Annotated in this window: 52 protein-coding genes (2 of these 52 only partly in view); 39 read left to right on the forward strand and 13 right to left on the reverse strand. The window is 70.9% G+C overall.

What is annotated here, in order from left to right; all coding sequences use genetic code 11:
- Nucleotides 1–1171 carry the 3' end of a CARDB domain-containing protein gene (locus AB0J02_RS13565; protein WP_363193786.1) on the forward strand. The gene continues 2204 nt to the left of window position 1, outside the view, so the window shows 1171 of its 3375 coding nt (coding positions 2205–3375); its start codon lies beyond the left edge, outside the window; it ends in the stop codon at nucleotides 1169–1171.
- Nucleotides 1172–1309: 138 nt separating this feature from the next.
- Nucleotides 1310–1879, forward strand: a complete 570-nt coding sequence (locus AB0J02_RS13570) for a DinB family protein (protein WP_363193787.1) — start codon at nucleotides 1310–1312, stop codon at nucleotides 1877–1879.
- 39 nt (nucleotides 1880–1918) lie between these two features.
- Here AB0J02_RS13570 and AB0J02_RS13575 read toward each other — a convergent pair whose 3' ends face one another.
- Nucleotides 1919–4567, reverse strand: coding sequence for an alpha-L-rhamnosidase C-terminal domain-containing protein (locus tag AB0J02_RS13575; protein ID WP_363193788.1), 2649 nt, complete (start codon nucleotides 4565–4567; stop codon nucleotides 1919–1921).
- Between the two features lie 143 nt (nucleotides 4568–4710).
- On the opposite strand from AB0J02_RS13575, the gene AB0J02_RS13580 reads away from it, so the two are divergent.
- Nucleotides 4711–5430: a methyltransferase domain-containing protein gene (locus AB0J02_RS13580; protein WP_363193789.1), complete on the forward strand. Its 720-nt coding sequence runs from the start codon at nucleotides 4711–4713 to the stop codon at nucleotides 5428–5430.
- Here AB0J02_RS13580 and AB0J02_RS13585 read toward each other — a convergent pair.
- Nucleotides 5420–5794 (reverse strand): PPOX class F420-dependent oxidoreductase, encoded by a 375-nt coding sequence (locus AB0J02_RS13585; RefSeq protein WP_363193867.1) that lies wholly within the window; start codon nucleotides 5792–5794, stop codon nucleotides 5420–5422. The two genes, AB0J02_RS13580 and AB0J02_RS13585, sit on opposite strands and share 11 nt — an antisense overlap.
- Nucleotides 5795–6058: 264 nt before the next feature.
- On the opposite strand from AB0J02_RS13585, the gene AB0J02_RS13590 reads away from it, so the two are divergent.
- From AB0J02_RS13590 to nrfD, 6 genes are all read left to right on the forward strand, one after another.
- Nucleotides 6059–8377 carry a penicillin acylase family protein gene (locus AB0J02_RS13590; RefSeq protein WP_363193790.1) on the forward strand — a complete coding sequence of 773 codons (2319 nt, stop codon included), beginning with the start codon at nucleotides 6059–6061 and terminating at the stop codon, nucleotides 8375–8377.
- 218 nt (nucleotides 8378–8595) lie between these two features.
- Nucleotides 8596–10635, forward strand: coding sequence for an NB-ARC domain-containing protein (locus AB0J02_RS13595; RefSeq protein WP_363193791.1), 2040 nt, complete (start codon nucleotides 8596–8598; stop codon nucleotides 10633–10635).
- Between the two features lie 124 nt (nucleotides 10636–10759).
- On the forward strand, nucleotides 10760–10996 hold the full coding sequence (locus tag AB0J02_RS13600; RefSeq protein WP_363193792.1) for a hypothetical protein: 237 nt from the start codon (nucleotides 10760–10762) through the stop codon (nucleotides 10994–10996).
- A gap of 22 nt (nucleotides 10997–11018) precedes the next feature.
- The gene (gene fdh, locus AB0J02_RS13605; protein WP_363193793.1) at nucleotides 11019–14264 is read left to right on the forward strand and encodes a formate dehydrogenase; all 3246 of its coding nucleotides are present in this window, start codon (nucleotides 11019–11021) and stop codon (nucleotides 14262–14264) included.
- Nucleotides 14261–15130 carry a 4Fe-4S dicluster domain-containing protein gene (locus AB0J02_RS13610; protein ID WP_363193794.1) on the forward strand — a complete coding sequence of 290 codons (870 nt, stop codon included), beginning with the start codon at nucleotides 14261–14263 and terminating at the stop codon, nucleotides 15128–15130. The genes fdh and AB0J02_RS13610 overlap by 4 nt, the downstream gene beginning before the upstream one ends.
- Nucleotides 15127–16089: an NrfD/PsrC family molybdoenzyme membrane anchor subunit gene (nrfD, locus tag AB0J02_RS13615; RefSeq protein ID WP_363193795.1), complete on the forward strand. Its 963-nt coding sequence runs from the start codon at nucleotides 15127–15129 to the stop codon at nucleotides 16087–16089. Before AB0J02_RS13610 ends, nrfD begins: the two co-directional genes overlap by 4 nt.
- Nucleotide 16090: 1 nt before the next feature.
- On the opposite strand, the gene AB0J02_RS13620 is transcribed toward nrfD, so the two are convergent.
- Nucleotides 16091–16627, reverse strand: a complete 537-nt coding sequence (locus AB0J02_RS13620) for a DUF6328 family protein (RefSeq protein ID WP_363193796.1) — start codon at nucleotides 16625–16627, stop codon at nucleotides 16091–16093.
- A complete protein-coding gene (locus AB0J02_RS13625) occupies nucleotides 16615–18987 on the reverse strand; it encodes a phosphoketolase family protein (RefSeq protein WP_363193797.1) in 2373 nt (790 codons plus the stop codon). Before AB0J02_RS13625 ends, AB0J02_RS13620 begins: the two co-directional genes overlap by 13 nt.
- A 330-nt stretch (nucleotides 18988–19317) precedes the next feature.
- Between AB0J02_RS13625 and AB0J02_RS13630 the strand changes: the two genes are divergently transcribed.
- Nucleotides 19318–19926: an isochorismatase family cysteine hydrolase gene (locus AB0J02_RS13630; protein WP_363193798.1), complete on the forward strand. Its 609-nt coding sequence runs from the start codon at nucleotides 19318–19320 to the stop codon at nucleotides 19924–19926.
- An 11-nt stretch (nucleotides 19927–19937) separates the two neighbouring features.
- Here the strand turns inward: AB0J02_RS13630 and AB0J02_RS13635 are convergent, their stop codons facing one another.
- Nucleotides 19938–20264 carry a hypothetical protein gene (locus AB0J02_RS13635; RefSeq protein ID WP_363193799.1) on the reverse strand — a complete coding sequence of 109 codons (327 nt, stop codon included), beginning with the start codon at nucleotides 20262–20264 and terminating at the stop codon, nucleotides 19938–19940.
- 116 nt (nucleotides 20265–20380) lie between these two features.
- Between AB0J02_RS13635 and AB0J02_RS13640 the strand changes: the two genes are divergently transcribed.
- Genes AB0J02_RS13640 through AB0J02_RS13650 form a run of 3 tightly spaced genes read left to right on the forward strand, consistent with a single transcriptional unit; the run spans nucleotide 20381 to nucleotide 21422 of the window.
- Nucleotides 20381–20641 carry a WhiB family transcriptional regulator gene (locus AB0J02_RS13640; protein WP_363193800.1) on the forward strand — a complete coding sequence of 87 codons (261 nt, stop codon included), beginning with the start codon at nucleotides 20381–20383 and terminating at the stop codon, nucleotides 20639–20641.
- A 60-nt stretch (nucleotides 20642–20701) separates the two neighbouring features.
- Nucleotides 20702–20983 carry a hypothetical protein gene (locus AB0J02_RS13645; protein ID WP_363193801.1) on the forward strand — a complete coding sequence of 94 codons (282 nt, stop codon included), beginning with the start codon at nucleotides 20702–20704 and terminating at the stop codon, nucleotides 20981–20983.
- 28 nt (nucleotides 20984–21011) lie between these two features.
- On the forward strand, nucleotides 21012–21422 hold the full coding sequence (locus AB0J02_RS13650) for a VOC family protein (protein ID WP_363193802.1): 411 nt from the start codon (nucleotides 21012–21014) through the stop codon (nucleotides 21420–21422).
- A 9-nt stretch (nucleotides 21423–21431) separates the two neighbouring features.
- On the opposite strand, the gene AB0J02_RS13655 is transcribed toward AB0J02_RS13650, so the two are convergent.
- On the reverse strand, nucleotides 21432–23114 hold the full coding sequence (locus AB0J02_RS13655; protein ID WP_363193803.1) for a PP2C family protein-serine/threonine phosphatase: 1683 nt from the start codon (nucleotides 23112–23114) through the stop codon (nucleotides 21432–21434).
- Nucleotides 23115–23442: 328 nt separating this feature from the next.
- Here AB0J02_RS13655 and AB0J02_RS13660 point away from each other — a divergent pair, with 328 nt between their 5' ends.
- The 8 genes from AB0J02_RS13660 to AB0J02_RS13695 all read left to right on the forward strand — a co-directional run bounded on the left by AB0J02_RS13660 (nucleotide 23443) and on the right by AB0J02_RS13695 (nucleotide 31327).
- A complete protein-coding gene (locus tag AB0J02_RS13660) occupies nucleotides 23443–23637 on the forward strand; it encodes a ferredoxin (protein ID WP_363193804.1) in 195 nt (64 codons plus the stop codon).
- Nucleotides 23634–24860: an FAD-dependent oxidoreductase gene (locus AB0J02_RS13665; protein ID WP_363193805.1), complete on the forward strand. Its 1227-nt coding sequence runs from the start codon at nucleotides 23634–23636 to the stop codon at nucleotides 24858–24860. Before AB0J02_RS13660 ends, AB0J02_RS13665 begins: the two co-directional genes overlap by 4 nt.
- A gap of 24 nt (nucleotides 24861–24884) precedes the next feature.
- Nucleotides 24885–25691: an acetoacetate decarboxylase family protein gene (locus AB0J02_RS13670; protein ID WP_363193806.1), complete on the forward strand. Its 807-nt coding sequence runs from the start codon at nucleotides 24885–24887 to the stop codon at nucleotides 25689–25691.
- Nucleotides 25692–25755: 64 nt separating this feature from the next.
- Nucleotides 25756–27249: an aldehyde dehydrogenase gene (locus AB0J02_RS13675; protein WP_363193807.1), complete on the forward strand. Its 1494-nt coding sequence runs from the start codon at nucleotides 25756–25758 to the stop codon at nucleotides 27247–27249.
- Nucleotides 27242–28177: a 3,4-dihydroxyphenylacetate 2,3-dioxygenase gene (locus AB0J02_RS13680; protein WP_363193808.1), complete on the forward strand. Its 936-nt coding sequence runs from the start codon at nucleotides 27242–27244 to the stop codon at nucleotides 28175–28177. The genes AB0J02_RS13675 and AB0J02_RS13680 overlap by 8 nt, the downstream gene beginning before the upstream one ends.
- Before the next feature lie 13 nt (nucleotides 28178–28190).
- Nucleotides 28191–29036, forward strand: a complete 846-nt coding sequence (locus AB0J02_RS13685) for a fumarylacetoacetate hydrolase family protein (RefSeq protein WP_363193809.1) — start codon at nucleotides 28191–28193, stop codon at nucleotides 29034–29036.
- A 66-nt stretch (nucleotides 29037–29102) separates the two neighbouring features.
- Complete coding sequence (locus tag AB0J02_RS13690) at nucleotides 29103–30605, forward strand: aldehyde dehydrogenase (protein ID WP_363193810.1); 1503 nt, start codon at nucleotides 29103–29105, stop codon at nucleotides 30603–30605.
- The gene (locus tag AB0J02_RS13695) at nucleotides 30602–31327 is read left to right on the forward strand and encodes a gamma-glutamyl-gamma-aminobutyrate hydrolase family protein (RefSeq protein WP_363193811.1); all 726 of its coding nucleotides are present in this window, start codon (nucleotides 30602–30604) and stop codon (nucleotides 31325–31327) included. Before AB0J02_RS13690 ends, AB0J02_RS13695 begins: the two co-directional genes overlap by 4 nt.
- 24 nt (nucleotides 31328–31351) lie before the next feature.
- Here the strand turns inward: AB0J02_RS13695 and AB0J02_RS13700 are convergent, their stop codons facing one another.
- The 3 genes from AB0J02_RS13700 to AB0J02_RS13710 form a co-directional block, all read right to left on the reverse strand.
- Complete coding sequence (locus AB0J02_RS13700; RefSeq protein WP_363193812.1) at nucleotides 31352–31924, reverse strand: MarR family transcriptional regulator; 573 nt, start codon at nucleotides 31922–31924, stop codon at nucleotides 31352–31354.
- A 98-nt stretch (nucleotides 31925–32022) separates the two neighbouring features.
- On the reverse strand, nucleotides 32023–33297 hold the full coding sequence (locus tag AB0J02_RS13705; RefSeq protein ID WP_363193813.1) for a cytochrome P450: 1275 nt from the start codon (nucleotides 33295–33297) through the stop codon (nucleotides 32023–32025).
- Nucleotides 33298–33332: 35 nt separating this feature from the next.
- A complete protein-coding gene (locus AB0J02_RS13710; protein ID WP_363193814.1) occupies nucleotides 33333–34688 on the reverse strand; it encodes a glutamine synthetase family protein in 1356 nt (451 codons plus the stop codon).
- Nucleotides 34689–34995: 307 nt separating this feature from the next.
- On the opposite strand from AB0J02_RS13710, the gene AB0J02_RS13715 reads away from it, so the two are divergent.
- The 9 genes from AB0J02_RS13715 to AB0J02_RS13755 all read left to right on the forward strand — a co-directional run bounded on the left by AB0J02_RS13715 (nucleotide 34996) and on the right by AB0J02_RS13755 (nucleotide 43914).
- On the forward strand, nucleotides 34996–36471 hold the full coding sequence (locus AB0J02_RS13715; RefSeq protein ID WP_363193815.1) for an APC family permease: 1476 nt from the start codon (nucleotides 34996–34998) through the stop codon (nucleotides 36469–36471).
- A 37-nt stretch (nucleotides 36472–36508) separates the two neighbouring features.
- Complete coding sequence (locus AB0J02_RS13720) at nucleotides 36509–37240, forward strand: gamma-glutamyl-gamma-aminobutyrate hydrolase family protein (RefSeq protein ID WP_363193816.1); 732 nt, start codon at nucleotides 36509–36511, stop codon at nucleotides 37238–37240.
- 94 nt (nucleotides 37241–37334) lie between these two features.
- Complete coding sequence (locus AB0J02_RS13725) at nucleotides 37335–37955, forward strand: cysteine hydrolase family protein (protein ID WP_363193817.1); 621 nt, start codon at nucleotides 37335–37337, stop codon at nucleotides 37953–37955.
- A gap of 517 nt (nucleotides 37956–38472) precedes the next feature.
- The gene (locus tag AB0J02_RS13730) at nucleotides 38473–39948 is read left to right on the forward strand and encodes an aminotransferase class V-fold PLP-dependent enzyme (protein WP_363193818.1); all 1476 of its coding nucleotides are present in this window, start codon (nucleotides 38473–38475) and stop codon (nucleotides 39946–39948) included.
- 17 nt (nucleotides 39949–39965) lie between these two features.
- A complete protein-coding gene (locus AB0J02_RS13735; RefSeq protein WP_363193819.1) occupies nucleotides 39966–41495 on the forward strand; it encodes a hypothetical protein in 1530 nt (509 codons plus the stop codon).
- 66 nt (nucleotides 41496–41561) lie between these two features.
- Nucleotides 41562–41996 carry a hypothetical protein gene (locus AB0J02_RS13740; RefSeq protein ID WP_363193820.1) on the forward strand — a complete coding sequence of 145 codons (435 nt, stop codon included), beginning with the start codon at nucleotides 41562–41564 and terminating at the stop codon, nucleotides 41994–41996.
- A 54-nt stretch (nucleotides 41997–42050) separates the two neighbouring features.
- Nucleotides 42051–42893: a hypothetical protein gene (locus AB0J02_RS13745; protein WP_363193821.1), complete on the forward strand. Its 843-nt coding sequence runs from the start codon at nucleotides 42051–42053 to the stop codon at nucleotides 42891–42893.
- Between the two features lie 14 nt (nucleotides 42894–42907).
- Nucleotides 42908–43342: a hypothetical protein gene (locus AB0J02_RS13750; protein ID WP_363193822.1), complete on the forward strand. Its 435-nt coding sequence runs from the start codon at nucleotides 42908–42910 to the stop codon at nucleotides 43340–43342.
- 14 nt (nucleotides 43343–43356) lie between these two features.
- Nucleotides 43357–43914, forward strand: coding sequence for a hypothetical protein (locus AB0J02_RS13755; protein WP_363193823.1), 558 nt, complete (start codon nucleotides 43357–43359; stop codon nucleotides 43912–43914).
- A gap of 80 nt (nucleotides 43915–43994) precedes the next feature.
- Here the strand turns inward: AB0J02_RS13755 and AB0J02_RS13760 are convergent, their stop codons facing one another.
- A complete protein-coding gene (locus AB0J02_RS13760; RefSeq protein WP_363193868.1) occupies nucleotides 43995–44198 on the reverse strand; it encodes a cold-shock protein in 204 nt (67 codons plus the stop codon).
- Nucleotides 44199–44371: 173 nt separating this feature from the next.
- Nucleotides 44372–45682, reverse strand: a complete 1311-nt coding sequence (locus AB0J02_RS13765) for a glycoside hydrolase family 18 protein (protein WP_363193869.1) — start codon at nucleotides 45680–45682, stop codon at nucleotides 44372–44374.
- A gap of 209 nt (nucleotides 45683–45891) precedes the next feature.
- On the opposite strand from AB0J02_RS13765, the gene ligA reads away from it, so the two are divergent.
- Nucleotides 45892–47979, forward strand: a complete 2088-nt coding sequence (gene ligA / locus AB0J02_RS13770; RefSeq protein ID WP_363193824.1) for an NAD-dependent DNA ligase LigA — start codon at nucleotides 45892–45894, stop codon at nucleotides 47977–47979.
- Nucleotides 47980–47990: 11 nt separating this feature from the next.
- On the opposite strand, the gene AB0J02_RS13775 is transcribed toward ligA, so the two are convergent.
- Both AB0J02_RS13775 and AB0J02_RS13780 read right to left on the reverse strand, forming a co-directional pair.
- Nucleotides 47991–48725, reverse strand: coding sequence for an MIP family channel protein (locus tag AB0J02_RS13775; protein WP_363193825.1), 735 nt, complete (start codon nucleotides 48723–48725; stop codon nucleotides 47991–47993).
- Between the two features lie 151 nt (nucleotides 48726–48876).
- Nucleotides 48877–49383 carry a cupin domain-containing protein gene (locus AB0J02_RS13780; protein ID WP_363193826.1) on the reverse strand — a complete coding sequence of 169 codons (507 nt, stop codon included), beginning with the start codon at nucleotides 49381–49383 and terminating at the stop codon, nucleotides 48877–48879.
- Nucleotides 49384–49522: 139 nt separating this feature from the next.
- Between AB0J02_RS13780 and AB0J02_RS13785 the strand changes: the two genes are divergently transcribed.
- The 8 genes from AB0J02_RS13785 to AB0J02_RS13820 all read left to right on the forward strand — a co-directional run.
- The gene (locus AB0J02_RS13785) at nucleotides 49523–49957 is read left to right on the forward strand and encodes an Rrf2 family transcriptional regulator (RefSeq protein ID WP_363193827.1); all 435 of its coding nucleotides are present in this window, start codon (nucleotides 49523–49525) and stop codon (nucleotides 49955–49957) included.
- The gene (locus AB0J02_RS13790; protein WP_363193828.1) at nucleotides 49954–50868 is read left to right on the forward strand and encodes a DsbA family protein; all 915 of its coding nucleotides are present in this window, start codon (nucleotides 49954–49956) and stop codon (nucleotides 50866–50868) included. Before AB0J02_RS13785 ends, AB0J02_RS13790 begins: the two co-directional genes overlap by 4 nt.
- Nucleotides 50869–51289: 421 nt before the next feature.
- Nucleotides 51290–52855, forward strand: a complete 1566-nt coding sequence (locus AB0J02_RS13795; RefSeq protein ID WP_363193829.1) for an ABC transporter substrate-binding protein — start codon at nucleotides 51290–51292, stop codon at nucleotides 52853–52855.
- On the forward strand, nucleotides 52852–53841 hold the full coding sequence (locus AB0J02_RS13800) for an ABC transporter permease (RefSeq protein ID WP_363193830.1): 990 nt from the start codon (nucleotides 52852–52854) through the stop codon (nucleotides 53839–53841). Before AB0J02_RS13795 ends, AB0J02_RS13800 begins: the two co-directional genes overlap by 4 nt.
- A 3-nt stretch (nucleotides 53842–53844) precedes the next feature.
- Complete coding sequence (locus tag AB0J02_RS13805; RefSeq protein ID WP_363193831.1) at nucleotides 53845–54735, forward strand: ABC transporter permease; 891 nt, start codon at nucleotides 53845–53847, stop codon at nucleotides 54733–54735.
- Nucleotides 54732–55646, forward strand: coding sequence for an ABC transporter ATP-binding protein (locus tag AB0J02_RS13810; RefSeq protein ID WP_363193832.1), 915 nt, complete (start codon nucleotides 54732–54734; stop codon nucleotides 55644–55646). The genes AB0J02_RS13805 and AB0J02_RS13810 overlap by 4 nt, the downstream gene beginning before the upstream one ends.
- Nucleotides 55643–56491, forward strand: a complete 849-nt coding sequence (locus AB0J02_RS13815; protein ID WP_363193833.1) for an ABC transporter ATP-binding protein — start codon at nucleotides 55643–55645, stop codon at nucleotides 56489–56491. Before AB0J02_RS13810 ends, AB0J02_RS13815 begins: the two co-directional genes overlap by 4 nt.
- Nucleotides 56492–56512: 21 nt before the next feature.
- Nucleotides 56513–57069, forward strand: the 5' portion of a protein-coding gene (locus AB0J02_RS13820) for an LLM class flavin-dependent oxidoreductase (RefSeq protein ID WP_363193834.1). 781 nt of this gene lie beyond the right edge of the window; only the first 557 of its 1338 coding nucleotides appear in the window; the start codon lies at nucleotides 56513–56515; its stop codon lies off the right edge, out of view.

Here is a 57069-nt window from a genome sequence, read left to right on the forward strand (position 1 = left end):
CGACGCGGACGCCATCCAGCGTGCCGTGACGGCCGACCAGACGGGCAAGATCCCCTGCGTGTGGATCCCGGCCGGACAGTGGCGCCAGGAGAAGAAGATCCTCACCGACGACCCGCAGGACCGGGGCCAGTACAACCAGGTCGGGATCCGCGACGTCACCCTCAAGGGCGCCGGCATGTGGCACTCCCAGCTGTACTCCCTCATCGCGCCGCAGGACGCGGGCGGCATCAACCACCCGCACGAGGGCAACTTCGGCTTCGACATCGACGACAACACCAAGATCTCCGACATCGCCATCTTCGGCTCGGGCACGATCCGGGGCGGGGACGGCAACGCGGAGGGCGGCGTCGCGCTCAACGGCCGCTTCGGCAAGGACACCAAGATCACCAACGTCTGGATCGAGCACGCCAACGTGGGTGCCTGGGTCGGCCGCGACTACTCCAACATCCCCGAACTGTGGGGCCCCGGCGACCGCGTCGAGTTCAACGGCGTACGCATCCGCGACACCTACGCCGACGGCGTCAACTTCGCCAACGGCACCCGCAATTCGACGGTCTACAACTCCTCCTTCCGCAACACCGGCGACGATGCCATGGCCGTATGGGCCAGCAAGTACGTGAAGGACACGTCCGTCGACGTCGGCCACGACAACCACTTCCGCAACAACACCGTCCAACTGCCCTGGCGGGCCAACGGCATCGCGGTCTACGGCGGCTACGGCAACACCATCGAGAACAACCTGGTCTCGGACACCATGAACTACCCCGGGATCATGCTCGCCACCGACCACGACCCGCTCCCGTTCTCCGGGACGACCCTGATAGCGAACAACGGCCTGTACCGGACCGGCGGAGCGTTCTGGAACGAGGACCAGGAGTTCGGCGCGATCACCCTGTTCGCCCAGGGTCAGCCCATTCCCGGCGTCACGATCCGCGACACCGACATCCGCGATTCCACCTACGACGGCATCCAGTTCAAGACGGGCGGTGGTGAGATGCCCAATGTCCAGGTCAGCAACGTGACCATCGACAAGTCGAACAACGGGTCGGGCATCCTCGCCATGTCCGGGGCCCGGGGCAGTGCCACGCTGACCGGCGTCACCATCACCGGCTCGGCGCAGGGCGACATCCTGACCGAACCCGGCTCGCAGTTCGTCATCAAGCAGGGCTGATCCCGGCCCGTCCCGAACCTTCGTCGCCGGCGTGTCCGACGCCCCGCTGTCCACGCCGGCGACGAAGCTCGGCGGAGTTCTCTCATGGAAGCGAAGAACTCCGATAAGAAGTGGCGAGCCGGGGCCGCACCGTCGACCATGGCTCGCATGACTGACCAGCCCGCACGATGGACCCGCTCGACCATCTACCCCGACATGTGGGCCGACCCGGACGACGACCCGCGCGAGAGCGACGGGCCCGAACCGGAGGGCGAACTCGCGACGCTCCTCGATTACCTGTCCGGCTACCGCGCGACCCTGCGGATGAAGTGCGAGGGCCTGGACGCGGAGCAGCTGGCCCGTCGGTCGGTGCCGCCGTCGACGATGTCCCTGCTCGGGCTGGTCCGCCACCTCGCCGAGGTGGAGCGGGACTGGCGCGGCTGGATCACCCACGACGACCCGCTGCCGAAGCTGTACGGCAAGCGTGACGCGGACTTCGACCAGGCCGTCGCGGAACAGGCCGTGGTCGACGCCGCCTACGCGGATCTGGAACGCGAGCAGGCCGCGACCGACGCCGCGCTGGCCGCCCACCCGGACCTGGGCGCGCGCCCAGGGAAGGACGGGATCTCGATCAGGAGCCTCATGGTGCACCGGATCGAGGAGTACGCCCGCCACTGCGGGCACGCCGACCTGTTGCGCGAGTGCGTCGACGGGAGGGTGGGCCAGTGACGGGGATTCCCCCGAGGCGCCTCCCTCCCGCCGACGATGTCAGGCCTTCCGCGCGGCGGTGAAGGTGTGGGTCCCCTCGCCGAGGGACGCGACGCAGACGCGGCCGTCGGTGACCCGGACGGTGCGGTGCGAGGCGCGCCGCCCGTCCCACACCTTCGTGCGCCCTTCGCGGACGGTCAGCCGTCCGGGCTCGCCCGGCAGCGCCAGCGATCCGCTGGTCCCGCGGGGCACCCGCACGGTCACCGAGAACCCCGACCGGGAGTTCTCCCACTCCACACTCAACGGGCCATGTGGAGTGGGGAGTTGCCCCTGGGCCCAGTCGACGTCGCCGAGGTTCGGGCGCACCGTCCAGGTGGCGTACCCCGGTGACAGGGGCCGGGCGCCGAGGAGTTGATGGGTGAGCGCGGGCAGTACGCCCGTCGACCAGCCGTGCGCCATGCTCGTGTACGCGTCCTCGTACAGTGAGCCGCCCGGGCCGATGCCCTCCCAGTGGGTGATGCCGGGATCGTGGCGGTCCATCCACCCGTATGTGCGCCGGATCTGGTCCAGCGCGGAGTCGGCCCGCCCGGTCTCGAACCTGGCGACGATCTCCGGGTAGGACGTGAACGCGTACACGCGCTGCGACGCGCCGTCGAAGATCGTGTCGTTGTCCATGAAGGCGTTGCCGTACGGCTGTTGCGTGGTGGCGTCCAGGTGGGCGAGCGCCGACGCGGCCCGCCCGGCGTCGGCGACCTGCGCGGTGATGGCGATGGAGTTGCCGTCCTGGGCGTGGCGCACCGGACCCGTCGAGGAGTCGAGATAGGCGCCGGCCTTCTCGTCCCACAGATGCGCGTTGACCGCGGCGGCGACGTCGGCGGCCCGCTTCTCCCAGCGGCCCGCGTCGTCCGCGTGCCCCAGGTAACGGGCCAGGCGGGCGGCGTCGCCGAGTGCCTGGACGTAGTTGACGTTGTAGTAGGTGATGCGTCCCGTGCGATCCAGGAAGGCGTAATCCCCGTACTCACCCGTGCCGTTGAGCCCTTTGCTGAGCAGTCCGGCGTCGTCGGTGACGCTCGGGTACCAGGTGTCGAGCACCTTCAGGAGGTTCGGGTAGTAGCGCGCCGCGTACGCCCGGTCGCCCGTGTACAGCACGTAGTCCCAGCTGCACGTCACCCACCACAGCGGATAGTCGAACAGCGGCAGCGTGTAGTTGTTGATCGAGGCGGGTGGTATCCATCCGTCGGCGCGCTGGTGCTCGGCGAGATCGGCGAGCACGTTGCGCGCGGCGGCCGCCGCGTCGTCGTGCGTGAGGTACAGGGTGCGCGCGGACACGGCCAGGTCGCCGACGTACGGATCACGGTCGCGCTTCGGCCCGTCGTGCAGGACCAGTTGGCCCTCCAGGGAAGCGCTCCACGCGTTCCGTGGATCGACGTCGTCGCGCCGGAAGGTGTCGGTGACGAGTTCGTTCGTGTACGAGGCCCCGTACCAGTAGCGGTTCAGGTCGTCGTCGGAGCACAGGAACCAGCCGCGGTACGTGCTCGGCGTACCCAGGTAGGCGCTGAACTCCAGGCTCACGGAGTCCACTTCGACCGTTCCCCAGGGTTGCGCGGCAGGGGCGTCGGACGCCAGCGCGTCCAGGGTGATCTTGAGATAGCGGAAGCCGTGCAGCCCGTCCGCGAAGACCTTGTCGCCGGCCTGGAAGCCCTTGTGGTCCAGCCAGTCGGCGCCCCCGGCGGGCACCGCGAACTGGTCGGTGCCGCGGCCCGTCCCGCCCGCCTGGTCGGAGCGGGTGAAGTCGCTGCGGTCGGTGAGGAACCGCTGCGTCTCGGAGAAGGCGACGCGGACGCCGGGGGAGTTGTCGGAAGCCCCGGCGAACCGGATGCGCGGGAAGCCGACGACGACCTTGCCGAAGTCCACGGTCACGCTGGGCGGTTCCACCGCCTCGACCGCCTCGGGCCACACCTCGTTGATCCGGGTGAACGCGCCCTGCTGCGTGTCCTGCACGCCCGTCACCGTGATGCGGACCTTGGAGGCGGGGAGCGGTGTCGCGAAGGGCACGGCGCACTGGATGACATCGTTGTCAGACTGCGTGGCGGCGCGGTGCCACGCAGCGTCGTGCCACACGTCGACCGTGAAGTCGGTCGGTACGCCGTCGCTGTTGGAGACCACCGTGATGCCGGACAGCTCGCGCTCGGCGGGCAGCGTCACGGTCAGAATGTCGGGGAAGGCGCCCTGGGTGTCGTCGTTCCAGAACGTCTCCGGGTCGCCGTCCACCGCGTGCGAGGCGTCATAGGTCCGGGGCTGACCGTCGCCCCCGCTGTTGCCCGCGTGGGTGGAGGAGGCCTCGGCCGTGGTGCCCTCGGGCCAGCGGGGAGCCGGGGCCGGCTGCGGCCGGCGCAACACGGTCGGGGCGCCGCCCGGCTTGAGCAGGCCCTCGGGCCGGGCGACCCCGCCCGTGGAGGCGAGCGTGCGGACCGGGCGCACGGTGCGGGACGACGGAGCCTGGACATAACGCTGCCAACCGGTGCCACCGCGCGGCGGTTCGGCCCCGGGGAGCTGTGCGGTGACACCGCCGGCCGGTGTCGCGGCCGCCGTCGGCGCGTACGGGAGTCCGGCCGCGGTCAGGGCCGCGGCCGCCGCGCCGGCGGCGAGGACGGTACGTCTGGCGGGGCCGGGCGGGGGGACGTTCTCGGCAGGGCGGCTCGACGTCATGGCGCCTCACTTTTCAGTGACGTGGTGTGGGGATGAAACGATTCATTCCCGGTGGCCGAGGTGACGCTATCCCAGGAGCCCTTCTCCGTACAGATGTTGAGCAACGGGTGAGGGAACGGATGGCCGGTGCGTAACCTGCGGTCGTGGCGACAGAACGAGACACGGACAGCGCAGACATCACAGGCGGCACGGACGCCCCGGGCGCGTGGGTGGAGGACACCCGGAGGTCGTACGACACGGTCGCGGTCAGCTACGCGGAGCGGACGCGCGATCTGCTGGACGAGACGCCGGTGGAACGCGCGGTCATGGCGACCTTCGCCGATCGGGTGCGCGCGGTCGGCGGGGGCCCGGTGGCGGATGTCGGCTGCGGCCCGGGGCGGATCACGGCCCACTTGCGCGGACTCGGCGTGGACGCGTTCGGGATCGATCTGTCACCCGGGATGGTCGAGGTGGCCCGGCGCGATCACCCCGGCGTGCGGTTCGAGGTCGGTTCCATGACCGAACTCGACCTCGCCGACGCCTCGGTGGCGGGCCTGATCGCCTGGTACTCGCTGATCCATGTACCCGACGATGAGGTGGGCCGGGTCCTCGCGCAGTTCCGGCGGGTGATGCGGCCCGGCGCCCCTCTGCTGCTCGGCTTCCACGTCGGCGACGAGTCGCAGCTGAAGACAGAGGGGTACGGCGGACATCCGATGAAGGTCCACGTCCACCGGCGGCGGCCCGACCGGCTGGGCGCCCGGCTCGACGGCGCGGGCTTCACGGTCGAAACACACGAGACCCTCAGCTCGGCCGAGAGCACGCTCGGGGGCATCCTCCTCGCCACGCGCAGGACCGATGACCGGCGAGGGCCGCTCACAGGGTGACGGCGATGCCGATGTTCGGCTTCTTCCGTACGCGCAGGACCTTGAGGAACCCGTTCCCGATCCGGGACAGGACGTACCTCTTGGCGATGAGGGCCTGGGCGGCCTCGGTTCCGGCCTCGTCGAGCAGGTCGGCGGTGCCGGAGAGCGTGGCGGCGTCCGGGGCGGTCCGGCCGCGGACGTCGCAGGCGGTGACCGTCACGGCGCTGTTGTTCCGGAGCCGCTTGACCTTCCAGGAGTCGGCGGGCGTGATCACGAGCAACTCGTGCTCGTCGCGCGCCACATGCCACACGGGGGTGGCGACCGGGGTCCCGTCCTTCCGGTAGGTCGTGAGACTGATGTACTTGCTGCGGCGGATCTCGTCCATGGCTGACACGCCCGGAGTCTATCGGCGCCGTCGGCGCAGGTGAGCCGGGCACGCGTCCGGCCCGGCCGCGCCTCGGGCCGGACGTCAGGCGTACATCCCGGGAGTGACGCCACGACGGGAATGTCCCCCGAGCGTCGGATGCCACCCACCGCCATACCGTGAAGGGTGGGGCGCATGAGTGAATCCAGAACGCTGACGAAGCGTCATAGATACTCTGCGCGCGGCCGGTTGAGAGCTGCCGCTGCCGCTCTCTGCCTCGCATCGGTGACCGCGGCGCTGCTGTCGGCGCCCTCGTCCGCCGCGCCGGGGCCGGCGCGCGAGAGCCTCTCCGGGGGAGGGCGCACGGCACAGATCAGCCGCACCGCGTACGGCATCCCGCACATCCTCGCGCGGGACTTCGACGGGCTGGGCTACGGCTACGGGCACGCGTTCGCGCAGGACAACGTGTGCGAACTCGCGGATCAGGTGGTCACGTTACGGGGCGAGCGGTCCCGGTACTTCGGGCCCGACGGAGAGCGCGGCGAGGGTGCCAACCTGGCGAGCGACACGTACTACAAGGGGCAGCTGCGCGCGGGCACGGTCCAGCAACTCCTCGACCGCAAGGCGCCGTTGGGCCCGACCGGCGAACTGCGGCGCATGGTCCAGGGGTACGCCGCCGGATACAACCGCTATCTGCGCGAGACAGGCGTCGGCAACCTGCCGGACGCGCGCTGCAAGGGCAAGTCCTGGGTACGCCCGGTCACCGCGCTCGACCTGTGGAGCGTCGTCTACGACGTCAACCGGGTGACCGGCGAGGCGCCGCTCGCGCCGGACATCGGCGACGCGAAACCGCCGACGGCCGACGGTGACGCCAGGGCCACCGCCTTCTCGGCGCCGGGAGGGCAGGGAGCCGCGGACGACTTCGGCAGCAACGGCTGGGCGCTCGGCCGTGACGCCACGCGCAGCGGCAACGCGATGGTCCTCGCCAACCCGCACCTTCCCTGGGTCGGCGGCGCCCTCCGGTTCTACCAGGTGCAGTTGACGATCCCCGGCACCCTGGACGTGTCCGGCGCCGGCCTGTACGGCACCCCCCTCGTCCTGATCGGGCACAACAAGGACCTCGCCTGGACGCACACCGCGAGCGACGCCCAGCACACCTCGACCTACGCGCTGAAACTCGTGCCGGGCGACCCGACGAGTTACGTGGTCGACGGCAGGACGGAGCGGATGAAACGCCGCACGGTCGCGGTCACCGTCCGCGACACCGACGGCCGGGAGAAGACGGTCGAACGGACGCTGTACACCTCACGCTTCGGTCCCGTGCTCTCCTCCGGCTGGACCACGAAGACCGCCTACGCGGTCCGGGACGCCAACGCGGACAACCTCCGCTCCATGAACACCTGGCTGGCCATGGGCAAGGCCCACAGCCTCGACCAGCTGCGCACCGCCCAGGACACCTACCAGGGCATCCCCTGGACCTACACCCTCGCCGCCGACACCAGCGGTGACACGTACTTCACCGACTCCTCCGCCGTACCCCACCTCACGGACGCACAACTCGAGCGCTGCGCCCGCCCGGGCGGCGAGGACGGACCCGCCGCCCTCGACGGCTCGACGTCGGCCTGCGCCTGGGGCAGTGATCCCGACGCGCTCGTGCCGGGCCTCTACGGTCCGTCCCACCAGCCGGAGCTGGCTCGCAGCGACTACGTCGCCAACTCCAACAACGGGCCCCAGTACACGAACCCCGAAGAGCCGCTCACCGGACTGCCCGGCGTGTACGACATCGATCCCCGCCTGGCACCACGGCCCCAGCTGGGGCTGAGCATGATCGCGCAGCGCGGGGACGGCACGGACGGACTCGGCGCCCCCGGGTTCACCGGGCGCACCCTGCGCTCCTCGGCGCTCGGCAACCGTGTCCTGTCGGCCGAGACGGGCCGCGACGACGTGGTCGCCCTGTGCCGCGCCCACCCGGTCCTGGAGACGTCGGACGGCAAGGAAACCGACGTACGGCAGGCCTGCGCGACCCTCGCGCGCTGGGACACCCGCGCCGACAGCGACAGCCGGGGCGCCGCGCTCTGGGTCGCGTTCTACGACCACGTCCTGCGAGGCGGACCCTCTGACACCTGGCGCCGTGTTCCGTACGACCCGGCACAGCCCCTCACCACGCCGCGCGGGATCAACGGCGACGACGCCCGGGTCCGGCACGCCCTGGCCGACGCGGTCCAGGACTTCGCGGCCCGCGATCTCCCGGTCGACGCCGCACTGGGCACCGTGCAGAAGTGGGCCGGGGTCCCGCTGCCCGGCTGCAACGGAAACAAGGGCTGCTTCAACGTCGTGGACGCGGGCCCCGACGCGGGCACCGGCACCCCGGCCGAGGGCGCCTTCGGCTCCAGCTTCCTGATGGCCGTCGAACTCACCCCCGACGGTCCCCGGGCCCACACCCTGCTCACCTATGGCCAGTCGGCGAACCCGGCCTCGCCCCACTACACCGACCAGACCCGCCTTTTCAGCCGCAAGCAGTGGGTGGCCGAGCGGTTCACGGCAGCCGAGATCGCGAGCGATCCGGACCTGGAGGTGACGACCCTGACGACGTCGCGCCACTGACACGGGCCGCCGGACCCGAGCGGCGCTCAGCGAAGACCACTGCTGAGCGCCGCATCCCGGCCGCCGTCCGTGCTCGGCGCAGCACGTCACGACAGCAGCCGGACCCGGTCAGGACACCGACCGATCGAACGTGATCGACCGGTTGCCAAGGTCGATCGTTTATAGCCGTTTCTTACGGGAGGGTAGGGCCGCGGGCAGCGGCACGGCAGGATGGGACCGTGGTAGGCAACCTTCCCGTCACGACGACCAGCTTCGTAGGCCGCGCCAGCGAACTGAGCGCCGTCACAACGGCGTTGACCGAATGCCGCATGGTCACCCTCACCGGTGGCGGCGGTGTCGGCAAGAGCCGTCTGGCCCTGCGCGTCGCCGAGCAGGTGCGGGACGGGTACGCCGACGGGGCCTGGTGGGTGGACCTGTCCCATCTCTACGACGACCGGTTGTTCACCGCGACGGTCTGCGACGCCGTCGATCTCCTGGACCACAATCCGCGGGCCCCCATCGAGGCGCTGTGCGAGTGGCTGAGTGGCCGGCAGGTGCTGCTCGTCCTCGACTGCTGCGAGCGCATGCTGCCCGCCTGCCGACGCCTGGCGGGCGAACTGCTCACCGCGGCACCACGGTTGACGGTCCTTGCCACCAGCAGGGAGCCGCTCGCCGTCCGCGGCGAGTGGTGCGCCGAGGTGGCCCCGCTCTCCACGGACGACGGCGGCAGCGCGGACGCGGTGCGCCTCTTCCGCGAGCGGTGCGCGACGGCCGCCCCCGGGGTGCCCCTCGACGCGCCGGGCGCCCCCGAGGTCGTCTCCGCCATCTGCCGCCGCCTGGAAGGAATCCCGCTCGCCCTCGAACTCGCCTGCGCGCAACTGAGGGAGAACAGCCTCACCCAGGTTGCCGAGCGCCTGGGTTCACGGCTGGACACCCTCGTCGACGAGACGGTCTGGCCCAAGCGCCACCGGGCCCTGCGCACCGCGATCGGCTGGAGCCACGAGCTGTGCTCGCCCCTCGAACGCCTGCTGTGGGCCAGGCTCTCCGTCTTCCACGGTCCCGTGGAGGTGGCGGACGCGCAGTCCGTGTGCGCGGGTGGCGCCCTCGGCGCCGACGACATCCCGCCGCTCCTGGAGCGGCTCGCCGACCAGTCCGTCCTGCAGCGGACCGGCACCCGCTACCGCATGCTCGACACCCTGCGCGAGTACGGGGCCATGTGGCTCCGAGAGCTCGATGAGGAGCACGCGCTCGCCGGGCTCCACGCCGGGCACTTCGCCGGCCTGATGGCACAGGCCGAGGCCGCATGGCTGAGCGACCGCCAGGTCGCCTGGTACGCCAGGATCTCCGACAGCCACACCGACGTACGCGCCGCACTCGATCACCTCATCGCCGAGGACCCCGAGGCCGCCGTCGACATGGCCGGACGGACCGGCCTGTTCTGGCCCTGTTGCGGGCACCTCCACGAATCCCGCGACTACCTCGAACGCGCCCTCGCCCTCGGCACACCCGACGGCGCGTCCCGCACCCGCGCGCTCTGGGCCCTGGGCATCACGCTCACCCTCCAGGGCGACCACCCCGCCGCCCTGCGCGTCGGCGAGGAATGCGCCGCCGCCGCACAGCAGGACGGCACACCGGCGTCCGCGCTCTTCGCCGCCCACACCCTGGGCCTGACCCACCTGATGGCCGGACGGCCGCAGGACGCGTACGACGTGAGCGACCACGCCCTGATCACCCACCGCACGTCGCCCCCCGTCGGTGCGCCGCAGTTGTGCTGCATGGTGATCCGGACCTTCGCCCACTCCGCGCTGGGCCGATTGGCCGAAGCCTATGAAGCGGCCACCGTGCTGCGCTGTCTCAGCCTCCAGTACGGCGAGCACTGGGCCCGGTCGTACGCGTTCCACCAGCTCGCCTACATCGACCTGCTCCAAGGGCGCCCCCACGACGCCGAACGGCATGCCCGGGCCATGCTCGCCAGCAAGCACAACCTCAACGACAACCTGGGCATCGCCCTCGCCCTGGACCTCCTCACCGGAGCGAACGCGGCGCAGGGCAACGGGATCGGGGCCGCCCGCACCTCCGGTACCGGAAACACCTTCTGGCGCATGCTCGGCCACCCGAACCACGGCACGCCCGAGCTCTCCGAGGTGCGGGACCAATGGGAGCACCAGGCCCGCTCGGCGGCCGGCGACGACGCCTACGACAAGGCCTTCAGCGACGCCCTCCACGGCGACGCCGAACAGGGCCTCGCCGTCGTCCTGGACGGACCGCAGGCCCCCTGAACGGGCCATTGACAGGGAACGATCTGCGGGCAGTCACGTTTCGTCTCCACGCAACCAGGTACCCAGTGCGCGTCCGCGACTGCGCATGCGGACCCGTACCGGGTAACGAAGAATGGAGGTTGCTGTGACCGACGACCGACGTGCAGGCCCCGGTGAGAGCGGAGCTCCCGTCCCGAGGGACATGCCCGATCAGCAGGCGGGCGAGAGCGACGCGAACACCGACCCCACCGAGCAGGTGGGCCGCGCGGACCGCGTGGATGATGTACCCGACACCGACGAGGCGGGCACGCGGCGGCGCGGCGACCACGGGTCGGACACCGTGCACCCCGAGCACCCCGACCCCGACGAGTCACCGGCCTGATCCCTTCCCGCCAAGGAGTCCCATGGGCGTCACCGACCGATTCCGCGGCTGGCCCGTCTACCGGCAGCTGACGGGGGACGACCCGCTCGGCCGGGGGAGCGCCGCCAAGTCGCGGCACACGGCCGGGCTGCGGCCGCGTACCGACACCGCGGACCGGGTGACGCAGTCCATCTGCCCGTACTGCGCCGTCGGGTGCGGTCAGCAGGTGTACGTCAAGGACGACAAGGTCGTGCAGATCGAGGGCGACCCCGCCTCCCCGGTCAGCCGCGGCCGGCTCTGCCCGAAGGGCTCGGCGACGCTGCAGCTGACCACGGGGCCCGCCCGCCACCACCAGGTGCTCCACCGGCGGCCCCACGCGACCGAGTGGGAGACGCTCGACCTCGACACGGCCATGGACATGGTGGCCGACCGCGTCGTCGAGACCCGCCGCGCCACCTGGGAATGGGAGCTGGACGGCGTGCGCACGGCCCGCACCATGGGCATCGCGAGCCTGGGCGGGGCCACGCTCGACAACGAAGAGAACTACCTGATCAAGAAGTTGCTGACCGGCCTCGGCATCGTCCAGGTGGAGAACCAGGCGCGGGTGTGCCACAGCTCCACCGTCGCCGGACTCGGTACCTCTTTCGGCCGCGGCGGCGCCACCACGTTCATGCAGGACCAGCAGCACTCCGACTGCATCGTCATCCAGGGCTCGAACTACGCCGAGGCCCATCCCGTGGGCTTCCAGTGGGTGATGGAGGCCAAGGCACGCGGAGCGACCGTCATCCACGTGGACCCCCGGTACACGCGCACGAGCGCGCTCGCCGACCTCCACGTGCCGTTGCGGGCGGGCAGCGACATCGCCTTCATCGGCGGGATCATCAACCACGTCCTGACCGAGGAGAAGGACTTCCGCGAGTACGTCCTGCACTACACGAACGCCGCGACGCTCGTGCGCGAGGACTTCCGCGACTCCGAGGACCTCGACGGCGTCTTCTCCGGTCTGGACGAGGAGAGACGCCACTACGACAAGCACACCTGGCAGTACGAGGACGCACAGGTGCAGCAGCCGACCGGCGAGGTCGACGAGCAGTACGAGGACCGCGTCAGTGAGGCGGGCCGCTCGGAGACCCACGGCTCGGGAGGCGCCCGCACCACCCCCTCCGCGCCCAGCGATCCGACGCTGCGACATCCGCGCTGCGTGTACCAGGTACTCAAGCGGCACTTCGCCCGCTACACACCGGAGATGGTCGAGGACGTGTGCGGGGTGCCGCGCGAGACGTTCCTGCGCGTGTGTGACGCACTGACGTCCAACTCCGGCCGGGAGCGCACCAGTTGCTTCGTGTACGCGGTCGGGTGGACGCAGCACACCACCGGCTCGCAGTACATCCGGGCCGCGAGCATCCTCCAGCTCCTGCTGGGCAACATCGGGCGTCCGGGCGGCGGCATCCAGGCGCTGCGCGGCCACGCGTCCATCCAGGGATCGAGCGACATCCCGACCCTCTTCAACCTGCTGCCGGGCTATCTGCCGATGCCCCACGCCCACCAGCACATGGACCTCGACAGGTTCATCGAGGCCTCACGCACCGAGAAGGGCTTCTGGGCCGAGATGCGGGCCTACTTCGTGAGCCTGCTGAAGGCCTACTACGGCGACGCCGCGCGCGAGGACAACGACTTCTGCTTCGACCACCTCCCCCGCCTCACCGGCTCGCACTCCACGTACGAGACGGTGATGGCGCAGCTCGACGGGGAGTGCAAGGGCTACTTCCTGATGGGGGAGAACCCCGCGGTCGGTTCGGCCAACACCCGTTTGCAGCGCATGGGCATGGCGCAGCTCGACTGGCTCGTCGTCCGGGACTTCTCGCTCATCGAGTCGGCCACCTGGTGGCAGGACGGCCCGGAGATCGAGAGCGGAGAGCTGCGCACCGAGGACATCGGCACGGAGGTCTTCTTCTTCCCGGCGGCCGCCCACACGGAGAAGTCCGGGTCCTTCACCAACACCAACCGCTGGATCCAGTGGCACCACGCGGCCGTCGAACCCGAGGGCGAGGCCCGGAGCGACCTGTGGTTCACGTACCACCTGGGCCGCCGCATCAGGGAGAAACTGGCCGGCTCCGAGGCCCCGATGGACCGGCCTATCCTCGACCTCACCTGGGACTACCCCGTCGAGGGCCCGCTGGACGAGCCCGTCGCCGCCGCCGTGCTCGCCGAGATCAACGGCCACGGCCCCGACGGGAAACCGCTGTCCGCCTACACAGAGCTGAAGGACGACGGCTCGACCCGCTGCGGATGCTGGATCTACTGCGGGGTGTACGCCGACGGCATCAACCAGGCCGCCCGCAAGAAGCCCCAGCAGGAACAGGACTGGGTGGCATCCGAGTGGGCCTGGGCCTGGCCCGCCAACCGCCGCATCCTCTACAACCGGGCCTCCGCCGCCCCCGACGGCACCCCGTGGAGCGAGCGCAAGGCCTACGTCTGGTGGGACCCGGACGCCGGCCGCTGGACGGGCCACGACGTCGCGGACTTCGTGCCCGACCGGGCCCCGGACCATGTGCCCGCCGACGACGCGACCGGCGCGGACGCGCTGCGCGGCGACGACCCGTTCATCATGCAGGCCGACGGAAAAGCCTGGCTGTACGCGCCCGCGGGCCTGGAGGACGGCCCCCTGCCCACGCACTACGAGCCGCAGGACTCGCCCTTCACCAACGCGCTCCACCCCCGCACCCCGCGCTCCCCGGTGCGGCAGGTGATGTCCCGCGAGGGCAACCGCTACCACCCGAGCGGCACCGAGCCCGGCGCCGACGTCTACCCGTACATCGTCACCACCCACCGGCTGACCGAGCACTTCACGGCCGGCGGCATGAGCCGCTGGTCGCCGTATCTCTCGGAGCTCCAGCCGGAGTTGTTCTGCGAGCTCTCTCCGCAACTCGCCGCCGAGCGCGGGCTCGAACACGGCGGGTGGGCCACCATCGTCACCGCGCGCAGCGCCATCGAGGCGCGCGTCATGGTCACGGACCGCATCAAGACCCTGACGGTGCGGGGCCGCACCGTCCACCAGATCGGCCTGCCCTTCCACTGGGGACCCAACGGCGTGGCCACCGGCGACGCCGCCAACGAACTCGTCGCCATCACCCTCGACCCCAACGCGCACATCCAGGAGGACAAGGCGCTCACCGCCGACATCCGGCCCGGCCGCCGCCCCCGCGGACCCGAACTGCCGCGCCTGGTGGCCGACTACCGGCGCCGCGCGGGCATCACCGCCACCACCGGGACGGAGACCCGTACATGAGCGAGGAGAGGGTCGGGTTCTTCACCGACACGTCCGTGTGCATCGGATGCAAGGCCTGCGAAGTGGCCTGCAAGGAATGGAACGCCCTTCCCGAGGACGGGCTGTCGCTGAGCGGCATGTCGTACGACAACACGCAGGCGCTCGGGGCGTCCACCTGGCGGCACGTCGCGTTCATCGAACAGCCCGCTTCCCAGGAGCGCACCCAACTGCCGCTGATCGAGGGGGAGTCCGGGGATGCGGGCGGTTGCGGCGGGTCCTGTGGAACCGGCGGCGGGGCCGCGCCCCCCTCGGACCTGCGCTGGCTGATGTCCTCGGACGTCTGCAAACACTGCACCCACGCCGCGTGCCTGGACGTGTGCCCGACAGGCGCCCTGTTCCGCACCGAGTTCGGGACCGTGGTGGTCCAGGACGACATCTGCAACGGCTGCGGGTACTGCGTCCCGGCCTGCCCCTACGGCGTCATCGAGCAACGCCCCACGGACGGCCGCGTCTTCAAGTGCACCATGTGCTACGACCGGCTGGGCGCGGGCCAGGAGCCCGCGTGCGCCAAGGCGTGCCCGACGGAGTCCATCCAGTTCGGCCCCCTCGACGAACTGCGGGAGAGAGCGGCGCTGCGCGTCGACGACCTGCACAGGGCGGGGGTGGACGGAGCCCGGCTGTACGGGCACGACCCCGAGGACGGCGTGGGCGGGGACGGGGCGTTCTTCCTCCTCCTGGACCGGCCCGAGGTGTACGGGCTGCCTCCGGACCCCGTCGTCACCACCCGCGACCTGCCGGCCATGTGGAAGCACGCCGGCGGAGCCGCGCTCGCCCTGCTCGGCGGCATCGCGGTGTCCTTCGCGGCGGCGGGCAGGGGGCGGCGATGACCGCCCAGGAACGCTCGACGGGCTCGGGCGCGCGGCGGCGGGGCCGCCGCGGTGAGCAACTGATGGTGCCCAAGGCCGAGTTCGACTCGTACTACGGCCGCCCGGTGATCAAGCCGCCGTCGTGGGCGGCGCGCGACATCGCCGGATACTTCTTCCTCGGCGGGCTCGCCGGGGCGGGCTCCGTCTTCGCGGCGGCGGCCCAGTACACGGGCCGCCCGCGTACCGGGACCGCGCTGAAGGTCTCCTCGCTCGCCGCCGTGTCGCTCTCGGCCGCGGCGCTCATCCACGACCTCGGCCGCCCGGCCCGCTTCGCGAACATGCTCAGGGTCTTCAAGCCCACCTCTCCGATGAGCATGGGCACGTGGCTGCTGAGCGCCTACGGTCCCGCCACGGGAGCCGCCGCGGCCTGTGCGGTCACCGGCCGACTGCCCCGGGCCGGCGCACTGGCCACCGGCACGGCCGCCGTCCTCGGTCCCGTGGTCGCCACGTACACCGCCGTCCTCGCGGCCGACACGGCCGTGCCCGCCTGGCACGGGGTCCACCGCGAACTGCCCTATCTCTTCACGGCCTCGGCGACGGCAGCCGCCGCGGGCATGGCCCTCGTCGTCGCTCCCGTCCACGAGAACACGCCCGCCCGCTGCGCGGCCGGACTCGCGGCGCTCGCCGACACCGCGGCCATGAAGATTGCTCAACGGCGTCTCGGCCCGGTCGCCGAGACGTACCGGCAGGGCCGCGCGGGCACGCTGCTGCGCACCGCGCAGGCGCTCACGCTCGTGGGGGGCGCCGGCGCGACCGTCCTGGGCCGCAGCAGGCCTGCCGCGATCGCGTCGGGCCTGGCGCTGCTCGCGGGCTCCGCGTGCACCCGCTTCGGGGTGTTCGCCGCCGGGGTCGCCTCCGCCGAGGACCCGCGGTACACGGTGGGCCCGCAGCGCGAACGCCTGGAGGGCCGGGCGCGGTGAGTCACCGCGGGTCGTCGTCGTCCGACGGGGGCGGGTTCTCTTCGGTGTGCCGCTTACGGGCCCAGGCGGGGAGGACGAACCAGCACAGCATGTACCAGGCGAGGACCCCGGCGACGAGGGCCGGGGCGAGCGAGTCGTGCGTCGCGACGCGCAGGATCAGGAACAGCGCCGAGGTCAGCGTGCACAGCAGCAGCACCAGGCCCACGAAAGTGAGCCGGGAGGCCCAGATCACCGCCTGCGGTTTGATCCTCCGGCCGGAGACCTGCCGGTGGAAGGCGACCGGCCCGATCAGGGCGCCCGTCGCGGTGGACCCGAGGACGACAGTGACGATGTAGATGGTGCGGTTGGCGTCGGAGAGTTCCGCGAACCGCGGGGTGAACACCACCGTGAGCAGGAAGCCGAAGAGGATCTGCACGCCCGTCAGAGCGACGCGCAGTTCCTGGATCAGCTCCGCCCACTGCCGGTCGGCCTTCTCCTCGACCGTCTCCGTCCGGCCCCGGCGGGGGCCGGACGTCCGGCGGTCGTTCAGTTCGCCCACTGCCACTCCACGACCTCGGGCAGGTCCGTGCCGTGCTCGCGGATCCAGCGATGGTGACGGGTACGGGCGTCCGCCATCCGCTGCCGGGTCGCGGCCGCACGGATGGCGAGCCCGGGAACGCGGTCGATGACGTCCATGACCAGACGGAACCGGTCGAGGTCGTTGCGGACGACCATGTCGAACGGCGTGGTCGTGGTGCCGGACTCCTTGTAGCCCCGGACGTGCAGGTTGTCGTGGCCGGCCCGCCGGTAGGTGAGGCGGTGGATGAGCCACGGGTAGCCGTGGTAGCCGAAGATGACCGGCCTGTCGGAGGTGAACAGGCCGTCGTACTCGGCGTCGCTCATGCCGTTGGAGTCCTCCTCGGCGGGCAGGAGCGTGGTCATGTCGACGACGTTCACGACGCGCACGGCGAGTTCCGGCAGGTGCTGGCGCAGCAGCTGGGCCGCGGCCAGGATCTCCTGGGTGGGGACGTCACCGGCGCAGCCGAGCACCACGTCGGGCCCGTCGCCGCGCTCCGTGCCGGCCCAGTCCCAGACGCCGGCCCCGCGCGCGCAGTGGGCGCGGGCCTGGTCGAGCGAGAGCCAGTCGGGGCCGGGATTCTTGCCGGCGACGATGACGTTGACGTGGTCGCGGCTGCGCAGGGCGTGGTCGGCCACGGTCAGCAGCGTATTGGCGTCCGGCGGCAGGTACACCCGGACGATGTGCGGGCTCTTGTTGAGGACGTGGTCGACGAAGCCGGGGTCCTGGTGCGAGAAACCGTTGTGGTCCTGGCGCCAGACGTGCGAGGTGAGCAGGTAGTTGAGCGAGGCCACGGGCGCGCGCCAGGTCAGCTCGCCCGACGTCTTCAGCCACTTGATGTGCTGGTTGACCATCGAGTCGACGATGTGGACGAACGCCTCGTAGCACGAGAACAGGCCGTGCCGGCCGGTCAGCAGATAGCCCTCGAGCCAGCCCTGGCACAGGTGCTCGGAGAGCACTTCCATCACCCGGCCGTGCGCGTCGAGGTTCTCGTCGACGGGCAGGGTGCGTTCCTGCCAGGCCTTGCCGCTGGCTTCGTAGACGGCCTGAAGCTTGTTCGAGGCCGTCTCGTCCGGTCCGACGAGGCGGAAGTTGCGTTCGCGGGCGGTCTCGGTCATGAGGCGCGCGAGGAAGTCGCCGAGGAGTTGGGTGGGGGAGTGCTGCGTGCCGCCCGGCTTGTCGACCGGTACGGCGAAGTCCTCCAGGGGCGGCAGCGGCAGGGCGCGCAGGCGCAGCCCGCCGTTGGCGTACGAGGTGGAGCCCAGTCGGCGGGTGCCGTGCGGCACGCAGGCCAGCACCGCGTCGCTGGGGCGTCCGTCGTCGCCGAAGAGCTCCTCCGGCTTGTACGAGCGCATCCAGCGCTCCAACTGGGCTAGGTGCTCGGGGTTCTCGCGGACCTCGGGGAGCGGGACCTGGTGGGCGCGCCAGGTGTTCTCCACCGGCAGCCCGTCGACCTCGGCGGGGCCGGTCCATCCTTTGGGGGTGCGCAGCACGATCATGGGCCAGCGCACGGGCGTGGTCGCCTCGCCGGTCCTGGCCGCCCGCTGGTGGTCGGTGATGAGGTCGAGCGCTTCGTCCAGGGTGCGGGCCAGGTCCTGATGCACCTGGGCCGGATCGCCGCCCTCGACGTAGAGCGGGAGGTGACCGTAGCCGCGCAGCAGGGCGTCGAGTTCGTCCTGCGGCATCCGGGCGAGCACGGTCGGGTTGGCGATCTTGTAGCCGTTGAGATGCAGGATCGGCAGTACGGCGCCGTCGTGCACGGGGTCGACGAACCTGCCCGAGTGCCAGGACGTGGCCAGCGGACCCGTCTCCGCCTCTCCGTCGCCGACCACGCAGGTGACGAGCAGATTCGGGTGGTCGAAGGCCGCGCCGTACGCGTGCGCGAGGGAGTAGCCCAGCTCGCCGCCCTCGTGGATGGAGCCGGGAACCTCGGGCGCCACATGGCTGGGTACGCCGCCGGGGAACGAGAACTGCTTGAACAGCCGGGCCATGCCCGTCCCGTCGCGCTCCACGTCCGGGTAGATGTCGCTGTAGCTGCCCTCCAGCCAGGCGTTGGCGAGGACGGCGGGGCCGCCGTGACCGGGGCCCCACACGCACAGGGCCTCCAGCTCCCGCTGCTTGATCACCCGGTTGAGGTGCGTGTACACGAGGTTCAGCCCGGGGGAGGTGCCCCAGTGCCCGAGGAGCCGCGGTTTCACGTGCTCCGGGCGGAGCGGCTCGCGCAGCAGGGCGTTGGACATCAGATAGATCTGGCCGACGGCCAGGTAGTTCGCGGCGCGCCAGTGGGCGTCCACCTCGCGCAGTTCGTCGGCGGAGAGTACTGGGGCGTCTGGGTCGGCCATAGTCATCGAATGCTCCAGAACCGTGTCGGCGGGCGTCGTCGGACGGATGTGGCTGCGGGTGAGTCCTGTACGAGTGCTTCACCGGCAGGAGCCCGCCTCTCCACGCGTTCCCACACACGTCGGCGGCACTCACCCTGTTTCGTTGTCGTCTCCGTCACCTCCCATCGTGACCTGCGCGGATTGCCGACGCATGTGCTGCGCGCCGGCGTGCGTCGCCGGGGCGGCGCGGGGTACCCGGCGGCACCGCCGTCACAGCCGGCCGGGTGGCGGGGCGGTCGCCGGTGTGACCAGCCTGGTAGGGCCCCGGCACAACGGAAAGAAGGCCGTGTCATGCCCGCAGGACCCCACCGTGAAGAGGGACATGAGACTCCGAGCGCGCTGATCGTCATCGACATGGTCAACACGTACGACCATGAGGACGCCGGGGCGCTCCTGCCCTCGGCCCGGAAGATCGTGCCGGTCGTGGCCGACCTGCTCCGCGCCGCGCGCGACAGCCGGGCCCCCGTGATCTACGTGAACGACAATTTCGGGCAATGGCGCTCCCACCACGGGGAACTGGTCGACGCGGCGCTGGCGGGCCCGCACGCCGACCTGGTGGAACCGATCAGGCCGGACTCGGAGGCCCTGTTCGTCCTGAAGGCCCGGCACTCGATCTTCTACGAGACGCCGCTGACGTATCTGCTCTGGGAACTGGGGGCCCGGCACGTGATCCTGTGCGGCCAGGTCACCGAGCAGTGCGTGCTGTACTCGGCGCTGGACGCCCACATCAGGCACCTGGACGTGTCCGTGGTGTCCGACGCCGTCGCGCACATCCATCCCGAACTGGCCGACGCGGCCCTGGAGATGATGCGCCGGAACATGGGCGCGCGGATCGTCGCGGGCCAGGACGTCACGTTCACCGGAGCGGCGGGGCGGCGCGATCCCGACGGTGAGGGCTGAGACAGCCCGCCTCAGAGCCCGCTGCCGAGGAGACCCGGCAGGGCCGGCGCGCCGAGCACCGCCGTACCCAGTACGAACCAGGCGACGTAGTCCCCGACGTGCCCCGAGTGCAGACGGCGCAGCGGGGCCGTCCACGTGCAGGGCTCCGCCGGAGCGCCGCGGCGCACCGCCCACGCGGCGCCGCCGACCGCGGCCGCCGTGGACAGCAGCCCGGTGACGACGGACGCGGGCGTCCAGTGCGGCGCGGGCACGGCCGGGCCGTCGAACGCGCGGCACACTCCCGTGGCGAGCGCCGGAACGAGGCCGACGCACACGCCACCCGGCCGGAGCCGCCCCATCACGGCATCGCTGCGTGTCGGCGCGACCGACGGCGAAAGGTTCTGGCGTTCAACGGTCGTTGTCCTCTGTGTTGTGGGTACTCGCGCTGCTTCCGACACCAGAGAGGGAGAGGGAAATGGAGTGGCTGGAAAGGGCAGCGTGCGTGCGGGAGGACCCGGAGCTGTTCTTCCCCGTGGGCGGCAGCGGGCCCGCACTGCAGGACGTCCATGACGCGAAGGAGGTGTGTCACCGGTGCCCGGTGATGGGCGAGTGCCTGGAGTGGGCCCTGCGGACGGGGCAGACGACGGGCGTGTGGGGCGGTACCTCGGAGACCGAACGGGCCAAGATGCTCCGGACGTTGCGCCGCAGGAGCCGCCAGGAAGCGGGCGCGCGATGACGCGCCGAGAAACCACGGGCGCCGGGTCCTGCGGCGCCGTCTCCGGTGATGATGGACCTCATGAACGAAACTTCAGACGCCGCTGATCTCCCGGCGCCCCTCGTACGTGCCGAGGACGCGTTGGACAGTCTGCTGGCGCGCTACGAAGCCCGGATCCAGCAGCACCGACGCGCCGCCGCCCCCGACACCGAACGGCACGATCAGCTGATCGCCGAGCGGCAGGAACTTCTCACCGACAAGAGCCTCCTCTCGGGGCTGACCGACGAGCAGTTGGTGCAGGTGACAGCCATCTATGAGACACGCAACGACGCCCTGGACTCCTCGCAGCCCGACGCGCAGTAGCCCGCGCAACACCCTTTAGGCTCCTCGCATGCTGAGACTCGGATATCCCGTCATCGGTGTCACGGACATCGCCCGCGCGGTGGCCTTCTGGTCGGAGGCCCTGGATCTGGTCGCCACCGAGGAGTGGGCGAGCGACACCTGGCGGACCCTCGACCATGCCGACGGGTCCGGCCGGGCTCTCGGCCTGATGCACAGTGCGTCGCCGGCCGAACCGCACCCCCGCCTGCACCTGGACCTCTTCGCGGAGACGGCGGAGGAACAACGGGCGGAGGTCGAGCGGCTGATCGGGCTCGGCGCGCGCGCCGTCGCGTGGGATCTCTATCCGCCCGAGCCGGATTTCGTCGTCCTCGCCGATCCTGACGGCAACGTCTTCTGTGTCGTCGACCTGAGCCGTGCACCGAGCGGCGGTCCCACGCCCGGCGACGTGGCCCACGACTGAGCGGACGCGTCAGCCGGTGGCGATGCGGCGCAGCGCCAGCAACGTGGCGTCGTCCTCGCGGTGCGGACCGTCCAGCCGCGCGACGAGCCGCTCGGCGTAGTCCTGGAGGGCGTCGTGGCCCGCGGCAGGCGGCGCTTCGGCCAGGCACTGTTCGGCGGCCGTGAGGAAGCGCCGGGTGTCCCGGTCGGGGTCGGAGTCACGCCGTTCGGTCAGCCCGTCCGAGTACATCAGCACGATGTCGCCCACCGTGAGGGCAGCGGCGGCGGCTGTGTACGTGGTGTGCGGCAGAACGCCGAGCGTCAGCCCCGGGCCGTCCGTGGGATCGGGCAGTTGCTCGGCGAGACCGTCCCTCACCAGGACGGGCCGGGGATGCCCGGCGCACGTCCAGCGCAGCAGCGCCTGTTCCGGGTGGTACCGGGCGACGATCGCCGTCGCGGTCGATTCGGTGCCGTCCGCGCAGGCCACCTCGTTGAGCCACTGCGTCAGCCGTTCCACGGGCTGCTCGGTGTAGGCCAGGCCTGCCAGCGCGTAGCGCAGTTTGGCCATGAGCGTGGCCGCTTCCAGGCCGTGGCCGCGCGCGTCGCCCAGAGCGATGAGCGGTGCCCCGTCGGGGAGCTTGCGGGCCTTGTACCAGTCGCCGCCGATCCCGGCCACGCGTGCGTCGGGGCGGTACACGGCGGCCGCGTCGAGACCGAACGTGGCGAGCTCGTCCTGGAAGTGGGGGAGGACCGCCTCGCGCAGGACGTCGGCGACCTCCGAGACGGCCTCGGCGCGTTCGAGCTGCCGGCGGGCCTCGCGCTCGGCACGCGCGGCCGTCTCGCGGCGCCGCCGGTCGGCGGTGATGTCGACGAGCACCGCGCGCACCGCCCAGACCAGGCTCCCGGGAGCGATGCGCACGGGTTCGGCGGCCATCCGGAACACCCGCTCACCGGCGCCGTCGAGGCGGAGTTCGCACTCCGTCTTCCGCTTGCGCAGGATGACGTCGTACAAGGTCCGGTAGAGGCTGGGCAGGCTGTCGGACGTGACGACGGCGGCCAGGTCGAACAGGGTCGGCGCCGCCCTGCCCGCCGGGAGGCCGAGCACCTCCCGGAACCCGTGGGAGAGCTCGACATGGAGGTCGCCGAGGTTCCACTCCGCCCAGGAGGTCCGCATCAGTTTCTGGGCGGCGGCGGTCATGCGCGTGCGGTGTCCGCGGTGCCAGGTGAGGAGCAGGTGTTCGCCGCACGGGGCCACCCGCACCTCGTCGTTCAACCGCACCGGGCCCGACACCGTGCGGACGAGCCATTCCACCGTCGTGGGGCCCTGCGGTGTGCGGTCGCGGAACGCGCGGGCCAGCATGGCGGGTACGGCCGTCCCGGCGAGGGCGGGGAAGCGCTCGAACAGGGACACCGGGTCGGACCAGCGCGGCAGGGTGGCCTCGCGGAGGCGACTGGCCCCGTACGCCTGGGCCGCCGCGTTCTGCCCGACGTACAGGGCGTCGCGGACCGTGCCGTCCTCGCCGTGGAGCGGAGTGACCAACAGGGCTGCCATCGGCAGGGCGTTGAGCACTTCCTGCCCCGACGACACTGTCGGCACCGGCCGCGAGGAGGGGGCGGCGACGGGTTCGCGCGGGGGAGGACCCTGGAGGTCGGTGTACGCCTGGATGCGTCGCCGCTGCGCTTCCAGCAGCTGGCGGATCGCCTGGAGTTCCAAGCGTGAGCGCGCTGCGCGTCTGGAAGGGGCTTCGTCCATATGCGTAGGACCTTCTGTACGGGTAGCGCCTTCTGCGACGTGGGCGGAGCCGGTCTCGAACACGATCGGCGCGACGGGCCGCGCAGGCCAGTCGACCTCCGCCATGTGGCGGTGCCGGGCCGCGATCCCCCCGCCGGAGCCGGTCCGGTGGGTCAACGAGGTCGACGACACGGGCTATTGACCGGGGTCGCGTCGCTTCCTATGTTGTTTGAGGTCAAACGATTTGCGGCCGAGCGAAATGCGTTGCCTCGGCACAGTCAGCCAGTCAGTCAGTACGGGAGGGCCGGCCATGAAGGTCGTCGTCGACAGGAACAAGTGCCAGGACCACGGTCAGTGCGTCTTCGCCGCACCCGACGTCTTCGCCTTCGACGACGCCGGACACCTGGCCTACGTCCCCGACCCCGACGACGCGCTGTCCGACGAGGTCGAGGAGGCCGCCGACGTCTGCCCGCTCCAGGCCATCCGGATAGTGGCCGGGCCATGAACGCACCGGTCGTCGTGGCCGGCGCGTCCATGGCGGGGCTGCGCGCCGCCGAACAGCTGCGCGCGGCCGGCTGGGGCGGACCGGTCGTCCTCGTCGGGGACGAACCGCACATGCCCTACAACCGGCCACCCCTGTCCAAAGAGGTGCTGGCGGGCAAGGCCCCCTTCGCGTCGCTCGCCTTCCGGCCGCGCGCCAGCGTCTCGGACGTGCGGTGGCGCCTGGGCACCCGGGTTGTCGGGGCCGACCTGGACCGGCGCGTCGTCGAGCTCGACGACGGGAGCGTCCTGCCGTACGGCGGTCTGGTCGTGGCCACCGGTATGCGCCCACGGCGGCTGCGCTGCCCCGGCCCGCTCGCCGGTCGGCACACCGTCCGCACGCTCACCGACGCGCGAGGCCTGCGGGAGGCGCTGACCGGGCCGGGCGCGCGGGTGGTCGTGGTCGGCGCCGGATTCATCGGCTGCGAGGTGGCCGCGACCGCGCTGGCCCTCGGCGCGGCCGGGGTCACGGTCGTCGACCCGCTGCCGCTGCCCATGGTCGCGCCCCTGGGCGAACTGCTCGGGACGGCGCTGCTCGACCGCCACGAACGGCGCGGTGTGCGGTTCGCCCTCGGCACCGGAGTGACCGCCTTCGAGGGCCGCGACCGGGTCACCGGCGTGGTCCTGGCCGACGGCACGGCCCTCGCCGCGGACGTCGTGGTGGAGTCGGTCGGATCCCTGGCCAACACCGAGTGGCTCGACGGCAACGGCCTCGACCTCACCGACGGCGTCCTCACGGACGAGCACCTGCGGGCCGGCGGCCGGCCGGACGTGGTCGCCGTCGGCGACATCGCCCGCTTCCCCAACGCCCGCTACGACGACGTCCCGCGCCGCGTCGAACACTGGTCCATCCCCACGGACACCGCCAAGCACGCAGCCAAGGTGCTCACCGCGCAGCTCACCGGCACCGACACCGGGCTCGCGCCGTTCGCGCCGCTGCCCACGTTCTGGAGCGACCAGCACGACTTCCGTCTGCAGTCCTTCGGCGCCCCCGGCCTCGGCAAGGACGACGTGCGCGTCCTGTACGGGGACCCCGACGGGGACGTCCTCGCCGGCTATCACCGGGACGGCCGGCTGGTCGGCGTCGTCGCCCTCGGCGGCCGGACCGTCGTGGCAGCCGCCGCCCGCTACCGCGCCGAACTGCTCGAACGTCCCGTCCCTACCGCTCGACCCGTCCGATCCGCTTGATCCGCTCGATCCTGAGGAATCCCTGTGACCGGTGTCCGCGGATACTTCCACCCCAAGACGGCGACGGGGGCCGCGTCGCTCATCCCCGCCCCGCCGTGGCGCTACTCCGGCGACCTGCTCACCGTCGAGTACCGCACCGACCCCGCCCGGGTGGGCGAGTTGCTGCCCGAGCCGCTGCGGCCCGCCGGGGAGGACCCGGGCGCCGTCGCGCTGATCTGGGCCGACTGGCAGTCCTGCTCCGCATCGGGCCAAGAACTCCTCGACCCGGTGCTCGCCCAGTACAAGGAGGCGTTCGCGGTGGTCCGTTGCACCTACCGGGGACGGACGTACACGCGCTGCGTCCACATCTGGGTGGACAAGGACTTCGCGATCGCCCGGGGCCTGCACCAGGGGTATCCGAAGAAGCTGGGCTCCATCCACCAGACCCGCCCGCACCCCTACGGGCCCGCCCCGCGCATCGGGCCCGGCGCCCGCTTCGGCGCCACCCTCGCCGCCGCCGACCGGCGCCTCGCCCAGGCCGTTGTGACCCTGCGCGAACCGTCCCCGACCAACGGCTTCGTCAACGCCCACCCCATGGCCCACCACCGCTGGCTGCCCTCCGTCGAGAAGGGCAAGGGCCTGGCGCTCGACGAGCTGATCGAGTCCGGCGCCGCCTCCTTCGAGGGCGGGCAGCCCTGGACCGGCGACGCCGACCTGGAGCTGTTCGAGGCGCCCACGGAGGAACTGGCCCGCCTCGAGGTCCGCGAGCCGATCGCCGCGTACTACCGGCAGGTCGGCGTGGTGTGGGACGGGGGCCGCCTCCTGGAGTCGGGGACCTCCGGCGCCGAGTGAGCTTTCGGCAACCAGGTCAATTGCACCGGAGCTTGAGGACTTGAGGACTGAGGGGCCTGAGGACATGAGCGGACACATCACCACTGTCGCCGGAGTCGCCGTCGACACCCGGCACTGGATCGGCGGCCGACGGACCGCCTCCGCCGGGACCTTCAGCGACGTCTCGCCCATCGACGGCGCCCCCCTCGGCGAGGTGGCCCGGGGCACCCCCGCCGACGCCACGGCGGCCGTCGCCGCCGCCAAGGAGGCCTTTCCGGGCTGGGCCGCCACCCCGCGCGCCGAACGCGCCCGCATCCTGCGCGCCATCGCCGACGGCGTGGACAAGCGCGTAGAAGAACTGGCCGTGGTGGAGACCACCGACAACGGAGCCCTGCTGCGCTCCCACCGCCGGGGTGTCATGCCCAGGGTCGCGCACAACTTCCGCTTCTTCGCCGACCACTTGCTGAGCCTCGGGCACGAGGACTTCACGACCCACGCCGGCGGTGGCGCCCACGAGAACCACGTCAGCTGGGACCCGGCCGGACCCTGTGTGCTGATCACCCCATGGAACGCGCCCTTGTTGCTGGCCACTTGGAAGGTGGCACCGGCCCTCGCCGCAGGCAACACGGTCGTCCTCAAGCCCGCCGAGTGGTCCCCCTTGACCGCCTCACTGCTCGCCGACATCGCCGCCGGGGCCGGTCTGCCGCCCGGGGTCCTCAACGTCGTCCAGGGTTACGGCGCCGAGATCGGTGACACCCTCACCGCAGACCCGGACGTGCGCCGGATCAGCTTCACCGGATCCGTCCGGACCGGCAGGCGCGTCGCCGCGTCCGCCGCCGCCCATCTCACGCCGCTCAGTCTCGAACTCGGGGGAAAATCACCCCTGTTGGTCTTCGCCGACGCCGACCTGGACCTGGCCGCAGACCTCGCCGTGGAGCAGTACGACAACGCCGGGCAGGTCTGCCTCGCCGCCACCCGCATCCTGGTCGAGGAGGCGGTCGCCGAGGAGTTCACCCGCCGCCTGACCGAGAAGGCGGCGCGACTGCGGCAGGGCGACCCGCGGGACGAGGGCACCGACATCGGCCCCACCATCCACCCCCGCCAACTGGCGCGGATCGACGGCCTCGTGCGGCGCGCCCTCGTGAGCGGCGCCCGAGCGGTCATCGGCGGCCACCGCCACGCCGAGCGGTACTACGCCCCGACCCTCCTCACCGGCGTCGCCCAGGACTCCGAGATCGTCCAGGAGGAGATCTTCGGACCCGTACTGACCCTGCAGACGTTCACCGGCGCGACCGGGGCCCAGGCCGAGGCCGAGGCGGTGCGGCTGGCGAACGACACCCGCTTCGGGCTGGCCGCCACCCTCGTCACCGGCGACCCCGAGCGGGCCCGGCGCGTCACCGCACAGCTGGTGGCGGGCACCGTCTGGGTCAACTGCTTCTACGTCCGCGACCTCCGCGCCCCTTTCGGCGGCTCCCGCCACTCCGGCGTCGGCCGCGAGGGCGGCACCTGGAGCTTCGACTTCTACTGCGACCTGAAGACCACCGTCACCGGGCCGAAGGGATGGCAGGACCATGGGTGAGACCGTCGGGGCGGGCCTGCTCGCCCACGTCCCCACCATCGTGCTGCCCGAGGCCGACCGCCTCGAGCTCAACGAGGGCAAGGAGAGCACCCTCGTCACCGGCCTCCGGCAGCTGCGCGCCGACGTCTTCGAGAGCGACGACTACGACACCGTGGTCGTCCTGGACTCCCACTGGTCCACCACCGTCGAGTTCGTGGTCACCGCACAGTCCCGCCGGGCCGGGCTGTTCACCTCCGAGGAACTGCCGCGTGGCATGTGCCGCATGCCGTACGACTTCCCTGGCGACCCCGAACTCGCCCTGAACATCGCCTCGTTCGCCGACGCACAGCACACCTGGATCACCGCGATCGACGATCCGTACCTGCCGATCTACTACGCCACCACCAACCTGTGGAAGTTCCTCGGCGAGGGCCTGCCGGACAAGCGGTGGGTGACCATCGGCGTCTGCCAGACCGGCGACATGGAGGACCATCTGCGGCTCGGCCGCGCACTGGCCGACGGCATCGCCGCGACCCCCGGACGCAGGGTGCTCCTGATCGCCTCCGGCGCCCTCTCGCACACCTTCTGGCCGCTGCGCGAGCTGCGCGCCCATGAGGCGGGCGACCCGGTGCACATCTTCACGCCCGAGGCACGGGCGGCCGACCGGGAGCGCATCGCCTGGTTCAAGGAGGGCCGCCACGACAAGGTCCTGGAGGGCATGGACGAGTTCGGAAAACACCGGCCCGAGGCGAAGTTCTCCCACTACCTGATGATGGCCGGGGCTCTCGGCGAGCAGGCGTGCGTCGCGAAGGCCCGCCAGTACGGCGCCTACGAGAACTCCATCGGCACGGGCCAGGTCCACCTGTGGTTCGACCGCCCGGCGCACGGCTGGACCGGCACAGGACCGCCCGCGCTCGCCGCTCCCCGTACCCCGCACAGCCGTACCTAGGGAGGTTCCCGCCATGACCGAGCACCGCCGCATCCTTCTGGACGGGGCAGCAGTGGAGACCGTCCGCGACGGAGACGAACTGATCGCCGGGGACGGGCGCCGGGTGAAGGCGGAGGAGGCGACGCACCTGCCGCCGGTCGTGCCGTCCAAGGTGATCGCCGTCCACCTCAACCACCGCAGCCGGGTGGCCGAGTTCGGCGTCCGGCTGCCCGCCGCACCCACCTACTTCCACAAGCCGACCTCGGCACTGAACTCCCACAAGGGCGCGGTCGTGCGCCCCGAGGGCTGCAAATGGCTCAACTACGAAGGGGAGGTCGCCCTCGTCATCGGCAGGACCGCGCGCAACGTCTCCCCGGCCGAGGCGGGCGGGTGCATCGCCGGCTACACCGTGGCCAACGACTACGGCCTGCACGACTTCCGGGACACCGACGCGGGCTCCATGCTCCGCGTCAAGGGCTCGGACACGCTGTGCCCGCTGGGCCCAGGACTCGTCACCGGGTGGGACTTCCACGGCAAGAGGCTGCGCACCTACGTCAACGGCCGAGTCGTCCAGGACGGTTCCACCGACGAGATGAACTGGGACATGCACTACCTCGTCGCCGACATCGCCCGCACCATCACCCTGTACCCCGGTGACGTACTGCTGTCCGGCACGCCCGCGGGCTCCCGGCCCGTGCACCCCGGCGATGTCGTCGAGGTCGAGGTCGAGGGGCTCGGCCGGCTCGTCAACCACGTCGTCACGGGGCCCACCGCCATCCGGACCGACGTCGGCGCCCAGCCCACCGAGTCCGAGGAGGTGCGCTCCACCGCGCTCGGCGGCGACTGGGAACTCCGCGGCGTCAGGCCACCGAAGCGCTGACCGAGAAAGCCGCTGCTGACCGAGAACCCGTTCATCCGGCTTCACCGACGTGGTCCGGAGGACCGCATGACTGTCGTCACGCACGTCGTCACGCACGAGGACTGGACCCGCCGCGCCAAGGCGCTCGAACCGATCGGCACGCATCTGATCGACGGCGTTGACGAACCCGGCGGCGGCAGCACCTACCCGGCGCTCTCGCCCCGCGACGGCCGGACCCTGGCCGAGGTCGCCGACGCGGGCCCCGCCGAGGTCGACGCCGCCGTCACCGCCGCGCGCCGGGCGTTCGACGACGGCCCCTGGCCGCGGCTTGCCCCCGCCGACCGCGGCCGGGTCCTGATCCGCTTCGCCGACCTGCTGGAGGAACGCCGGGCGGAGCTGGCGCTCACCGTCAGCCTGGAGATGGGCAAGCCCGTCACCGAGGCCCACGACATCGAACTCCGGGCCGTCAGCGCCACGTTCCGCTGGTACGGCCAGCTCGCCGGCAAGCTCACCGACGAAGTACCGCACACCGCGCCGGACGCCCTCGCCCTCGTCACCCGGGAGCCGTCCGGCGTCGTGGGCGCGGTCGTCCCCTGGAACTTCCCGCTGACGCTCGCCGGCTGGAAGGTGGCCCCGGCGCTCGCCGTCGGCTGCACCGTCGTGCTGAAGCCCTCGGAGCACGCACCGCTGTCGGCCGCCCTGTTGGGACGTATCGGCCTGGAGGCCGGACTGCCACCCGGCGTCCTCAACGTCGTCAACGGCGTGGGCCCCGTGGCGGGCCGGGCCCTCGGCCTGCACCCCGGCGTGGACGTCCTGGCCTTCACCGGGTCCACCGCCGTCGGCCGCCACTTCCTGCGCCACTCGGCCGACTCCAACCTCAAGCGCGTCTGGCTGGAGCTGGGCGGCAAGTCGCCCAACATCGTCCTCTCCGACGCCCCCGACCTGGCGCAGGCCGCGGCCACCGCCGCCTGGGGCATCTTCTTCAACCAGGGCGAGATGTGCACCGCGCCCTCCCGTCTCCTCGTCCACTCCTCCGTCGCCGAACAGGTCACCGAGGCCGTCGTGGCGCGGGCCCGCGCTCTGCGGGTGGGGGACCCGCTCGACCCGGCGACGGAGATGGGCGCCCTGGTCGGTGAGGGCCATCTCGACCGGGTCCTCGGCCATGTCCGTACCGCGGTCGAGGACGGCGCCCGCCTGCTCACCGGCGGCGCGCGCACCCTGACCGGGACCGGCGGCGTCTACCTCGAACCGACCGTCTTCGACCGGGTCGCGCCGGACAGCCGCCTCGCCCGCGAGGAGGTCTTCGGACCCGTGCTCGCCGTGCTCCCCTTCGACACCCTCGACCAGGCGGTCGCCCTCGCCAATGCCACCGAGTACGGGCTGGCGGCCGGGTTGTGGACGTCCGACCTGACCACCGCCCTCAAGGTCTCCCGCGCCCTCAGGGCCGGCACGGTGTGGGTCAACTGCTACGAGGAGGGCGACCTGACCGTGCCCTTCGGCGGCATGAAGCAGTCGGGCTCGGGACGAGACAAGTCCGCCCACGCGCTGGAGAAGTACACCGAGTTGAAGACCACCTGGATCCAGTTGTGAGCCCCCGCCCGCTCATCGCGATCCCCGCCCGCTTCTCCGCCGTCAGCTCCGGCCTGCCCGACGTGGCCGAGGTCAGCGCCCGCGCCCTGATCGAGTCCGTGTGGCGGGCGGGCGGCGAGCCCGCGGGCCTGCACCCGCACGCTCCCGGGGGAACGGCCGATCCCGGCGAGGTCCGCGCCCGCCTCGCCCGCTTCGACGGGGTGCTGCTCCCCGGTGGCGGCGACATCGCCCCGTACCGCTACGGGGCGGGGCACACCCACCGGACCGTGTACGACGTGGACGACGAACAGGACGCGTTCGACCTGGAGAGCGCGCGGCAGGCCCTCGAGGGCGGGCTGCCGCTGCTGGCGGTCTGCCGCGGCCTCCAGGTGGTCAACACGGCGTTGGGCGGCACACTCCACCAGGACATGGACGGTTCCGAGCAGGGGCACCGGCACGTCCGGCAGGCCGTCTCCTTCGCCCCCGGGTCCGCGCTGGCCCGTATCACCGGGACCGACAAGGCGGAGGCGTCCTGCTATCACCATCAGCACGTGGACCGGCCGGGGGACGGGCTGCGCGTCACCGCTCGCGCCGCCGACGGCACCGTCGAGGCCCTCGAACGCACGCGGGGCGACGGCTGGTTCCTGGCCGTGCAATGGCATCCGGAGGACACCGCGCACGAGGATCCGGTCCAGCAGCGCCTCTTCGGCGCGCTCGTCCTCGCGGCGCACCGAAGCGGCTGAAGCCTGTCTTCGAACGACCGGCTCTCAGTCCCGGGCGCGGCGTCCGCTGCGGCGCGGCGTCGGCTCCGCGCCGTTCAGCAGCGCCCGCCGCCGTCTCTCGCCCTCCTCCTCGACCTGGAGCACCACGCGCCGCAGCCCGGCGGCGAGGTCACGGCACTCGGCGTCGCTCAGCCGCGAGGTGACGAAGGCCTCCTCCTCGTTGAACGCCGGGAACACCTCGCGCATGAACTCCTCGCCTTCCTCGGTGAGACCGAGCAGTACGAGCCGCCCGTCGCCGGGATGGCCGGTGCGCCGCAGCAGGCCGCGCGACTCCAGGGTGCGGGCCACCCCCGTCAGGGTGCCCTTGGAGATGCCGGCCTCCTCGGCGACGTGCCGGGTCTCGGACTCGCCCCAGACCCACACCACCCACAGCACCACGAAGGCGGTCCAGGTCAGGTCGGAGCCGCGCAGCACGGAGTTCTCCAGGTGCTGGCGGACGGCGGACGCCGCGCGGTAGATGTTGGCCACCGCCGCCATCTGCTCGCGCCGGATGGGAATGCCGCCGAGTTTCGCCTCGGCGAGGCTCTCCGCCTGGCTGATGGAGCGCTGGCTGGGCACGGGCGTTCCTCCGCAATCGTCACGGGTCCCGTGCACACCGCAGGACCCACGGTCGTCCGGGACCGAATCATACGGGGGCACATCCGCGCGGCCCGCGGTCAGTTGAGCGTGACCGTCACGGGCAGCTCCTTGACGCCGTTGACGAAGTTGGAGCGCACCCGGCGGACCGGCCCGCTGAGGCGGACGTCCGCGAGGCGCGGGATCAGCTCCTCGAACATGATGCGGATCTCGGTACGGGCGAGGAGGTTGCCCAGGCACAGGTGCGGGCTCGTCTTGCCGAAGGTGACGTGGTCGTTGGGGGCGCGCGTCACGTCGAAGGCGTACGGATCGGGGAAGACGTCCTCGTCGCGGTTGCCTGAGGCGTACCACATGACGACCTTCTCGCCCCGCTTGATGTGCTTGCCGCCGAGCTCGGTGTCGCACGTCGCGGTACGCCGGAAGTGATAGACGGGGGAGGCCCAGCGCAGGAACTCCTCGACGGCGGCCGGGACGAGGCCGGGGTCCCGGCGGAGCCGGTCGAGCTGCTCGGGGTGCTGGGTGAGGGCCAGCATGGTGTGGCTGATGGCGTGGCGCGTCGTCTCGTTGCCGGCGACGACCAGGAGCAGGAAGTAGTTGTCGAAGTCCTGCGGGGAGAGCGGCACGCCGTCGCGCGGGGTCTCGTTGACGAGACGGGTGATCAGGTCGTCGCCGGTTCCCCCCTGGCGCCGCCGCGCCAACTCGCGTCCGTAGGCGAAGACCTCGGTGGCGGCGGGGGAGCGGAAGGGCAGGTCGCGGTAGCGCTCGCTGTCCGGGTCGTCGAGCAGGACGTCCGCGTAGTCGGGGTCGGTGTTGCCGATGAGCCGGTTGCCCCAGTCGATGAGCTGCCGGTTGTCCTCGGGCGGTACGTCGAGGAGGCGGGCGAGGACGTTGATGGGGAAGTCGGCCGCGACGTGGGTGACGAAGTCGAAGGTGCCGAGCGGCAGCGCCGCGTCCAGGGTGCGGGCGGTCAGACCGCGCAGGAAGTCGGTGTACCGGCTGATCACGCTGTGCCCGAACTGCCGTTGCAGCAGGGCGCGCAGCGCGCGGTGCCGGGTGCCGTCGAGTTCCAGGATCGAGGCGCGCTTGGCGATCTGGTCGTCGTCGACCTCTTCCAGGTTGACGAACCGGGTCGAGGTGAAGGTGTCCGGGTCCCGGTCGACGGCGACGATGTCGTGGTGCCGGGTGAGCGCCCAGAATCCGGAGTTGGGCGCGGTCTCGGGCTGCCAGTGCACCGGGTCCTGATGCCGCAGGGTGTGGAACATGCGCCACGGCTGCAGGCCGTCGGTGAAGCGGTCGAGGTCGGTGAGGTCGACGTCGTCGAGGGGTACGGGTTCGACCGGCGCGAACGCTGTCATCGCGGGCTCCTTGGCTCCGTGGGGGATGGTCCGGATCACAGGTGGTCGGCGTACTCGGTGAACTCCCAGTCGGTGACGTGGCTGTGGAAGCGGCCGACCTCGTCGCGCTTGTAGGTGAGGTAGGCGGTGACGAAGTCCTTGCCGAGGAGGTGCGTGAGGGCGGTGTCCGCCTCCAGCGCGTCGAGCGCGGCGGGCAGGCTCATGGGCAGCAGCGCCGCCCTGGCGGTGTCGTACCCGTATCCCTCCAGCGGGGCGGGCGGCTGTGCCGCGTCGACCACACCGAGCAGGGCTGCCGCACAGGTGGCGGCGATCAGCAGGTACGGGTTGGCGGCGGCGTCCCCGAGCCGCAGTTCGAGCCGGGCGCCCGCGCCGCGCTCGGGCGGGACGCGGACCATGGCGCTGCGGTTGTCCAGGCCCCAGTCGATCAGCCAGGGGGCCAGGGTGTCGGGGCCGAACCGCTTGTAGGAGTTGACCGTCGGGTTGAGCAGCGCGGCGAGCGCCGGGGCGTGCGCGAGCAGGCCGGCGACGGCGTACCGGGCGGTGTCGGACAGGCCGTACGGGCCCGCCGGGTCGTCGAAGCTGTTGCCGCCTTCGCTGTCGGTGCACGACAGGTGGAGGTGGAAGCCGGAGCCGCCCGCGTCGTTGAAGGGTTTGGCCATGAAGGTGGCCAACCGGCCTTCTCTGCGGGCGAGTTCCTTGACGGCGGACTTGAGGCGGAACGCACGGTCGGCGGCGTCCAGCGCCTCGGAGTGGCGGAGATTGATCTCGAACTGCGCCCCGTCGAACTCGTGGTTCCCGGTGGTGACGCCGATGCCCAGGTCGCGCAGCGGGCGCAGGGTGCGCAGCAGATGGTTGTCCGGGTCGGCGCGCAGGCCCGCGGTGTACACGGCGCCGCTGGTCGTGCTGTAGCGGCGCCAGCCGCCGGGCGCGAGCGGGTCCGCCTCGCAGAGGAAGTACTCGAGTTCGGGCCCGGCCACCGGGTGCAGACCGTGCTCCGCACACCGCGCGAGCACCGTGCGCAGCAGGTCGCGGGGCGATTCGGGGGCGGGCGCCCCGGTCCTGGCGTCGGTGACGTCGCCCAGGCAGGAGGCCACCCCCGGCTCCCACGGCAGCGGGGTCAGGGTGCTGAGGTCGGGCCGGACCAGCATGTCGGGCAGTCCGGCGTCGAGTCCGCCGGCCACCGGCACCACTTCGCCCCGCGGGGTGGTGTGGTAGACGGCCCGGCAGAAGGCGAGCCCGTGTGTACAGGCCGTCGGCAGATGGTCGAGCAGTACGTCGCGGGCCCGGTCCGTGCCGAGCAGATCGGGATAGACCACCCGGACCACATCGATGCCCGCCTCGATGAGTCGTTCGGTGTGCCGGCGGAGCTGGGAGGGGTCGTGTGCGCTCACCGCTGCCTCCTCGGGCAGTTGGGAACGGGGCCGCGACGTGGCCCGGGCGAGGCTGCCGCCCGCCGCTTGTTTGAGGCCAAACGGTATGTCGACCGTAAGGACGCCGACCGCCTCACCGCAAGACCGGCGGGTCAACTCGCCGTAATACAACGGGGATTGACCCCGCGGAGGCACTCCCATATGTTGTTTGATGCCAAACGAATATGGTGAGCCCGAGTGTTCCGGTCCGTACCGCGCCCGGTCGTGCCCGGTGACGCGGTCGAGCCCGACACGGCACCACCCGCGCACCGACCACCGAGGAGCTGGGATGACGGCCGAGACCCCGCGACGCCCCGTCGCCGAGCGGCTCAGGCCCGACGCCCTGGGAGTCGTCGGTGTCCTCTTCCTCGTCCTGTCCGCGCAGGCCCCGCTGACCGGCATCGCCGGCGCCGTGCCACTGTCCGTCGCGCTCGGCAACGGCCCCGGCGTCCCGGCCGCCTACGTCGCCGCGGGCGCGGTCGTCCTGCTGTTCTCCGTCGGCTTCGTCGCGATGAGCCGGTACGTCGTCGACCCCGGCGCGTTCTACACCTACATCGGCAAGGGCCTCGGCCGGACCGCGGGAACGGGCGGCGCCGCCGTCGCCCTCTTCGCGTACTGCACCATCCAGGCGGCGATGTACGGGCTCTACGGCGCGACCGTCGCCCACCTCCTGCGGGCGCACACCGGCATCGACGTGGCGTGGTGGGTGTGGGCTCTTCTCACCATGGCGCTGGTGCAGGTCCTCGGGGTGACCGGCATCGACATGGGCGCCCGGGTGCTGGCCGTCCTCGTGGTCGCCGAGACGAGTCTCCTGCTGGCGTTCGCCCTGGTCACGCTGGTACGCGGGGGAGGCCCCGAAGGACTCGGCATCACGGAGAGCTTCTCCCCGCACGCCGCGCTGGACGGCGCGCCCGGCGTCGCCATGATGTTCGCCGTCGCGTCCATGTTCGGCTTCGAGGCCACCGCCATCTACGGCGAGGAGGCCCGTGCCCCGCACCGGACCGTGCCCCGCGCCACCTATCTGTCGATCACGCTGATCACCGCGTTCTTCGCCCTCACCTCCTGGATGGTGATCTCCGCCCACGGCGCCTCGCGCGCCACCGGCGCGGCCGGCCGGGCGCTGGAGAGCGGGGACTCCGCCGCGTTCGTCTTCCGGCCGATCGCGGGCCTGTTCGGCGGCTGGGCCGGGGGACTGCTGCCCGTCTTGCTCGCCACCTCCCTCTTCGCGGGCATCCTGGCCTTCCACAACTCGGCCAACCGCTATCTGTTCGCGCTGGGCCGCGAACGCCGCCTCCCGCACGCCCTGTGCGCCCTGAACCGGCGCGGCGCCCCCTGGGCCGCCGGACTCGTCCAGACGGCCGTCGCGGTACTGCTGGTCGTGCCGTTCGCGCTCGCGGGCAGAGACCCTGTCGTGACGCTGTTCTCCTGGTTCAGCGGCGTCGCCGTCCTCGCGATCATGCTGCTGTACTTCCTCACGTCCGTGTCCGTGGTCGTCTTCTTCCGTCGCGCGCGTCTGGACCGCAGGCTCTGGAACACCGCCGTCGCCCCCGCTCTGGGCGCCCTCGGCATCGCCGGGGCGATCTTCCTCGTCCTGGCCAACCTGACCACCCTCATCGGCGGCGACCGCACCACCGCCACCTGGCTCGCGCTGACCGTGCCCGCCGTCTGGCTCCTGGGCGCCGTCGCCCACCTCGTCCGCCGCCCGAGCACACCAATGGCCGCGCCCGCGCGTCCCGCCCTCCAGAAGGACCCGCCCGTGACCTGAACCTCCGTGCACCGAACTCCCCCTCCGAGGAATGCTCGTGAACCGTCCCCCCCGTCCTCTCATCGCCATCCCCGCGCGCTTCGCCGTCTCCACCTCGGCGCTGCGCCACGCCGCCGAGGTCGTCGCCCGCGGTCTGGTCGAAGCCGTCTGGCGGGCGGGCGGCGAACCGGTGACCCTCCATCCGCACGCCCCCGGCGGGAGCTGCGACCCGGCGCTCGTCGCGGACCGGCTGTCCCGCTTCGACGGGGTCCTGCTGCCGGGGGGCGGCGAACTGGCCGCGAGCCGCTACGGAAACGCGCGGACCTACGGCAGCAAGTACGACGCCGACGCCGAACAGGACGGCTTCGACCTGGCCGTGGTCCACCACGTGCTGCGCACCGAACTGCCGCTGCTGGCGATCTGTCGCGGCCTCCAGGCCGTCAACGTGGCGCTCGGCGGCACTTTGCAGGAGCATCTGGCCGGCTGGCGCCGCGAACACCACAATCTCGTCCACCAGGTCGCCGTCCAGCCCGCCACACTGCTCGAACTGAGCATGGGTGCCCAGGTGGTGACGGCGTCCTGCCTCCACCACCAACGGGTGGACCGCGTGGGAGCCGGACTGAAGGTCACCGCGCAGGCGGCCGACGGCACCCGCGAGGCCCTCGAACTCCCGCACCGGCGCGCCTGGTTCGCCGGTGTGCAGTGGCATCCCGAGCACACCGCCCCCCACGACCCGGCCCAGCAGGCCCTGTTCGAGGCCTTCGTCCGGGCCACGGGGGCGGCCCGATGACCCTTTCCGACGTGTACCGAACCCGACGCGGCCATCACTTCCGATGCCGCCCCGCACCATTCACCCGCTGCCCCAATGGAGGGGAAGACTCACCATGAAACGTGCCCTCGTGGTCATCGACGTCCAGAACGAGTACCTCACGGGCGCCATGCCGATCTCCTACCCGGCCCCGGCCGAGAGCCTGGCCAACATCGCCGCGGCCATCGACACCGCCGCACAGGAAGGCGTCCCGGTCGTGGTCGTCCAGCACGCCGCCCCGGCCGGCTCGCCGGTCTTCGCCCGGGGCACGCACGGTTTCGCCCTGCACGAGGTGGTCGCCTCCCGCCCGTACAGCCATCTCGTGGAGAAGACCCTGCCCTCCTCGTTCGTCGGTACCGACCTCGACGCCTGGCTGCGGCGCGAAGGCATCGACACGCTCACCATCGTCGGGTACATGACGCAGACCTGCGACGAGTCCACCACGCGCGACGCCGTCCACCGCGGCTACCGGGTCGAGTTCCTCTCCGACGCGACCGGCACGATGCCCCTCTCCAACCGGGCCGGAACCCTGACCGCCGCGGAGATCCACCATGCCGTGCTGGTCGTCATGCAGACGTTCTTCGCCTACGTGGCCACCACCGCGGAATGGATCGGCGCCCTCCGTACCAAGACACCGCTCGGCCGCCCGGACTTTGCGGCCGCTACTGATGCGGGGCAAGTAAAGGCCGACGGCTGATTCCTCTGTCCATCAGGGCCCCGGCGAGCCACGCCGGGGCCCTTCGGCATGTGAAGCGCTTGAATCTCGAATACGTGTCCTAGGTGTTGATAGTCCCTGGCCGGAAAAGCGCGCCATGAAAGACGCTTCGAGGCCGGCGGGCAACGACGTCGGCGCCGACGGTCGGGAGCCGGCGGCCTGGCAGAAAACGGCTCTCTGCCGCAGCGGCCCATGCGCGCGCGGTGCGGCAGCCGCCTGCGGGTTCCAGCGCGATATGCAGCGGAATCCGTAATTCTCCCCTGCCCGAATCCAGCGCACGAGGTCCCTGCCCTTTCCGTGGGGCGCGGACACGTGCATGACAGGGCCACGGTTCTCCGGCGAGGCGATCGGGCCAAATTCAAGGCGGCAGAAGGGGAATTGTATGTTTCCCTGCTGCGGGGATCTACGGTGGTGCAGTTCCACCGCTTCTTAGTCGTCGAAGTTTCGTTGCGCTCTGAATCATCCAGTAGCCGGTAGGGAATGTGCGGAGGAGACCCCTGTGACGGAATCGCTGCAGAGTGGGCTGTTGCTCGAGGCATTCGATGTACAACTGTTCCGGGAAAGCGCCGAATCCGTCCTCGCCAAGCTGGAGAAGCACTTGGCCGATCTCGCGATCCGCGGCCTGGAACTCGTCGACCCCGCGCAGCTGACCCGGGCGGCCAGGGCGCTCATGACCGAGGAGCGGGAGCGGCCGGCCGCGTTCGACGAGGGGCGGCTCGCGGAGATCGTCGATCTCTACGTCAGGACCGGCATCCAGGTCCACTCGCCCGGTTATATGGGCCGGCAGTTCTCCAGCGTCGTCCCGCTCTCCGGTGTCGTCGACTTCGTCAGCTCCGTGGTCAACCAGCCCTCGTCGTTCTACGAGGCGGGCCAGCTGCCCAGCGTCGCCGAACGGATCATGGCCGACGAGCTGAACAGGTTCATCGGATTCGAGCCCGGCACGTTCGCCATGGTGACCACCTCCGGCGGTTCGCTGGCCAATCTGACCGCTCTCCTCACGGCCCGCAACAGGGCTTTTCCCGGCGTGTGGGCCCGCGGCGGCTCGGCGATCGACGGCCCGGCCAGGCCCGCTCTCGCGGTCGGCGCCGACGTCCACTACAGCGTCGCGCGGGCCGCGGGCATCCTCGGCATCGGCGAGGACCGCATCGTCCGTCTCCCGCTCGACGCCGAACGGCGCATCGACGCCTCCCGGGTCCGCCCCGCCCTGGACGAGGCGGCCCGGCAGGGCCTCGACGTGTTCTGCCTGGTCGCGTCGGCGGGCACGACGTCGGTGGGCGCGTTCGACCCGCTCGACGAACTGGCCGCCGTGGCGCGCGAACGCGATCTCTGGCTGCACGTGGACGGCGCCCATGGCGCGAGCCTGCTGGTCTCCGACGAACTGCGCCACAAATTGCGCGGCATCGATCAGGTGGACTCCCTGGCCTGGGACGCGCACAAGATGATGTTCGTGCCTGCCCCGTGCACACTGCTCTTCTACCGCGACCGGGAACGCAGCCGCGGAGCATTTCGGCAGACCGCGAGCTACGTGTTCGACGAACAGCCCAGCACCTATACGGAACTCGACAGCGGGGACAAGAACTTCGAATGCACGAAGCGCCCTATGATCATGAGTCTGTGGGTGACCTGGGCGATGTACGGAAGGGCGCTCTTCGCCGAGAAGATCGAGTACCTGTGCCGGTTGACGCGGTACGCCCACGCCCTACTCGAGGAGCAACCGGACTTCGAGACACTGCACTACCCCGAGGCGAATATCATCTGCTTTCGATATCGGCCGGAATGGATTGACGAGACCGAACTGGCCGCGTTCCAGGTGGATATCAGGAATCGGATCAAACAGCGCGGGCAATTCTTTATATCGAAAGTCGACGTGGATGGAGTGGCCGCCCTTCGTGTGGTCATGATGAACCACCAGATCACGACCGAGCACTTTCAGATGCTTCTCGATGAGGTACGGAAGGCAGGAAAGGCACAGTGACTGACTCGCATGTGGCCATGGCATCACCCGCCGACATCCACTCCATGGTCGACCGGCTCATTCCGGACGGGGAACTGACTCCCCAGACCCCCGATGCGGTGACGCTACTGCCGCCGTTCGCCGCGAAAATGCGCGAATGCGAACAAATTTTCCGGCAGCCGTACAGCGAGCTGTCCCACGAGATCCAGGACGCCCTGGTGCTGCGCAGGCTGCAGCAGATGATCCACACCATCCAGCTCAACCCGGTCTGGCGCGCCCGCCTGGAGGCCGCCGGGGCGGCCAAGGCCCCCGACAGCTTCGAAGCCTGGCAGCACGTACCGCTGTCCGACAAGGAGACCCAGCGCGACCTCTTCATGGGCTCACGTGACGGTCTGGTCGTACCGCACGACCGGGGCGGGTTCGAGGTCGTCGCCAGCGGTGGGACCAGCACCGGCAGCCCCCTGGAGACCGTGTACTCCCTGCGCGAACTGCGCGACACCTACGAGGTGGCCGGCCGGTTCCTCGGCGAATACCAGCTCAGCGACCGCCTCGCGGGCGGCGACCCGAAGTGGCTGCTCACCACACTCGCCGACTACCAGATGTGGAGCAGCGGCACGATGGTCGGCGGTGTGCTCCAGAAGGTGCCGGGCGTCAACTACATCGGAGCGGGACCCGTCACGGCCCCCGTCCTGGAACACCTCTTCTCCTACCGGGGCCCGAAAGCACTGATGGGCATCTCGGCGGGCATCGCCATCCTCGCCGAACTCGGCGCCGGGATGAGCCGGCAGGCCAGGGAGAGCTTCCGGGTCGCCCTCTACGGCAGCGGTGTGCTGTCGCAGCGCAACCGGGCCGAACTGAAGGCGCTCTACCCCAACCTGGCGATCCTGAGCTACTTCGCCGCAACCCAGGCGGAGACCATCGGACTGCAGCTGGACGAGGAGAGCCCCGTCCTGACCGCGGTCCCCGGCCTGCACCTCATCGAGATCGTCGACGAGGACGGGTTCTGGGTCCCCGAGGGCGCGGAGGGGGAACTGGTCGTCACCCGGCTGCACGCCCACGAAGCGCCTCTGCTGCGCCTCAAGCTGGGCGACCGGATGGTCCGCAGGCCCCGGCTGGACGGCCCCGGCCCGAAGGCCCAGCAGTTCGAGTTCGCCGGCCGCACAGGCGACATCCTGCACCTCAACGACAGCCAGTACTCCGCGGCCCGCGCGTACGGCGCGCTGTGCGACGAACTGAAGACGGCCGGCGTGGTGGACCTGGACCGGTCGGCCCACGAGGTCCAGTTCGCCAATCACCGCGAGAACCGGACCATCACCCTGTACGCGGCCGTGGACGACGTGCTCGGGCTGACCTACCGCGTCGACTCCATGCTCGGCCCGCAGGGACTGCAGCAGGTGTTCGTCAACGCCCTGCCGCGCTCGCTCTCCCTGTTCAACGACGGTGAGGCCAACCCCGCGTCGATCGCGAAGACGGGCTACAGCCTTCAGGTCAGGTTCGTGTCCCGCCACTCACCCGACATCGAGCGCACAGCGGTCGGCAAGGTGCCGCTGGTCCGTGACCATGCCTGATCCGGCGACCAGGAAGGAGACACCTGACCACCGCGTCACCCCCCAGATATCACGCAGGAGGAACGAGTGGCATACAAGCAGCAGGTCAACATAGTCGCCGTGGTCGACGTCATCGGCGCCCTCTCCGGAGGAACCCTGCTCAACGGAAATCTCTGCATGATGGACAACAGCGACCACGACAGCACCGGACAGGGAACGTCCCACCTGTGCACGGTCGTCCGCCCCGGCCAGGTCGTCCAGTGGACCGTCCTCGCCGTCGACCTGCAGACACCCGTCGAGATCAGGAACATCACCTTCCTCGGCCCGGACGGCGGGGCCACGCCCACCGAGCGCCTTTCGGGCAACGGGGACGGCGACAAGCTCGACCTGGCGCACTGGGCCGGCATGGTCCCGCCGTCCCTGACCCCGGGAACGCCCTACAAGTACCGCCTGGAACTCCAGATGTACGAAGGCGCGCACAGCGTGCTCCACGTCGACTCACCGGCACTGATGGGCGCGTGAGCGGACGATCGGCTCGGAGCGACAGGCGACAACCCGCAACGACGAGGTGGAAGCATGGCTCAACAGCTGGCGATCATCGTGCTCGTGGACATCGGCAACGCGCTGAAGGCCAACACCCTGCAGGACAACACCTACCTGTTCGACAACATGAAGCTGCACGGCTCGACGGGGCAGGGCACCGGTGATCTGGTGACCGCCATCCACGGTGCCTACTGGCGCGACGGGTCACAGGCCACGGAGCAGGTGCTCAACTGGCTGCCCTACAGCCTGGGTTCCATACCCCCGACCGTGCCGCGCGGTTACGAGGCCGACCGGGCCCGGCAGAGCGACTCCCAGGCCCTCGCGGAGCTGGACGCGCTCACGGCCAAGCCCGGCAGCACCGGCTCCGACCCCGCGGCCGAACTGAAGGAGATCCGCAAGGCGGTCGGCACCCGGGTGAAGACCACCCGGCGTACCAAGGGCCGGCTTTCGGGGCAGAAGCTCCTCGACGTCACCGGTGAGGTCGTCACCGACGCCACCGCGGGCGCGTTCAGCTACCCCGGCCCCGTGATCACCGACATCTACGGCCAGGCCGTCGACGAGAAGATCATGTACCCCGCGGAGTACGGCTCCCCGGACCTGGTCACCGACGGCTGGTACTGGTCCGCCACCGTGGACTCCTCCCGGCCCGGCACGTACGCGTACACGATGCGCATCCAGCTCCACAAGCTGGTGCAGCGGGGCAGCGAGACGCTGTGGGAGCCGGTGAACATGACCTGCGAGTCCAAGCTCAAGGTCACCACCGAGCCCAAGCACAACGGCTTCACCGGCGCGGGCCTCGGCCGGCTGCCCATCGAGTCGTCGTCCAGGGGACCCGCGTTCGCGCAGGGATCCGGTCCGCAAGAAGCCACCGCGTAACCGAGGAGCGGTAGATGACCACCAAGAAGAGGTCGGAGAACGGCATCGACAGGCGACCCATCTCGATCACCGCCGTCGTGGACTGCGTAGGCGCTCTCGCCACCGGCACCCTGCAGGGCAATCTGTACTTCTACGACACCAACAAGGCCGGCGGTTCCACCGGGTTCGGCACCGAACAGCTGCGCACCCGGGTCAAGGCCGGTGACCAGCTGCTGTGGGGCGTCCTCGCCCTGGAGTGCGAGGCGTATCTGGCGATCGACGGCATCGAGATCGACCACGCCCTGGTCGAGCCCGAGCGCAAGGTCTACCCCGGCACCGATGTCGCGTACTGGATCGGGACGGTGAAGAAGGACGCCGTCGGGGAGATCGCCTACCAGCTCAAGTTCAAGGTGGGTTCGCGGGACGAGGCGATCACCACCGGCACGCTGTCCCCGAGCCTTGTCGGCTAGTTCCAGGAGGAGCGATGAGTACCAGCACCATCGGCAGGGCCGTCGAGCAGAAGCAGAACCCCGGCCAGCTGAACTCGGTCCAGCTCAACATCGTCACTCTGATCGACATGGAACGGGCGGCGGCGAGCGGCTCACTCGACGAGTCGATGTTCATGATGGACAACAGCATCGGCGGTGACGGCCAGGGCACCAACCACCTGCAGACGGTCTGCAAGCAGGGGCAGGTGCTGAACTGGATCGTGCGGCCCATCGACATGGAGAAGCGGCTCGACAACACCTGGCCGCCCATGCCGAAGATCAACAGCATCGTCTTCCTCGACACGGAGTCGGGTGACGAGGAGGACGTGGCGGAGCGGAAGATCTTCACGGAGCTGAAGATCTACGGTGCGCCGGACCGGATGCGCGACAAGTTCACCCCGGTGTACTACTACTGGGCGGGCACCGTCCTGAGCACGGCCAAGCCCGGCCTGTACCGGTACCGCCTCGTGCTGGAACTGGAGCAGGAGAACACCAGGGACAAGCTGTACCTGAACACCCGCGAACACCCGTCGATCCGCGTCCTGGCGGTGTGAGCCGAACGTTCTGAGACCCGGCGCAGCGGGGCGGTCACCTTTACGTGACCGCCCCGCTGTGTCAGTGGTGCCGTGATGGCTCAGCCGCGGACGATGTTCTCGGCCTGGGGGCCCTTCTGGCCCTGGGTGATGTCGAAGGTCACCGTCTCGCCCTCGACGAGTTCACGGTAGCCATTGCCGGAGATGTTGCTGTAGTGGGCGAACACGTCAGGTCCGCCACCGCTCTGCTCGATGAAGCCGAAGCCCTTTTCGGAGTTGAACCACTTCACGGTGCCGCTGGCCATACTGCTGTCCTTCATCTTCTCTCGCCCGGCTCGGAGACGGGCTGGGATGTGGTGAGCCTGCCCATGATCGTGGACACGCCCTGCACCGTCCTACCCCCGTTCGAACGCCGTCACACCAGCTTGACGAGAAGTCCGGAATTCGGTGCGCGTACGCGTGCACACCCCGAGCGTGATCAGCGCCCGAGCGCCCGGTCCACCGTGCGGACCAGTTCCCCGTCCGGGGTGTCGCCGTCCAGGGACCAGAACATCGCGCCGCCCAGCCCCTTGCCGCGTACATAGGCCGACTTCTGGCGCAGGACCTGCGGGTCGTCGTAGGTCCACAGGGTCGTGCCGTCGAAGAGCCAGGCATGGCCGGCGCGGCGATCCCTGTGCAGCTGGTAGGTACCCGAACCCGCCCACGCCTTCAGCTCTTTGTAATCCGCGTAGCCGTCGGCCCACTGGGCGGGCGCCGGCGCGGTGGCTGGCAGGCCCAGGCCGTCGCCGCCACCGGTGACGCCGGTCCAGCCCTGCCCGTAGAAGGGCATGCCGACGACGAGCTTGCGGGCGGGGGCGCCGCGGCGCAGCCAGGCCTCGACCGTGCCGTCGACGCTGAAGTCGTCCCGGGCGTAGAGGGCCGACTGCTGGGCGGTCGTCTTCTCGCCGCTGACGTGGAAGTCGTACCCCTGCAGGTTGACGAAGTCGAAGTCCTTCATGATCTTGCGGACCTCGAAGCCCGCGTCGATCTTCGCGGGAGCCGTCGGGACGAACGCGGAGAGCTCGTAGTGCTTGTGCTTCGTGCGGCCGTACGCGTCGAGCTGCTTGCGGAACTCGGCCACCAGAGCGGTGTAGTTCCGCTTGTCCTCGGGCCGGTACACGGTGTCCGTGTCGCCCTCGGAGCCCGGCCACTCCCAGTCGATGTCGATGCCGTCGAAGACGCCGGCCGCCGCCCCCTGGCCGCCGCGGGCGCCGTCCTCGGGGAGGTTGCCCTTGATGTACAGGTCGATGCAGGACGCGACGAAGGCCTTGCGGGAAGCGGGGGTGCGGGCCGCGTCCGAGAAGTGCGTGGACCAGGACCAGCCGCCGAGCGAGATCATCGCCTTGAGACCGCGGTTCTCGGCCTTCAGCTCGCGCAGCTGGTTGAAGTTGCCCGCGAGGGCCTGGGTGCCGGTGTCGGCGACGCCGTCGACGGAGTTCTCCGCGTCGAGCGGGCGCTGGTAGTCGGCCCACGGATCGGACTCGCCCGGAACGTTGCCCATCAGGCACTTGCCGTCGGGGCTCGCGTTGCCGAAGGCGTAATTGAGGTGGGTGAGGCGGGCGGCCGCGCCGCTCTTCTTGAGGTCCTGGACCTGGAAATCCCGGCCGTAGACGCCCCATTGGGTGAAGTAGCCGACGCGCCGGAGCGAGTCCTGATGGCCGCCGTGGGCGGACGCGGCGGGCGCGAAGGCCCCGAGGAGCGAGAGCGAACTGACGGCGACGGCCGCCCGGGTGAGAAGTCTTCGGCGCAGGCGTGCGTGCATGGGCGGGCTCATTCCTGTGAGGTGGCCAGGAGAGGTGGCGAACAGGTGCGTACGGGTCAACCGGCGTGCACGCACGTGAAGTTATTGGTCTGGACCAAAACGGTCAAGAGGGTGGATCGATGACGCGGCGGGCGCCGAACACGGCGGCGGAGCCCGGCACGGCTGGATTGTCAGTGGTGGACGGCAGGATGTCGGTCATGACGACGACTTCTGCCGTGCCTGCCGTGCTGTCCGACACCGCCGCCTACGTCCAGGCGGTCGAGGACGCGAAGACCGCGGCCGCCGCGTACTACGAGGGCGGCACCTCGCGGCTCGACGACGACGCGTACGACCGCCTGGTGCGGTCGATCACCGCGTACGAGTCCGCCCACCCGGACGAGGTGGTGTCCGACTCGCCCTCCGGGAAGGTCGCGGGCGGCGCGGTGGAGGGGGACGTGCCGCACACCGTCCCGATGCTGAGCCTGGACAACGTGTTCTCCGACGAGGAGTTCGTCACCTGGGTGGCCTCGCTCGAAAGACGGATCGGCCGCGAGGTCGCCCGCTGGAACGTTCAGCCGAAGCTCGACGGACTCGCGATCGCCGCCCGGTACGAGGACGGGCGCCTCGCCCGCCTGGTCACCCGCGGCGACGGGAGCGCGGGGGAGGACGTCTCGCACGCGATCGGCACCATCGAGGGTCTGCCCGCCGAGCTCTCCGAGCCGGTCACGGTCGAGGTGCGGGGCGAGGTGCTGATGACCACCGCCCAGTTCGAGTACGCCAACCAGGTGCGCACCGAGCACGGCGGGGAGCCGTTCGCCAATCCGCGCAACGCCGCGGCAGGCACGCTGCGCGCCAAGGACCGCGCGTACACGGTGGAGATGACGTTCTTCGCCTACGGACTGCTGCCGCTGCCCGGCACCGGCGAGGCGCTCGCCACGGACCTGGCCGAGGACGCGCACGGCGCGCTCATGGACCGTGTGGCCGGGTACGGCGTCAACACCCCCGCGAGTACGCCGGTCGCCGGCCTCGTGGTGCCCGCCGTCGAGGAGGTGGCCGCCCGGGTGAAGGAGATCGCCGCGCTGCGGGCGGAGCTGCCGTTCGGCATCGACGGGATCGTCGTCAAGGCCGACCTCGCCGCCGATCAGCGGGCCGCGGGATCGGGCACGCGGGCGCCGCGCTGGGCGGTCGCCTTCAAGCTCCCGGCCGTCGAGAAGATCACCAAGCTGGTCGGTGTGGAGTGGAACGTGGGCCGCACCGGCATCATCGCGCCCCGCGCGGTGCTGGAGCCGGTGGAGATCGACGGCTCCACCGTCACCTACGCCACCTTGCACAACCCCGCCGACATCACCCGCCGCGACCTGCGCCTGGGCGATCACGTCATGGTCTACAAGGCGGGCGACATCATTCCCCGCATCGAGGCGCCGGTCGCCCATCTGCGCACCGGCGACGAGCAGGAGATCGCTTTTCCCGCCGCGTGCCCGCAGTGCGGCTCCGCCATCGACACGAGCGAGCAGCGGTGGCGGTGCGAGCGCGGCCGTGACTGCTACCTGGTCGCTTCGATCAGCTACGCGGCCGGCCGCGACCAGCTCGACATCGAGGGACTGGGACACACGCGGGTCGTCCAGCTCGTCGAGGCGGGGCTCGTGGCGAGCCTGCCCGACCTGTTCGACCGCGTGACACGCGAGCAACTGCTCGGCCTGGAGCGGATGGGGGAGACCAGCACCGACAAGCTCCTGGCCGCTCTGGAGGCGGCCAAGCGGCAGCCGCTCTCCCGGGTGCTGTGCGCGCTCGGTGTGCGCGGCACCGGCCGCTCCATGTCCCGCCGCATCGCCCGGCACTTCGCCACGATGGAGCTGATCCGGGCCGCCGACGCGGAGGCGATGCAGCGGGTCGACGGGATCGGCGCGGAGAAGGCGCCGGTCATCGTCGCCGAACTCGCCGAACTCGGTGAGCAGATCGACCGGCTCGCGGCCGCCGGGCTGAGCATGACCGAACCGGGGGCCACGCCACCCGCCCCGGTCGACGAGGCGGACGCGGCAGCCGGCGCGGACGCGGGTCCGCTGGCCGGATTGAAGGTCGTGGTCACCGGTGCGATGACCGGCCCCCTCGAAGCGCTCTCCCGCAACCAGATGAACGAACTCATCGAGCGGGCCGGCGGAAAGTCCTCAGGGAGCGTCTCCAAGAACACCGGTCTCGTGGTCGCGGGAGAAGGCGCGGGCTCGAAGCTCGCCAAGGCCGAGTCCCTCGGCGTACGGCTGGCCACCCCGGACGAGTTCGCCGAGATGGTCGCCGACCTGCTCGACTGAGCGCAGAGGATTCAGCGGGCGGGCGAATCGGGGGTCGCCGACACCTCGTCGGCGATCGTGCGGATCTCGCCCGCCGGGTGGGTCACCCGGTGCGCGAGCGCCGCGAGTGCGCCGCCGACCAGGGGCGCGACGATGAACAGCCACAGCTGCGACAGGGCGGAACTTCCGGCGAACAGGGCCGGGCCGAGGCTCCGCGCCGGATTGACGGACGTGCCGGTCAGCGGAATGCCCACCAGGTGGATGACGGCGAGGGCGATACCGATCGGCAGGCCGTCGAAGCCGGTGACGGCGACGCGGTGCGTCACGGCCAGCACGACGAAGACCAGGAGGAAGGTGAGGACGACCTCGGCGAGGAACGCGCCTCCGGTGTTGATGTGCACCGCGGACCGGTCTCCGTAGCCGTTGCTGCCGAAGGCGCCCTTGGCCTGGAAGCCGGGCACCTGCTTGGCCAGCAGGAGGAGCAGGGCCGCTCCGGCGATGCCGCCGACGAACTGGGCGACCCAGTAGCCGACCGCGGTGCGCACGTCGATGCGTCGCGCGCACAGCATGCCGAGCGTCACCGCCGGGTTGATATGGCACCCGGAGATCGGTCCGAGCGCGTAGGCCAGCGCGAGCAGCGTGAAGCCGAAGGCCAGCGCGATGCCGAGGGTGCCGATGAATTCGACCCCCAGGACCGCGGAGCCCACGGCGAAGAAGACCAGGAGGAGAGTTCCGATGAACTCCGAAGCCAACGCTCTCGTTCGCATCGCCACCACCCTCATACGTCGGGACCTCATACGTCGAGCGTCGAGATCAGCTGTATGTAGAGCGTTGGGCCCGCCGGGACCGAGCGCCCGCCGGGAGCGGCCGTGCAGGGCCGAACGGGTGAATGTCGCCGTCGGCGGGACCGGGTCGGTTTCAGCTGTCCTGAGCGGGCAGCGCGTGCAGCTTCGGCAGGTTCACCACGATCGCCTCCTGCGTGCTGCGCGCGATGACCACCACGGCCTCGTCGGCCGGGTCAGGGTTCTCCTCGCGGTGCGGCACGTAGGGGGGTACGAAGATGTAGTCGCCCGGCGCGGTGCGCAGGCGGATCTCCCGCTCGCCGTCGCCCGCGTCCTCCAGGAAGACGAACTCCGGGTGTCCGCTGACCACGTAGATGGCGGTCTCGGACTCGCCGTGATGATGGTCGGAGGACGAGGTGGCGGGGGCGACGTGGGTCTGGCCCATCCAGAGCTTCTCCGAGCCCACGGCCCGTCCGCTGACGGCGGCGAAGCGACGCATGCCGCCCGTCTGCGCGGTGTCGCCGTCCAGGGAGTCGGCGCGGATGTGGTGCAGGCGGCTCTGCAGCGGAGCGGCGGGAAGGTCCGGGGCGTCGTGGAGATGCGGGTGGAAACCTTCGCCAGGGGTGGTCAGCGAATCGCTCATGGCCGGGACGCTAGGCCGCGCCGGAAAAGGATGTCAAGAGGTGTCCATTGGCTCTCACCTGCGGCAATGTTCCCGCAACATAGGAACGGGCGGTCGCGAAGGGCCTTGCCGCCGCCGGGGGTTCAGGCATGATGTGCGCATGCATATCTCCGCGAAGGCGGACTACGCCACGCGGGCGCTGCTCGAACTCGCCCGCGAACCCGATCGTCCGCTGACCTGTGAGGCCATCGCCTCTTCACAGGGGGTACCGTTCCGATTCCTGAAGTCCGTGGTGGGTGAACTGCGCAGAGCCGGGCTCGTGCGCAGCCAGCGCGGTTGTGAGGGTGGTTACTGGCTGGGCGGCCGTGCCGAGGAGATCACTCTGCTCGATGTCACGCGCGCCGTCGACGGCGAGTTGCTCACCCTGCGCGGCGAGCCGCTGGACGGCCTGGACTACCCGGGCGCCGCCACCGGCCTGCCCGACGTGTACCGCCGGATCGAGGCCGACGCGTCGGCGGTCCTGCGCGGGGTCACCCTCGCCTCGCTGCTGTCGTCCGACGCCCGCGAGCGGCAGCCGGGCAGGAGCGCCGCGTGACCTTCCCACCCGGCCCGCCTGTCCTCGAAGTCGTCGAGTACACCGACCCGTTGTGTCCCTGGGCCTGGGGTTCGGAGCCCACGTTCCGCCGCCTCCGGGCGGCTCTCGACGGGCGGGCCCGCTGGCGCCGCGCGTACTGCATCCTGTTCGGCGACGACGATGACCCGCCGCCCGATCCGGTGGCGGAGACCGCCTGGTACGCCCGCTACGTCGAGCGGATCTGCGGCCACACGAAGGCGCCCCGCGCGGCACTCCTGTGCCGGGTCGCCGCGAGTTCCTGGCCCGCGTCCCTCGTGGCCAAGGCGGCGGAGGCGCAAGGGAGTTGTGTCGCCGAGCAGGTTCTGCGGCGACTGCGCGAGAGCATGTTCGTGACGGGCCGGCCCGCCGACACCCTCGACTCCGCCCTGTTCGCCGCGGCGGGAGTGCCGGAGCTGGATCCGGACCGGTTGCGGGCCGACGCGGCCTCCGACGCCGTACGGGAGCGCGTGCGGGCCGACCACGCCGAGGCGCGCCGGCCGGTCCCCGAGGTGCTCGATGTCGACTCCGACTCGCCGCACCCCGGCGCGGCCAAGGAGGACGAGGACGGTCAACTCCGGTACGCGTTGCCGACGTTGCTGTTCCGAACCTCCGGCGGTCGCCGTGTCGTCCCCGGCTGGCGCCCCTACGAGGAGTACGCGGCGGCGGTCGAGGAGCTGAGCCCCGGGCTGCTGCCGGAGGCCGCGCCGACGCTGCCCGCGGCGCAGGCGCTGCGGCACTACCGCAGTCTCACCGGGCCCGAGAGCCAGGTGCTGACGACCGGCCCGTGGCCGCCGCCCGGCGCGGTGCGCGTGGATCTCGCGGGCGGCCCGCTGTGGGTGCAGCCGGGGGAGGCCCGCCCCCTGTACGCGCTGGGCGCATCCGGCGCTCCCTGACAAGCCGTTGACCAGCGGAGAAAGTCCGTCCGCCGAATGAGACACCAAATGGTGTCCATTGACATGGGCGGACGACGGGCCCCAGGATGTGGCACATGCTTACGACGCACCCCGGTGTGGTGTGCCGCTACGTGGATCTGCGGCGCACCTGTAGCGCCCTCTGTCGTTGACCGACCGAGTCCACCGCCTCCGCGCTGCCCGCGCACTTCTCGGCCCTGCGCGTCTCTTCCCGCGCGGCCGCCTCTTCCGCTCCGCATCCCGGTCCACCCCGTGACCCGCTGACACCCCTGCCTCGGCCCCGTCGTGCCCACCTGTCCGTGCACCCGGGCCGATCGAGGCGTGCGTCGGTGCCGGTCGCGAGGCGCCGCCCTCGCCCCGCCTCCCGTCGCCCCGGGGAGCGGGCCATCGACGAAAGAGAACCATGTCCGGACGCCTCATGTCCCGTCGCCCCGCAGGCCATCCCCGACCCGCCGCCCGGCTGCGCACCGCAGGCCTCGTGACCGGCCTGGCCGCCCTCCTCGTACCGGCTCTCGGCGCGTGCGGCGGCGAGGCCTCCTCCGCGAGCGGAAGCTCCGCCCTGAAGTGGACGTCCTCGTACTTCCCCACCCACTGGGACCCGGTCGTCGGCGGCAGTGGCGCGCAGTTCCGTGAACTCTCCCTGGTGTACGCGTCGTTGACGCGTACGGACGACAAGGGCGACGCGGTTCCCGACCTCGCCAAGAGCTGGAAGTACAACGACAAGGGCGACCAGATCACCTTCCACCTGCGGTCCGGGCTGACGTTCAGCGACGGCGAGCCGGTCAACGGCGCCGCCGTGAAGGCCGCCATCGAACGGGCCAAGAAGCAGAAGAACTCCGCCCTCTTCGGTGACCTCACCTCGATCGAGTCGGTGGACGCCAAGGGCCTGGACGCCGTGGTACACCTCAGCCAAGTCGACTACCAGATACCGCAGTTGCTCGGTCAGCGCGTCCTGCAGATCGCCAGCCCCAAGGCCGCGAAGTCCCCGGCGAAGCTGGATCAGAACCCGGTCGGCGCCGGCCCCTTCACCGTCACCCAGGTGATCCCCGGCACCAAGGCGGTCCTGAAGAAGAACCCGGACTACTGGGATGCCAAGAACATCCACATCGACAACGTCGAACTGACCTCGGCACCCGACGCCTCCACCGTCATCTCCGGCCTGCAGACCGGCGTCTACAACTTCGCCGACATCGAACCGAGTCAGGCCTCCGCCGCCAAGAAGGCCGGTCTCGACGTCTTCGTGCAGCCCGGCTTCAACGCCTCCAACATCAGCCTGAACATCAACAAGAAGCCGTTCGACGACGACAAGGTCGTCGACGCGGTCCGCTACGCGGTCGACCGCCAGGAGTTCGTCGACAAGCTCACCTTCGGCTACGGCGAGACCACCGACCAGCCCTTCCCCAAGGGCTACGTCGCCTACGACCCGAAGTCCGAGAACACCTATCCGCACAACGTGGCCAAGGCGAAGAAGCTGCTCGCCGAGGCGGGCTACAAGGCGGGCGATCTCAAGCTCAAACTCGTCATCCCCGCCGAGGACCCGCAGGCCGAGATCGTCCAGTCACAGCTGGCCAAAGTCGGCATCACCGTCGACATCAAGATCGACAAGAACTGGGCCACGCCCTTCTTCGCCAAGGACCTGACCTTCTCGCTGTACTCCACCACGGGACGCGACTCCGCGGCCCAGACGCTCACCGCGCACTTCGGCCCGAACGGCCCGCTCAACCTCTCCTCGCCCTACGAGCCCGCCGGCTTCGAGGCCGCCATCGCCAAGGTCCGCAAGACCCCGCTCGACTCGCCCGACTACGCCAGGACCCTGCAGGCGGCGACCCGCGCCGGCCTGGAGAGCAAGGCCCTCGTCTTCACGTACTCCCAGCCCAACCTCATCGCGAAGAGCACGTCGATCTCCGGCCTGCCGAAGAACCCGGCGCACATCGACTGGACCGGCGTGACCATCGGCGGCGCCAAGTGACGGCCCCACGATCCCGGACGCGGCACGCCCTGGGCCGCGTCCTGGCCGCCCTCGGACGGTCGGTGGCCCTCTTCGTCCCGGTCTTCCTGGTCGCGACCTTCGTGACGTTCGCGCTGCGCTCACTGAGCGGACTCAGCCCGGCCCGCATCCAGTTGGGCGAGGAGGCGACCCCCGCGGCCGTCGCCCGCGTCGAGGCCGAATGGGGGCTCGACCGGCCCTTCCTCGTCCAGTACGGGGACTGGTTCAACGGCGTCCTGCACGGCCATCTCGGCACGAGCTGGACCAATGGCGCCGACATCTCCACCCTCATCGGGGCCGGCCTCGGCGTCAGCCTCTCCATCGCGACGTTCGCCCTGCTGATCGGCATCGTCGTCGGATTCGCCCTCGGCACGCTCGCCGCCCTGCGCCGCACCACCTGGATCGACCGGGCCGTCACCGGCTTCGTCACCGTGATCTCGGTGATGCCCGCGTTCGTCGTCGGCATCGTCCTGGTCACCGTGTTCGCCGTCGGACTCCATCTGTTCCCCTCGGCCGGCTACGTCCCGGCGGCCCAGGGCGTCGGACCGTGGCTCGCCCACATCACCCTGCCGGCGCTCGCCCTGAGCTTCGACGTCATCGCCGACGTGGCCCGCCAACTGCGCACCAGCCTCATCGCCGCGTACAGCGAGAACTACGTGACCGGCGCCGTCGTACGCGGTCTCGGCCCCCGGCGGATCTTCTTCGGCCACGTTCTGCGCAACGGTCTCGGCCCGACCCTCGCCACGCTCGGCCTGAAGTTCCCCGCGCTGGTCGGTGCCTCCGTCGTCACCGAGTGGATCTTCGGCCTGCAGGGCTTCGGGCGGTTCGCCAACGACGCAGCCCAGGCCGGCGACGTACCCGCCGTCCAAGGCGTCCTCGTCGTGTCGATCGTCCTGGTCGTCACCTTCAACCTGCTCGTCAACCTCGTCCTGGTCCGCGTGACACCGGCCTCGCAGAGGGGAGTGTGACCCATGGTGCGCCGCGTCCTCACCCTCACGTCCGGACGGATCGCCGTCGTCATCCTCGCCGTGATCGCCCTGCTCGCGATCCTCGGCCCGCTGCTCGCCCCGCAGGACCCCCTCGCCACCAGCACGCACACCCTCGCGGACGCCTCGTCCGCGCACTGGCTCGGCACCGACTACCTCGGCCGCGACACGTTCAGCCGCCTCCTCGACGGCTCCCGCGTCAGCGTCCTCGGATCGCTCGAAGTCGCCCTGACCGCACTGGTCGTGGGCTCCGTCCCCGGCATCCTGTCGGTCTACCTCGGCCGCGCCTTCGAGTGGGTCACGCTGCGCCTCACCGACACCCTCGTCGCCCTGCCGTTCCTGCTGTTCGCCGTCGCCGTGATCGCCCTCCTCGGCAACGGCATCACGCAGGCCATGCTCGTCACCGGCGTCCTGGTCTCCCCGCTGTTCTACCGGGTGGCCCGCGCCGCGACCCTCACCGTGGCCCGCTCCCAGTACGTCGAGGCCGCGCTCGTCTCCGGCGCCTCCATCGGCTGGATCGTGCGCCGCCACGTATGGGCGAAGGTGCTGCCGCCCATCGCGGTCGCCCTCGCGCAGACCATCGGCGTCGGCTTCGTCATCGTCTCCAGCCTCACGTTCCTCGGCATCGGCGTCCAGCCACCGGCCCCGACCTGGGGCGGACTGCTCGCCTCCGACCTGGCGTACCTCAGCCACCAACCGTGGGCGCCGGTCGCCCCCGCCCTGTTGATCATGGTGACCGTCTGGGCCGGCAACCTCCTCGCGGACGCCATCCGCGATGTCTCCGGCGAGGCCGGCCGCGCCCTGGTCAACCGCCGCAAGGCCCGCGCCCACCGCATCGACAAGGCCGAACCCGCCCCCGCCGGAGGTGCCCGATGACCCCGTCGACCCAGACCCAGACCCAGACCCAGAAGACGCTCCCGCAGCCGACCGCGGCGCCCCACGTACGCACCTCCCCGGCCGCCCCCGTGCTCTCCGTACGCGACCTGCACATCAGCGATCTGGCCGGTGACCGCGAGATCGTGCACGGCGTGAGCTTCGAGCTGACCCCCGGCAGGACCGTCGGCATCGTCGGCGAGTCGGGGAGCGGCAAGACCCTCACCTGCCGCGCCGCACTGGGCATCCTGCCCCCGCACTTCGAGATCACCGGCGGCTCGGTCGAGATCGCCGGCACCGACATCACCACGCTGACATCCGCGCAATGGACCGCACTGCGCGGCACCACGATCAGCGCGGTCTTCCAGGACCCGGCCTCCTACCTCAACCCCTCCATCCGCGTGGGCGCCCAGATCGCCGAGGTCCTGCGCGTGAAGAAGGGCCTGAAGCGGCGGGAGGCCCGCGAGCAAGCCGTCGAGCTGCTGCGCGCCGTCCACCTCCGCGACCCTGAACTCGTCCACGGCCAGTACCCGTACGAACTCTCCGGCGGCATGCTGCAACGCGTCCTGATCGCCGCCGCGATCGCCGCGCGACCGCGCGTCCTCATCGCCGACGAGGCCACCACCGCGCTCGACGTCACCGTGCAGGCGGAGATCCTCGACCTCCTCGCCGACCTGCGCGAACAGAACGGCCTCGCGCTCGTGGTCGTCTCCCACGACCTCGCCGTCGTCGCCCAGCTCTGCGACGAGGTCCTCGTCATGCGGCAGGGCGAGGTCGTCGAGCACGGACCGACCGGCACGGTCCTGCACGACCCGCGGCACGAGTACACCCGGCTGCTCATCGCCGAGCACGAGAGCTACGGCCTGGACAGGTTCCGTACCCCGGCTGCGACGTCGGCGAAGGAGGACGCGTGAGCACCGACAGCCCGGCCGACTCCACCGGCCCGATCCTGCAGATCAACGGCCTCGACGTGCACTACGGGCCGCGCCGCAGGCGCCGCCAGGCCCTGCACGGCGTCTCACTGAGCGTCGCACCCGGTGAGACCGTCGGCCTCATCGGCGAGACCGGCTCCGGCAAGTCCACACTCGCCCGCACCGTTCTCGGCCTGGTGCGCGCGACGAGCGGCTCGATCGCCGTCGGGGGAGCGGACGTCAGTTCCTACGGCCGCCGCCAGTGGCGCGAGCTGCGCCGCAGCGGGATCATCCAGTACGTCTTCCAGGACCCGCTGCGCAGCCTCGACCCGGACCTCACCATCGAGGAATCGCTGAGCGAACCCCTGCTCGTGCAGGGCGTTCCGCGCGGCGAGGCGGCCACCCGCGTCAGGAGCTTCCTCGACCGGGTCCGCCTCACCGAGGACCTGCTGGAGCGGCTGCCGGGCGAGCTCTCCGGAGGCCAGCGCCAACGCGTCGCCGTCGCACGGGCGTTGGTCACCGAACCCCGCGTCGTCATCCTCGACGAACCCGTCAGCGCCCTCGACTCCGCCAACCGCGTCCAGATCCTGGAGATCCTCAAGGAGCTGCGCACCGAGGGCACGGCCCTCGTCCTCATCTCCCACGACCTCGGTTCCGTCGCCGGTGTCGCCGACCGCATCGCCGTCCTCTACCAGGGTGAACTCGTCGAGGCCGGCCCGGCCCGCGAGATCGTCGACGAGCCGCGGCACGCGTACACGCGCCTCCTCCTCGGCTCCGCGCCGACCCTGCACGGGGCCACGGCCGACCGGGCCGAACGCGACGCGCTCCGCGCCCTGTTGCACACGTAGAAGCCCTAGAGAGGAACAGCCATGTCCCGAAAGAAGATCCACCTCGCGCTGCACCCGTACGGCGTCGGCGGCCCCGGCCAGCACGGCCTGTGGAAGGACCCGCGCGTCGCCAAGAACGCCAGCATCGACATCAACTACTACATACGCCAGGCGCAGGCCGCCGAACACGCCCTGTTCGACGCCCTGTTCGTCGTCGACAGCCAGTTCATCAACGCCACCTACCCCTCGCACTACCTCAACCGGCTCGAACCCCTCACCCTCCTGTCGGCCGTCGCCACCCACACCCGGAACATCGGTCTCGTCGGCACGGCCAGCTCCACCTACAACTCGCCGTTCAACCTCGCGCGCCGGTTCGCCTCCCTCGACCACATCAGCGGCGGCCGCGCCGGCTGGAACGTCGTGACCAGCTTCGACACCGGGACCTCCAAGAACTACGGCCTCGACGAGCACCTCGACTACGCCACCCGGTACGGCAGGGCCCTGGAGTTCGTCCAGGTCGCGCAGGGGCTGTGGGACTCGTACGAGGACGACGCGTTCCCGGCCGATGTCGACCGCGGCGTCTTCCTGGACCCGGCCAA

The organism is Streptomyces sp. NPDC050264 (assembly GCF_040655895.1).
GTDB lineage: Bacteria > Actinomycetota > Actinomycetes > Streptomycetales > Streptomycetaceae > Streptomyces.

Bases quoted from the DNA above. Each gene is read 5' to 3' on its own strand.
- AB0J02_RS13665 (WP_363193805.1), top strand. From the start codon at position 23,634: ATGAACGCACCGGTCGTCGTGGCCGGCGCGTCCATGGCGGGGCTGCGC.
- AB0J02_RS13795 (WP_363193829.1), top strand. From the start codon at position 51,290: ATGTCCGGACGCCTCATGTCCCGTCGCCCCGCAGGCCATCCCCGACCC.
- AB0J02_RS13570 (WP_363193787.1), top strand. From the start codon at position 1,310: ATGGCTCGCATGACTGACCAGCCCGCACGATGGACCCGCTCGACCATC.
- AB0J02_RS13680 (WP_363193808.1), top strand. From the start codon at position 27,242: ATGGGTGAGACCGTCGGGGCGGGCCTGCTCGCCCACGTCCCCACCATC.
- AB0J02_RS13660 (WP_363193804.1), top strand. From the start codon at position 23,443: ATGAAGGTCGTCGTCGACAGGAACAAGTGCCAGGACCACGGTCAGTGC.
- AB0J02_RS13750 (WP_363193822.1), top strand. From the start codon at position 42,908: ATGACCACCAAGAAGAGGTCGGAGAACGGCATCGACAGGCGACCCATC.
- AB0J02_RS13780 (WP_363193826.1), bottom strand. From the start codon at position 49,383: ATGAGCGATTCGCTGACCACCCCTGGCGAAGGTTTCCACCCGCATCTC.
- AB0J02_RS13715 (WP_363193815.1), top strand. From the start codon at position 34,996: ATGACGGCCGAGACCCCGCGACGCCCCGTCGCCGAGCGGCTCAGGCCC.
- AB0J02_RS13755 (WP_363193823.1), top strand. From the start codon at position 43,357: ATGAGTACCAGCACCATCGGCAGGGCCGTCGAGCAGAAGCAGAACCCC.
- AB0J02_RS13610 (WP_363193794.1), top strand. From the start codon at position 14,261: ATGAGCGAGGAGAGGGTCGGGTTCTTCACCGACACGTCCGTGTGCATC.
- AB0J02_RS13645 (WP_363193801.1), top strand. From the start codon at position 20,702: ATGAACGAAACTTCAGACGCCGCTGATCTCCCGGCGCCCCTCGTACGT.
- AB0J02_RS13640 (WP_363193800.1), top strand. From the start codon at position 20,381: ATGGAGTGGCTGGAAAGGGCAGCGTGCGTGCGGGAGGACCCGGAGCTG.
- AB0J02_RS13810 (WP_363193832.1), top strand. From the start codon at position 54,732: ATGACCCCGTCGACCCAGACCCAGACCCAGACCCAGAAGACGCTCCCG.
- AB0J02_RS13775 (WP_363193825.1), bottom strand. From the start codon at position 48,725: ATGCGAACGAGAGCGTTGGCTTCGGAGTTCATCGGAACTCTCCTCCTG.
- ligA (WP_363193824.1), top strand. From the start codon at position 45,892: ATGACGACGACTTCTGCCGTGCCTGCCGTGCTGTCCGACACCGCCGCC.
- AB0J02_RS13675 (WP_363193807.1), top strand. From the start codon at position 25,756: ATGAGCGGACACATCACCACTGTCGCCGGAGTCGCCGTCGACACCCGG.
- AB0J02_RS13585 (WP_363193867.1), bottom strand. From the start codon at position 5,794: ATGGACGAGATCCGCCGCAGCAAGTACATCAGTCTCACGACCTACCGG.
- AB0J02_RS13805 (WP_363193831.1), top strand. From the start codon at position 53,845: ATGGTGCGCCGCGTCCTCACCCTCACGTCCGGACGGATCGCCGTCGTC.
- nrfD (WP_363193795.1), top strand. From the start codon at position 15,127: ATGACCGCCCAGGAACGCTCGACGGGCTCGGGCGCGCGGCGGCGGGGC.
- AB0J02_RS13635 (WP_363193799.1), bottom strand. From the start codon at position 20,264: ATGGGGCGGCTCCGGCCGGGTGGCGTGTGCGTCGGCCTCGTTCCGGCG.
- AB0J02_RS13725 (WP_363193817.1), top strand. From the start codon at position 37,335: ATGAAACGTGCCCTCGTGGTCATCGACGTCCAGAACGAGTACCTCACG.
- AB0J02_RS13630 (WP_363193798.1), top strand. From the start codon at position 19,318: ATGCCCGCAGGACCCCACCGTGAAGAGGGACATGAGACTCCGAGCGCG.
- AB0J02_RS13760 (WP_363193868.1), bottom strand. From the start codon at position 44,198: ATGGCCAGCGGCACCGTGAAGTGGTTCAACTCCGAAAAGGGCTTCGGC.
- AB0J02_RS13575 (WP_363193788.1), bottom strand. From the start codon at position 4,567: ATGACGTCGAGCCGCCCTGCCGAGAACGTCCCCCCGCCCGGCCCCGCC.
- AB0J02_RS13625 (WP_363193797.1), bottom strand. From the start codon at position 18,987: ATGGCCGACCCAGACGCCCCAGTACTCTCCGCCGACGAACTGCGCGAG.
- fdh (WP_363193793.1), top strand. From the start codon at position 11,019: ATGGGCGTCACCGACCGATTCCGCGGCTGGCCCGTCTACCGGCAGCTG.
- AB0J02_RS13745 (WP_363193821.1), top strand. From the start codon at position 42,051: ATGGCTCAACAGCTGGCGATCATCGTGCTCGTGGACATCGGCAACGCG.
- AB0J02_RS13735 (WP_363193819.1), top strand. From the start codon at position 39,966: ATGGCATCACCCGCCGACATCCACTCCATGGTCGACCGGCTCATTCCG.
- AB0J02_RS13690 (WP_363193810.1), top strand. From the start codon at position 29,103: ATGACTGTCGTCACGCACGTCGTCACGCACGAGGACTGGACCCGCCGC.
- AB0J02_RS13785 (WP_363193827.1), top strand. From the start codon at position 49,523: ATGCATATCTCCGCGAAGGCGGACTACGCCACGCGGGCGCTGCTCGAA.
- AB0J02_RS13705 (WP_363193813.1), bottom strand. From the start codon at position 33,297: ATGACAGCGTTCGCGCCGGTCGAACCCGTACCCCTCGACGACGTCGAC.
- AB0J02_RS13685 (WP_363193809.1), top strand. From the start codon at position 28,191: ATGACCGAGCACCGCCGCATCCTTCTGGACGGGGCAGCAGTGGAGACC.
- AB0J02_RS13650 (WP_363193802.1), top strand. From the start codon at position 21,012: ATGCTGAGACTCGGATATCCCGTCATCGGTGTCACGGACATCGCCCGC.